The sequence below is a fragment of the Pseudomonas sp. NPDC088890 genome (assembly GCF_044900155.1).
Taxonomy (GTDB): Bacteria; Pseudomonadota; Gammaproteobacteria; order Pseudomonadales; family Pseudomonadaceae; genus Aquipseudomonas; species Aquipseudomonas urmiensis.
In genome coordinates this window covers 94,955-143,558 of sequence record NZ_JBJDNG010000010.1, presented here as the reverse complement: position 1 = coordinate 143,558, position 48,604 = coordinate 94,955, and the positions used below count along the sequence as shown (strand labels likewise).

Here is a 48,604-nt window from a genome sequence, read left to right as displayed (position 1 = left end):
AAAATGTCTGAATCAGAAAAAAACGTACGTAAGATGACTGGCCGTGTCGTCAGCGACAAAATGGACAAGACCATCACCGTTCTGATCGAGCGTCGCGTAAAGCACCCGATCTACGGTAAATACGTTAAGCGTTCGACTAAGCTGCACGCGCACGACGAAGCCAACCAGTGCAAAATCGGCGACAAGGTTTCCATTCGCGAAACCCGTCCGCTGGCCAAGACTAAGTCCTGGGCACTGGTTGAAGTCCTCGAACGCGCTGTTGAAGTCTAAGGGCTAAGGGTCGGAGAAATTTTATGATTCAGACTCAATCCATGCTCGATGTGGCCGATAACAGCGGCGCTCGTCGCGTCATGTGCATCAAGGTGCTCGGCGGTTCCCACCGTCGTTACGCCGGTATCGGTGACATCATCAAAGTAACCGTCAAGGAAGCAATTCCGCGCGGTAAGGTCAAAAAAGGCCAGGTGATGACCGCTGTTGTCGTCCGTACCCGTCACGGTGTACGTCGCGCTGACGGTTCCATCATTCGTTTCGACGGCAACGCTGCTGTTCTGCTGAACACCAAGCAAGAGCCGATCGGCACTCGCATCTTCGGGCCAGTGACCCGTGAACTTCGTACTGAGAAGTTCATGAAGATCGTCTCGCTCGCCCCTGAAGTGCTCTAAGGAGATCCGACATGCAAAAGATTCGTCGTGACGACGAGATCATCGTGATCGCCGGCAAAGACAAAGGTAAGCGCGGTAAGGTGCTGAAGGTTCTCGCTGATGACCGTCTGGTCATCGGTGGCGTGAACCTGGTCAAGCGTCATACCAAGCCTAACCCGATGGCGGGCGTACAGGGCGGTATCGTCGAGAAAGAAGCGCCTCTGCACGCTTCCAACGTTGCCATTTTCAATGGTGAAACCAACAAGGCTGACCGCGTTGGCTTCAAGGTTGAAGACGGCAAGAAAATTCGTGTCTTCAAGTCGACCCAGAAAGCGGTTGATGCTTGAACACTGCTAGGTAGAAGACAATGGCACGACTCAAAGAGATTTACCGGAACGAAATCGCTCCCAAGCTTAAGGAAGAACTTAAGCTCGCGAACGTGATGGAAGTTCCTCGCGTAACCAAGATCACCCTGAACATGGGTCTGGGCGAAGCGGTCGGTGACAAGAAAGTCATCGAAAACGCCGTTGCCGACCTGGAAAAGATCACCGGCCAAAAAGCCGTTGTGACTTTCGCTCGCAAGTCGATTGCGGGTTTCAAGGTTCGTGAAGGTTGGCCGATCGGCGTTAAAGTTACTCTGCGCCGTGACCGTATGTACGAGTTCCTGGACCGCCTGCTGGCGATCTCCCTGCCTCGGGTTCGCGACTTCCGCGGCCTGAATGCCAAGTCCTTCGATGGTCGTGGCAACTACAGCATGGGCGTGAAAGAGCAGATCATTTTCCCGGAAATCGACTACGACAAGATCGATGCTCTGCGCGGTCTGGACATTACCCTGACCACCACTGCTCGTTCGGATGACGAAGGTCGCGCCCTGCTGCGTGCTTTCAAATTCCCGTTCCGCAACTGATTGGAGTAGGAAAATGGCCAAGAAGAGCATGAAAAACCGCGAGCTGAAGCGTCAGCTCACGGTAGCCAAGTACGCCAAAAAGCGTGCCGAGCTGAAAGCGACCATCGTCAACCTGAACGCTTCGCCTGAAGAGCGTTTCGCCGCCGTCGTTGCACTGCAGAAGCAGCCGCGCGACGCCAGCGCCGCTCGTCTGCGCAACCGTTGCCGCCTGACCGGCCGTCCTCACGGTGTATACCGTAAGTTCGGTCTGGGCCGTAACATGCTGCGCCAGGCTGCAATGCGCGGTGATGTTCCAGGTCTGGTCAAGGCCAGCTGGTAATCACGGTTGGTGTGATCCCGGCGCGAGGGGAGCAATCTTCCGACCGCCGGTGACATCGCAACGAAACAAGCCCCTATATGGGGCTTGTTTCGTTTCTGGCTTGTGTCTAGAATGACCGGCTCACCTGAGCCTGGGTTTTTTGACCTGTCCGCTCAGGTGGTTGTGATAGCCGCAAGGCTAATAATTCTTGTATCAGGAGCATCTAGCCCATGAGTATGCAGGACCCGTTAGCGGACATGCTAACTCGCATCCGTAATGCCCAGATGGCTGAAAAGTCCGTCGTAAGCATGCCTTCTTCGACTCTGAAGGTAGCGGTTGCCAAAGTTCTGAAGGACGAAGGTTACATCGCTGGCTATCAGGTAAGCAGCGAAGTCAAACCCTCCCTGTCGATCGAGCTGAAGTACTTCGAAGGCCGTCCGGTCATCGAAGAGCTGAAGCGCGCTAGCCGTCCTGGCCTGCGTCAGTACAAGGCCGTTACAGATCTGCCGAAAGTTCGTGGCGGTCTGGGCGTGTCTATCGTCTCCACCAACAAAGGTGTGATGACTGATCGTGCTGCACGTGCTGCCGGTGTTGGTGGCGAAGTTCTGTGCACAGTGTTCTAAGGGGGGATAAGCATGTCTCGCGTCGCTAAGAACCCCGTTAAGCTGCCATCTGGCGTCGAAGTCAAATTCGCCGGTCAGCAGCTTTCGGTGAAGGGTGCCAAGGGCACTCTCGAACTGAACGTTCACTCGTCTGTTGAAGTTACCGAAGAGTCTGGTGAGCTGCGTTTTGTCGCTCGCAACGGTGACCAGCAAGCTCGCGCCATGGCCGGTACTACCCGCGCTCTGGTGAACAACATGGTCCAAGGCGTAAGCCAAGGCTTCGAGCGCAAGCTCCAGCTGGTCGGTGTTGGTTACAAGGCACAGGCTAAAGGCACCGTCCTGAACCTGGCCCTGGGCTTCTCTCACCCAGTGGACTACGAACTGCCAGCCGGTATCACCGCTGAAACGCCTAGCCAGACCGACATCCTGATCAAGGGTATCGACAAGCAGCTGGTAGGTCAGGTGGCCGCTGAAATCCGCGACTTCCGTCCGCCAGAGCCTTACAAAGGTAAAGGTGTGCGTTACGCGGACGAAGTAGTCCGTCGTAAAGAAGCCAAGAAGAAGTAGGGCCTAGCAAATGACCGACAAAAAAGTTACTCGACTGCGTCGCGCTCGCAAAGCACGCCTGAAAATGCACGAGCTCGAAGCCGTGCGTCTGTGCGTGTTCCGCTCCTCGCAGCACATTTATGCCCAGGTCATCTCGGCCGACGGCAGCAAGGTTTTGGCAAGCGCCTCGACCTTGGACAAAGAACTGCGTGATGGCGCCACCGGCAACATCGACGCGGCCACTAAGGTTGGCAAGCTGGTAGCTGAGCGTGCGAAAGCCGCCGGTGTATCTCAAGTTGCCTTTGACCGTTCCGGCTTCAAGTACCATGGCCGCGTCAAAGCGCTGGCTGATGCTGCTCGTGAAGGCGGGCTGGAGTTCTAAGTTATGGCAAATAACGATCAAAAGCGCGACGAAGGCTACATCGAGAAGCTGGTTCAAGTTAACCGCGTAGCCAAAACCGTTAAAGGCGGCCGTATCTTCACCTTCACCGCGTTGACCGTGGTGGGTGATGGCAAGGGTCGCGTTGGTTTCGGCCGTGGCAAATCGCGCGAAGTACCTGCTGCGATTCAAAAAGCCATGGAAGCTGCTCGTCGCAACATGATTCAGGTTGACCTGAAGGGCACCACCCTGCAGTACGCCACCAAGGCCGCCCACGGCGCCTCGAAGGTTTACATGCAGCCTGCCTCGGAAGGTACCGGTATCATCGCTGGCGGCGCAATGCGTGCTGTCCTGGAAGTTGCTGGTGTTCAGAACGTTCTGGCCAAGTGCTACGGTTCGACCAACCCAGTGAACGTGGTTTATGCCACCTTCAAGGGTCTGAAAGCCATGCAATCTCCAGAATCCATTGCTGCCAAGCGCGGCAAGAGCGTTGAGGAGATCTTCTGATCATGGCTACCGTTAAAGTAACGCTGATCAAAAGCACCGCCGGCCGTCTCCCTAACCACAAACTGTGCGTTAAGGGTCTGGGTCTGCGCCGCATCGGTCACACTGTAGAAGTCCAGGATACTCCCGAGAATCGCGGGATGATCAACAAGGCTTACTACATGCTGCACGTCGAGGGTTAATCGATGAAACTCAATGATCTGAGTCCAGCGCCGGGTTCCCGTCGCGAGAAGCATCGTCCGGGTCGTGGTATCGGTAGCGGTTTGGGTAAGACTGGTGGCCGTGGTCACAAAGGTCAGACCTCCCGTTCCGGTGGCACCATCGCTCCTGGCTTCGAAGGCGGTCAACAACCGCTGCACCGTCGTCTGCCGAAGTTCGGCTTCGTTTCTCTGAAAGCCATGGATCGCGCCGAAGTGCGTCTGTCCGAGCTGGCTAAAGTGGAAGGCGACGTTGTCACCGTGCAATCCTTGAAGGATGCCAACGTGATCAACCAGAACGTACAGCGTGTGAAAATCATGCTGTCTGGCGAAGTCACTCGCGCAGTCACCATCAAGGGTATCGCAGCCACCAAAGGTGCGCGTGCGGCTATCGAAGCAGCTGGCGGCAAGTTCGAGGAATAAATGGCTAAGCAAGGTGCTCTCTCTTCGCTCGGTAAGGGCGGGATGTCGGAACTCTGGGCTCGTCTGCGCTTTCTGTTCATGGCGATCATCGTCTATCGGATAGGTGCGCACATCCCGGTGCCCGGTATTAACCCGGACCGTTTGGCGGATCTGTTTCGACAGAATGAGGGGACCATTCTTAGCTTGTTCAACATGTTTTCCGGTGGTGCGCTGGAGCGCATGAGCATCTTTGCACTGGGGATCATGCCGTACATTTCGGCATCGATCATCATGCAGCTCATGACCGCTGTTAGCCCACAGCTGGAGCAGTTGAAGAAGGAAGGTGAAGCTGGCCGTCGCAAGATCAGCCAGTACACCCGCTACGGCACCGTTATCCTGGCGCTGGTTCAAGCCATTGGCATGTCCATTGGCCTGGCCAACCAGGGCGTGGCGTTTTCTGCGGGTCTGGGCTTCCATGTCGTTGCGGTCTCCACCTTCGTGGCGGGCGCGATGTTCATGATGTGGCTCGGCGAGCAGATCACCGAGCGCGGTGTGGGCAACGGTATCTCGATGTTGATCTTCGCAGGTATCGTTGCCGGTCTTCCGAGAGCAATCGGGCAGTCTTTCGAGTCTGCACGCACAGGCGATATCAACATTTTCGCCCTGGTCGCAATCGGGTTGCTGGCAGTAGCGATTATCGGTTTCGTGGTGTTCATTGAGCGTGGTCAGCGTCGTATCGCCGTTCACTACGCCAAGCGTCAGCAGGGCCGCAAGGTCTTCGCTGCGCAGACCAGCCACTTGCCGCTCAAGGTGAACATGGCGGGCGTAATCCCGGCCATTTTCGCCAGCAGCATTCTGCTGTTCCCGGCTTCGCTGGGTGCCTGGTTCGGTCAGTCCGAAGGTATGGGCTGGCTGCAGGACATCTCGCAGTCGATCGCTCCTGGTCAGCCGTTGAACATTCTGCTGTTTAGTGCAGGGATTATTTTCTTCTGCTTCTTCTACACAGCTCTGATGTTCAACCCGAAAGACGTAGCGGAAAACCTGAAGAAGTCCGGTGCCTTTATTCCGGGTATCCGTCCTGGTGAACAGTCGGCGCGCTACATTGATGGCGTTCTGACCCGTCTGACCATGTTCGGTGCTCTTTACATGATGGCCGTCTGCCTTCTGCCCCAGTTCCTGGTGGTGGCAGCAAATGTGCCGTTCTACCTTGGCGGGACCTCGTTGCTGATTGTGGTAGTGGTTGTGATGGACTTCATGTCCCAAGTACAATCGCACCTCGTTTCGCACCAGTACGAATCCCTGATGAAGAAAGCCAACCTGAAAGGCTATGGCGGCAGCAGTCTGCTGCGCTGATAGACCCCTAAGGTTCGAGGAGTTGGTGATGAAAGTTCGTGCATCGGTGAAAAAGCTGTGCCGTAACTGCAAGATTATTCGCCGCGAAGGCATCGTGCGAGTAATTTGCAGCGCGGAACCGCGTCACAAACAGCGCCAAGGCTGAGTGTGATCCGCGCTACAAGCCCAGCAGCTAGTGCGCTGCTGGGTTGATTAATTGTTTCTACAGCGATATTATCTCGCGCCCTATTTCTTGGCTTCCGGGGCGTAGGTAGCTGTCAATTGGAGTCCCACTGAATGGCCCGTATTGCAGGCGTCAACATTCCAGATAACAAGCATACTGTTATCTCGCTGACCTACATCTATGGTGTCGGTCGCACAACTGCACAGAAGATCTGTGCAGACGCTGGTGTAAACCCAGCCGCTAAGATCAAGGATCTGAGCGACGAGCAAATCGAAACCCTGCGTGGCGAAGTTGCGAAGTTCACCACTGAAGGTGACCTGCGTCGTGACGTCAACATGAAGATCAAACGCTTGATGGACCTGGGCTGCTACCGCGGTCTGCGCCATCGTAAAGGTCTGCCGGTTCGCGGTCAGCGCACCAAGACCAACGCACGCACCCGTAAGGGCCCGCGTAAGCCGATCCGCAAGTAATCGCCCAGGAATATAGACATGGCAAAACCTGCTGCTCGTCCTCGTAAGAAAGTCAAAAAGACAGTGGTTGATGGCATCGCCCACATCCATGCGTCTTTCAACAACACCATCGTGACCATCACCGACCGTCAGGGCAATGCTTTGTCCTGGGCGACCTCCGGTGGTTCGGGTTTCCGTGGTTCGCGCAAATCCACTCCGTTCGCAGCTCAGATCGCTGCTGAGCGTGCTGGTCAAGCTGCGCTGGAATACGGTCTGAAGAACCTCGACGTTAACGTCAAGGGTCCAGGTCCAGGTCGTGAGTCCGCCGTTCGTGCTTTGAACAGCTGCGGCTACAAGATCGCCAGCATCACCGACGTGACGCCAATCCCGCATAACGGGTGCCGTCCGCCGAAGAAGCGTCGCGTGTAATCAGGAGACAGATAAATGGCACGTTACATTGGTCCAAAATGCAAACTGTCTCGCCGTGAAGGCACTGACCTGTTCCTGAAGAGCGGCGTTCGCGCTCTGGAATCGAAGTGCAACATCGAAGCAGCCCCAGGTATCCACGGCCAGCGCCGTGGCCGTCAGTCCGACTACGGTACCCAGCTGCGCGAGAAACAAAAAGTCCGTCGTATCTACGGTGTTCTGGAGCGTCAGTTCCGCGGTTACTACCAAGCTGCTGCCTCGAAAAAAGGCGCAACTGGTGAGAACCTGCTGCAACTGCTCGAGTGCCGTCTGGATAACGTCGTTTACCGTATGGGCTTCGGCTCGACTCGTTCCGAGTCCCGTCAGCTGGTTTCGCACAAAGCGATCAGCGTCAACGGTAAGACTGTAAACATTCCATCCTACCAAGTTCGTCCGGGTGATGTGGTCTCGGTTCGTGAGAAGTCGCTGAACCAGCTGCGCATTGTTCAAGCCCTTGAACTGTGCTCTCAGCGTGGCCGCGTTGAGTGGGTAGACGTGGATGCTGCTAAAAAGTCGGGCGTTTTCAAGAACGTTCCTGCTCGCAGCGATCTGTCCGCCGACATCAACGAAAACCTGATTGTCGAGCTCTACTCCAAGTAAGGGCTAGAAAATAGGTGCATCCATGCAGATTTCGGTAAATGAGTTCCTGACGCCCCGCCACATTGATGTGCAGGTCGTCAGTCCGACCCGCGCCAAGATTACGCTCGAGCCTCTCGAGCGTGGTTTCGGCCATACCCTGGGCAACGCGCTGCGCCGCATCCTGTTGTCCTCCATGCCTGGCTGTGCAGTAGTCGAGGCCGAGATCGACGGCGTACTCCATGAGTACTCCGCGATCGAAGGTGTACAGGAAGACGTAATTGAAATCCTGTTGAACCTGAAAGGCCTGGCTATCAAGCTGCACGGTCGTGACGAAGTTACGCTGACCTTGTCGAAAAAGGGTTCGGGGGTGGTTACCGCTGCCGATATTCAGCTGGATCACGATGTCGAGATCGTCAACCCCGATCACGTAATCGCGAACTTGGCGTCCAACGGCGCCTTGAACATGAAGCTCACTGTAGCTCGTGGTCGCGGTTACGAGCCGGCCGACTCTCGTCAGACTGACGAAGATGAAAGCCGCAGCATTGGCCGTCTTCAGCTGGACGCCTCGTTCAGCCCGGTGCGTCGTATCGCCTATGTGGTCGAAAACGCCCGTGTTGAGCAGCGTACCAACCTGGACAAGCTGGTCATTGATCTGGAAACCAACGGTACTCTGGATCCTGAAGAGGCTATCCGTCGTGCCGCGACCATCCTGCAACAGCAGCTGGCCGCGTTCGTCGACCTCAAGGGTGACAGTGAGCCGGTTGTGGTCGAGCAGGAAGACGAGATCGATCCGATCCTGCTGCGTCCGGTTGACGACCTGGAACTGACTGTACGTTCGGCCAACTGCCTGAAGGCGGAGAACATCTACTACATCGGCGACCTGATTCAGCGTACCGAAGTAGAACTGTTGAAAACTCCTAACCTCGGCAAGAAGTCCCTGACTGAAATCAAGGACGTCCTGGCTTCCCGTGGTCTGTCCCTCGGCATGCGCCTCGACAACTGGCCGCCTGCAAGTCTTAAGAAGGACGACAAGGCGACTGCCTGATCGTCGTAATCACCGAACGTAGTGTTTGGTAAGGAATGAATCATGCGTCATCGTAAAAGTGGACGTCACCTGAGCCGTACCAGCTCTCACCGCAAGGCTATGTTCCAGAACATGGCAGTGTCGTTGATCGAGCACGAGCTGATCAAAACCACCCTGCCGAAAGCCAAGGAACTGCGCCGCGTTGCCGAGCCGCTGATCACCCTGGCCAAGGAAGATAGCGTCGCCAACCGTCGTCTGGCTTTCGATCGTACCCGTTCGAAATCCGCTGTTGGCAAGCTGTTCAACGATCTGGGCAAGCGCTATGCCACCCGTCAAGGCGGCTACCTGCGTATCCTGAAGTGCGGTTTCCGCGCTGGCGACAACGCGCCTATGGCGTACGTCGAGCTGGTTGATCGTCCAGTCGGTGGTGCTGTAGAAGCTGCCGAGTAAGACGTTCTGTCTGCTGCAAAGAGCCGGGCCTAGTGCCCGGTTTTTTGTGTCTGCCTGTATTGTTAATTTCTATCGATCCAAATAGATCAATGAATTAGTTCTTGCAACATATCTCCCCGATACTTCTTGGCAAGCCGATTAGCCGGCCATTGAAGACCGATAAGGAGAGCCCATGAGCAAGATTCTCACCACCGCCAGCGGTGCACCCGTAGCTGATAACCAGAATTCTCGTTCGGCAGGCCCGCGTGGCCCGCTGTTGCTCGACGACTTCCATCTGATCGAGAAACTCGCCCACTTCAACCGCGAGAACATTCCTGAGCGCCGCGTGCACGCCAAGGGCTCGGGCGCTTACGGTACCTTCACGGTCACCCGCGATATCACTCAATACACCAGTGCCAAGTTGTTCGACACAGTCGGTAAGAAGACTGAGACATTCCTGCGTTTCTCCACCGTGGGTGGCGAGCGCGGCTCAGCGGATACCGAGCGCGATCCGCGTGGCTTTGCCCTGAAGTTCTACACCGAGGAAGGCAACTGGGACATCGTCGGCAATAACACGCCGGTGTTCTTCATTCGCGATCCACTCAAGTTCCCCGATTTTATCCACACGCAGAAACGCCATCCGCAGAGCAACCTGAAGAACGCGCAGATGATGTGGGATTTCTGGTCGCACTCACCGGAGGCGCTGCACCAGGTCACCATCCTCTTCTCCGACCGTGGCATACCTGACGGTTACCGCCACATGCATGGCTTCGGCAGCCACACTTACAGCCTGATCAACGCCAAGGGCGAGCGCACCTGGGTCAAATGGCACTACAAGACCCAACAGGGCATCAAGAATCTCTCGCCGGCTGATGCCGCACGTCTGGCAGGCACTGATCCAGATTACGCCCAGCGCGATCTGTTCGAGGCGATCGAGCGCGGTGACTATCCACGCTGGACGGTGTGCATCCAGGTGATGAGTGAGCAAGAGGCGGCCAACCGTCAGGAGAACCCCTTCGACGTGACCAAGACCTGGTCGCAGAAGGACTATCCATTGATCGAGGTTGGCGTGCTGGAGCTCAATCGCAATCCGCTCAACTACTTCGCGGAGGTCGAGCAGGCGACCTTCGGGCCGAGCAACATGGTCCCGGGCGTGGGGCTGTCGCCGGACCGCATGCTGCAAGGCCGAGTGTTCGCATATGCCGATGCTCACCGCTACCGTGTCGGCACCAATCACCAGCAGTTGCCGGTGAACGCCCCTCGTAGCGCGGTCAACACCTATCAGCGTGACGGCGCCATGGCCTACGGCGCTTACGGCAGTGCGCCGAACTACGAGCCCAACAGCTACGGCGATGCCCCGAAGCAATCGCCTCAGCACGCTGAGCCAGCCCTTTCACTCAACGGCGCGGCCGATCGTTACGATCATCGCGAGGACGGCGATTACTACAGCCATGCAGGTGCGCTGTTCCGTTTGATGAACGCTGAACAGCAGGCAGTGTTGATCAGCAATATCGCCGGGACCATGGCGGGGGTCAGTGAGGATGTCGTGCAGCGTCAGCTGCAGCACTTCTTCAAGGCCGATCCAGCGTATGCTCAAGGCGTCGCCAAGGCATTGGGCGTGGATCTCGCCTGAGTCGGAATGATAAGTAGAACCGCCCTCATTTGGGCGGTTTTTCAATGAATATCACTACTGTTTGCCGGTTTTTTTGCATGTTATTGCGCGTTTTTCAGTGACCTCTCGACCTTCCTGGTTCACACTATGTCGTATTGATGTTTTCACAGGGAGAAGCAGGGCGATGCAAGGTCACCCGGACGTAATCGATTACCTCAACACGTTGCTGACGGGCGAACTGGCGGCGCGTGACCAATATTTCATCCACTCGCGGATGTACGAGGATTGGGGCTTGAGCAAGCTCTATGAGCGTATCAATCATGAGATGGAAGAAGAGGCGCAGCACGCCGATGCCCTGATGCGCCGCATCCTCATGCTTGAAGGTACGCCGCGCATGCGCCCAGACGATCTCGATGTAGGCGCTACCGTGCCAGAGATGATCGCCGCCGACCTGCGCCTGGAGTACAAGGTACGCGCCGCGCTGTGCAAAGGCATCGAGTTGTGCGAGCTGCACAAGGATTACATCAGCCGCGATATCCTGCGGGCGCAACTGGCCGATACCGAAGAAGATCACACCTACTGGCTGGAAAAACAGCAGGGGCTGATCAAGTCCATCGGTCTGCAGAACTACCTGCAATCGCAGATGTAAGTGGGTTCAGATAATAAAAAACCCTGTCACTCGCGTGACAGGGTTTTTTATTGCCCGTCTTTAGGCCCGATCCCGCTCCAACAGCGGCTTGAGGTAATGCCCGGTATATGACTGCTTCATCTTCGACAGTTCTTCCGGTGTGCCCGAGGCAATGATCTGCCCCCCCTTGGAACCACCCTCAGGCCCCAAGTCCACCAGCCAGTCAGCCGTCTTGATCACGTCCAGGTTGTGTTCGATCACCACCACGGTGTTGCCGTGGTCACGCAGGCGGTGCAGGACGTCCAGCAACTGCTGGATATCGGCAAAGTGCAGGCCGGTGGTCGGCTCGTCGAGGATGTACAAGGTCTTGCCGGTATCGCGCTTGGACAGCTCGCGTGACAGCTTGACCCGCTGCGCCTCGCCACCCGACAGGGTCGTTGCCGACTGCCCCAGCTTGATGTAGGAAAGCCCCACATCGACCAGCGTTTGCAGCTTGCGCGCCAGTGCCGGCACCGCGTCGAAGAACTCGCGGGCATCCTCGATGGTCATTTCCAGCACCTCGTGGATGTTCTTGCCCTTGTACTTGATCTCCAGGGTTTCGCGGTTGTAGCGCTTGCTCTTGCACACATCGCACGGCACATAGATGTCCGGCAGGAAGTGCATCTCGACCTTGATCAGGCCGTCGCCCTGGCACGCCTCGCAGCGGCCACCCTTGACGTTGAAGGAGAAACGCCCTGGGCCATAGCCCCGCGCACGCGACTCCGGCACGCCAGCGAACAGCTCGCGCACCGGGGTGAAGATACCGGTGTAGGTCGCAGGGTTCGAGCGTGGGGTGCGGCCAATCGGGCTCTGGTCGATATCGACCACTTTGTCCAGGTGTTGCAGGCCGTCCATGCTGCTGTGCGCCGCCGCTTCATGGCTGGTAGCACCGTTGAGCGCGCTAGCTGCGAGCGGGAACAGGGTATTGTTGATCAGCGTCGACTTGCCCGAGCCGGAAACACCGGTCACGCAGGTCAGCAGGCCAATGGGAATTTCCAAGTCGACGTTTTGCAGGTTGTTGCCACGCGCGCCCTTGAGCTTGAGCGAGAGCTTTTTGTTGCGCGGTGTGCGCTTGGCCGGGACTGCAATCTTCTTGCGGCCGGACAGGTACTTGCCGGTCAGCGAGTCAGGGTGGTCCATGACCTCCTGAGGCGTACCCTCGGCAACGATCTGCCCGCCATGCACGCCAGCACCCGGGCCGATGTCGACCACATAGTCGGCCAGGCGAATGGCGTCCTCGTCGTGCTCGACCACAATCACGGTGTTGCCCAGATCACGCAGGTGATTGAGGGTGCCCAGCAGACGGTCGTTGTCGCGCTGATGCAGGCCGATCGACGGCTCGTCGAGGATGTACATCACCCCCACCAGGCCGGCCCCGATCTGGCTGGCCAGGCGGATGCGCTGGGCCTCACCGCCAGACAGGGTTTCGGCGCTGCGGTCCAGGGTCAGGTAATCCAGGCCGACGTTGACCAGGAACTGCAGGCGCTCGCAGATTTCCTTTAGGATCTTCGCCGCGATCTCACCGCGTCGACCGGTCAGGGTCAGGTCGCTGAAATACTCACTGGCGTCACCGATCGGCAGGTTGGTAACCGCCGGCAGGGTTTTCTCGCCCACCCATACGTGCCGCGCTTCACGGCGCAGACGAGTGCCGCGGCAGTCAGGGCAGGGCTGGGTACCGAGAAACTTCGCCAGCTCCTCGCGCACAGTCGCCGACTCGGTCTCGCGGTAGCGCCGCTCAAGGTTCGGCACGATGCCTTCGAACGGGTGCGAACGCTTGACGATATCGCCACGGTCGTTGAGGTACTTGAAGTCGACGTTCTGCTTGCCGCTGCCGTGCAGGATGACTTTCTGGTCTTCGGCGGATAGCTCGGCAAACGGAACTTCCAGGCTGAAGCCGTACTGCGCGGCCAGTGAACCGAGCATCTGGAAGTAGTACACGTTACGCCGGTCCCAGCCGCGGATAGCGCCCTCGGCCAGGGTCAACTCAGTGTTGACCAGGCGCTTGGTGTCGAAGTACTGCTTGACCCCCAGGCCATCGCACGTCGGGCAGGCGCCAGCCGGGTTGTTGAAGGAGAACAGCTTGGGTTCCAGCTCGCTGATGGCATGCCCACAGATCGGGCAGGCGAAGCGTGCGGAGAAGATCATCTCTTCACCCGGCTCGTCGTCCATCGGCGCCACCAGGGCGATACCGTCGGCCAGCTTCAGCGCCGTCTCGAACGATTCGGCCAGGCGCTGCTGCAGGTCGCTGCGCACCTTGAAGCGGTCTACCACCACATCGATGCTGTGCTTTTTTTGCTTATCGAGCTTGGGCAACTCATCGAGCTCGTACAGCTTGCCGTTGACCCGGGCACGGACGAAACCCTGCGCACGCAGCTCGTCGAACACCGCCAAGTGCTCGCCCTTGCGCTCGCGAATCACCGGCGCCAGCAGCATCAGCTTGCTGCCCTCAGGTTGATCGAGAACCAGGTCGACCATCTGGCTGACGGTTTGCGCCTCCAGCGGAATATCGTGATCCGGGCAGCGCGGCGTACCCACGCGAGCGTACAGCAAGCGCAGGTAGTCGTAGATCTCGGTGATGGTGCCCACCGTCGAGCGCGGGTTGTGCGAGGTCGACTTCTGCTCGATGGAGATGGCCGGGGAGAGGCCCTCGATGGTGTCGACGTCAGGCTTTTCCATCATCGACAGGAATTGCCGGGCGTAAGCCGACAGCGATTCCACGTAGCGGCGCTGGCCCTCGGCGTAGAGTGTGTCGAACGCCAGGGACGACTTGCCGGAACCGGACAGGCCGGTGATCACGATCAGCTTGTCCCGAGGTAGGGTCAGGTCGATGTTCTTCAGGTTGTGGGTACGTGCCCCACGAATCAGGATCTTGTCCACTACGGCCTCGCTCGGCGGGCATAAACAAGGAAGTATACGGCGCGCTGCCATTACGCGGCAAAGCGTCGCGTATATGCCGTCAAGGCGTCGGACTGATAGAATCGCCGCCGGTTCACACGAGGTTAATCCATGCACGACACCCACAACGAGCGCATGAGTGGTAGCGAGACCCGCGCCGCCAGTGGCCTGGCCCTGGTGTTTGCCTTTCGTATGCTGGGCATGTTCATGGTCCTGCCGGTGCTTGCCACCTACGGTATGGACCTGGCCGGTGCCACGCCTGCGCTGATCGGCCTGGCCATTGGTGCCTATGGTCTGACCCAGGCGTTGCTGCAAATTCCGTTCGGGGTGATTTCCGACCGCATCGGGCGTCTTCCGGTGATCTACCTGGGGCTGGTGATCTTCGCCCTGGGCAGCGTGCTGGCCGCGCAGGCCGACTCGATCTGGGGCGTGATCGCCGGGCGGGTTCTACAAGGCGCCGGAGCGATCTCCGCGGCGGTCATGGCGCTGCTGTCCGATCTGACCCGTGAACAGCACCGGACCAAGGCCATGGCCATGATCGGCATGAGCATCGGCTTGTCGTTCGCGGTGGCCATGGTGGTCGGGCCGTTGCTGACTCGGGCATTTGGCCTGTCAGGATTGTTCCTCGCCACCGCAGGACTTGCCGTCATCGGCATCGCCCTGGTGGCCTTCGTCGTGCCTAGCGCGCACAGCGCTTTGCAGCACCGCGAATCGGGCGTGGCGCGTCAGGCCCTCGGCCCGACCCTGCGCCATCCGGACCTTCTGCGCCTGGACGTGGGTATCTTCGTGCTGCACGCGATCCTCATGGCCAGCTTCGTCGCCTTGCCGCTGGCGTTCGTCGAGCGCGGCGGCTTGCCCAAGGAAGAACACTGGTGGGTGTACCTGACCGCCTTGCTGGTTTCATTTTTTGCAATGGTGCCGTTCATCATCTACGGCGAAAAAAAGCGCAAGATGAAACGCGTGTTGCTTGGCGCGGTCAGTGTCCTGCTGGTGATCGAGGTGTTCTTCTGGCAGTGGGCTGACAGTTTGCGCGGACTGGTGATCGGCACCGTGATATTCTTTACTGCCTTCAACCTGCTGGAGGCATCGTTGCCTTCGCTGGTCAGCAAGGTGTCGCCCGCCGGCGGCAAGGGAACGGCAATGGGGGTTTACTCCACCAGCCAGTTCCTCGGTGCCGCCTTGGGAGGAATCATCGGTGGCTGGTTGTTCCAGCACGGTGGCCTGGGCATGGTGTTCTTGGGCTGTGCAGTGCTGTGTGCCGTATGGCTGGTCGTTGCGTTGAGCATGAACGAGCCGCCTTATGTGACCAGCCTGCGTATGCCGCTGACGCCTGAGGCAGTCCGGGAAGCCGGACTGACCGAGCGCCTGATGGCAGTGCCGGGTGTGACCGACGCCGTGGTGGTGGCAGAAGAAGCCGCCATCTACATCAAACTGGATACGAAAATTTTGGACCGTACGACCCTCGAGCGCCTGGTGAACCCAGCCTCTTCGGCGTGCGAAGCCTAGGAGAACGTTATGGCCCGTGGGGTTAACAAAGTCATTCTGGTCGGCACCTGCGGCCAGGATCCCGAAGTCCGCTACCTGCCCAACGGTAACGCCGTGACCAACCTGAGCCTGGCTACCAGCGAGCAGTGGACCGACAAGCAGTCCGGTCAAAAGGTCGAGCGTACCGAATGGCACCGTGTGTCGATGTTCGGCAAGGTCGCCGAGATCGCCGGCGAATACCTGCGCAAGGGTTCCCAGGTCTACATCGAGGGCAAGCTGCAGACCCGCGAGTGGGAAAAAGACGGCATCAAGCGCTACACCACTGAAATCATCGTCGACATGCAGGGCACCATGCAGCTGCTCGGCGGCCGCCCGCAAAACCAGCAGCAGGGCGGTGGTGACCAGTACAACCAAGGTGGTGGTAACAACTACAACCAAGGTGGCCAGCAGCAACAGTACAACCAGCAGGCGCCGCGTCAGCAGGCTCCACGCCCACAGCAGGCCCCGCAGCGCCCAGCGCCCCAGCAGCCCGCTCCGCAGCCGGCGGCTGACTTCGACAGCTTTGATGACGATATTCCGTTCTGACGAGCCGTAGCGTTGTTCTAGTCTCACAAGAAAGCCCCGCGTTGCGGGGCTTTCTTGTTTCTGCACCGCCACGTAGTGGTAGACGGTCATCGCAGCTTGCCGATTCTTGACTAGGCTTATCCATTGACGGCCTTCAACAAGCCATCACCGTGAAGTCTAGAGGCGCCGACTCGACAACAGGCGCCCGAACCCTGATCAGGAGTGCACGATGGATCTCAACCGTCGGCAGTTCTTCAAGGTCGCCGCCGTCGGCCTTGGAGGCTCGAGCCTCGCGGCGTTGGGCATGGCCCCGACACCGGCGTTCGCCGAGCAGGTGCGTCACTTCAAGCTGGCGCACACCAAAGAGACGCGCAATACCTGCCCCTACTGCTCGGTCGGCTGCGGCCTGATCCTGTACAGCCAGGGTGATGCAGGCAAGAACGTCAAACAGAACATCATCCACATCGAGGGCGACGCCGATCATCCGGTCAACCGCGGCACCCTGTGCCCGAAAGGCGCTGGGTTGCTGGACTTTATCCACAGCCCCAACCGCCTGAAGTATCCCGAGGTGCGCAAGCCGGGCAGTAATGAGTGGACGCGGGTCAGCTGGGACGAAGCGCTTGATCGGGTGGCGGGGCTGATGAAGGCTGACCGCGACGCCAATTTCATCGAGAAGAACGCCCAGGGCCAGACCGTCAACCGCTGGATTACCACGGGTTTTCTCGCCGCTTCTGCTGCCTCCAGCGAAGCCGGCTACCTGACCCACAAGGTCGTTCGCTCACTGGGCATGCTGGGGTTCGATAACCAAGCGCGTGTCTGACATGGCCCGACGGTGGCAAGTCTTGCCCCGACGTACGGCCGTGGCGCCATGACCAACCATTGGTCGGATATCGCCAACGCGAATCTGATCCTGGTAATGGGCGGCAACGCAGCAGAAGCCCACCCTTGTGGCTTCAAATGGGTGACCGAAGCCAAGGCGCACAACCAGGCCCGGCTGATCGTGGTCGACCCACGTTTCACCCGTACCGCCTCGGTGGCTGATTACTACGCGCCGATCCGCACCGGTAGCGATATCGCCTTCATGGGCGGGCTGATCAACTACCTGCTGAGTCACGACAAGATCCAGCACGAGTACGTGCGCAACTACACCGATGTGTCGTTCATCGTCAAAGCCAACTATGGCTTCGAAGATGGCCTGTTCAGTGGTTACGACGCCGAAAATCGGGTGTACGCCGACAAGTCCGGCTGGGGCTATGAGCTCGGCACGGATGGCTTTGCCGTGGTCGATCCGACCCTGCAGCACCCACGTTGCGTGTACCAATTGATGAAGCAGCATTACAGCCGCTATACCCCGGAGCTGGCCAGCATGACCTGCGGCATGCCGCAGGAGGCGATGATGAAGATCTGGGAAGAGATCGCCACCTGCTCGGTGCCGGGCAAGACCATGACCATCCTCTACGCGCTCGGCTGGACTCAGCATTCGATCGGCGCGCAGATCATCCGCAGTGCGGCGATGGTGCAGTTGCTGCTGGGCAACGTCGGTATGCCGGGTGGTGGGGTCAATGCCTTGCGCGGCCACTCCAATATCCAGGGCCTGACCGACCTGGGGCTGTTGTCCAACTCGCTGCCAGGCTACCTGACGCTGGCTGGCGATGCCGAGCAGGACTACGCCGCCTTCATTGACAAACGGGCGATGAAACCGCTGCGTCCGGGGCAGCTTTCCTATTGGCAGAACTACGGCAAGTTCCACGTCAGCCTGATGAAAGCCTGGTATGGCGCCAACGCCACGTTGGAAAACAACTGGGGCTACGACTGGCTGCCCAAGCTCGACGTGGGCTCCTACGACGTATTGCGCATGTTCGAGATGATGAGCCAGGGCAAGGTCAACGGCTACCTGTGCCAGGGCTTCAACCCGATCGCCGCGCTGCCGGACAAGAACCGCGTTACAGCCGCCTTGGCCAAGCTCAAGTGGCTGGTGATCATGGACCCGTTGGCCACCGAGACCTCGGAGTTCTGGCGTAACGCCGGGCCGTTCAACGATGTCGACACGGCCAACATCCAGACCGAGGTGATCCGCCTGCCGACCACCTGCTTCGCCGAGGAGGATGGCTCGCTGGTCAACAGTAGTCGCTGGCTGCAGTGGCACTGGAAGGGCGCCGATGGCCCTGGCGAAACGCGCACTGACGTGCAGATCATGAGCGAGCTGTTCCTGCGTCTGCGTCAGCGTTACCAGAGCGAGGGCGGTGCCTATCCTGATCCGCTGCTGAACATCAGTTGGCCGTACAAGATTGCCGATGAGCCTTCGCCTGAAGAGCTGGCCAAGGAGATGAACGGTTGGGCGATCACCGATCAGACTGATGCGACCGGGACGCTGGTCAAGGCAGGCCAGCAGTTGGCCGGATTTGGCCTGCTCAAGGATGATGGCAGCACCGCTTCTGGTTGCTGGATCTTCAGCGGTAGCTGGACCGAGCAGGGCAACCAGATGGCTCGGCGCGACAACAGTGATCCGTTCGGCATGCACCAGGCTCAAGGCTGGGCCTGGGCCTGGCCGGCCAACCGGCGGATTCTCTACAACCGCGCCTCCAGCGACCCGCAAGGCAAACCGTGGGACCCAGAGAAAAAACGCCTGGTGTGGTGGAACGGTAGTGCTTGGACTGGCACCGATGTGCCGGACTTCGCAGTGGCCTCGCCTCCAGAGGCCGGGATGAACCCGTTCATCATGAACCCCGAAGGGGTGGCGCGTTTCTTTGCCATCGACAAGATGGCCGAGGGGCCATTCCCCGAGCACTACGAACCGTTCGAGACGCCGATCGGCATCAACCCGCTGCACCCGCAGAACAAGAAGGCCACCAGCAACCCGGCGGGGCGCATCTTCGATTCGGTGTGGGACACCCTGGGTACTCATCAGCAGTTCCCGTATGCGGCGACCACCTACCGGCTGACCGAGCACTTCCACTTCTGGAGCAAGCACTGCCGGCTCAATGCCATTGCCCAGCCCGAGCAGTTCGTCGAGATCGGCGAGGTGCTGGCCAATGAGAAGGGCATCAAGGCTGGCGATCGGGTGCGGGTGTCGAGCAAGCGTGGGCATATCGAGGCGGTGGCGGTGGTGACTAAGCGGATTCGTCCGCTCAAGGTCAACAACCAGACCGTGCACCAGATCGGCATCCCGTTGCACTGGGGCTTCACCGGCACCACCCGCCACGGCTACCTGACCAATACCCTGGTGCCGTTCCTCGGTGATGGCAACACCCAGACGCCGGAGTCCAAATCGTTCCTCGTCAACGTGGAGAAAGTCTGATGGCCAGCCAAGACATCATCGCCCGCTCGGCCACCACCACCGCGCCGTCTTCGATTCGCCAGCTGGAAGAAGTCGCCAAGCTGATCGACACCACCAAGTGCATCGGCTGCAAGGCCTGCCAGGTGGCGTGTTCGGAGTGGAACGAATTGCGTGACGAGGTCGGCCACAATCACGGCGCCTACGACAATCCACAAGACCTGAGCGCAGAAACCTGGACTCTGATGCGCTTCACCGAGCACGAGCGTGATGACGGTAACCTGGAGTGGCTGATCCGCAAGGATGGCTGCATGCACTGCGCCGATCCCGGTTGCCTGAAGGCCTGTCCCAGCCCGGGGGCGATCATCAAGCACGCCAATGGCATCGTCGACTTCAACCAGGACCACTGCATCGGCTGCGGCTACTGCATCACCGGCTGCCCGTTCAACATCCCGCGCATTTCGCAGAAAGACCACAAGGCCTATAAGTGCACCTTGTGCTCGGACCGCGTCAGCGTGGGCCTGGAGCCGGCCTGCGTGAAAACCTGTCCGACCGGAGCGATCGTGTTTGGCAGCAAGGATGAGATGAAGGTGCATGCCGCCGAGCGCATCGTCGACCTCAAGTCACGTGGCTTCGACAATGCTGGGTTGTACGACCCCGATGGCGTCGGTGGCACCCATGTGATGTACGTGCTGCACCACGCCGACACGCCACGGTTGTATGCCGGCTTGCCGGACCAGCCAGTGATCAGCCCGCTGGTCGGGCTGTGGAAGGGCATCAGCAAGCCCCTGGCGCTGCTGGCCATGGGCGCGGCAGTGCTGGCGGGCTTCTTCCACTACGTGCGGGTCGGCCCGCAGCGGGTCGAGGAGGATGAACATCCTGCGCCTGTGGATAACAGCGTCCACCAGGTAGACCCGGCGGTACACGTGTATGACCCGACCAAGCCCGGCGGACCAGGGGAGCAGCGGCCATGAACCAGCGTGAGCACAAACCAATCCTGCGCTACAACGCCAACGAACGGACCAACCACTGGATCGTCGCGATCCTGTTCTTCATGGCTGGGCTGTCGGGGCTGGCGCTGTTTCATCCGGCGCTGTTCTGGCTCAGTCATCTATTCGGTGGCGGGCCGTGGACACGCATCCTGCACCCGTTCCTGGGCGTGGCGATGTTCGTGTTCTTCCTCGGCCTGGTGGTGCGCTTCTGGCGCGCCAACTTCATCACCGCCAATGACCGCCTGTGGCTGCGGCGTATCGACCGGGTGATGCTCAACAAAGAAGAAGGGGTGCCCCCGATTGGCAAGTACAACGCCGGACAGAAGCTACTGTTCTGGACCTTGCTGCTGTGCATGCTGGTATTGCTGCTCAGTGGCGTGGTGATCTGGCGTGCGTATTTCAGCCACTTCTTCGACATTGGTGCGATTCGCCTGGCGAGCCTGGCCCATGCCTTTGCCGGTTTTGTGCTGATACTAAGCATCATCGTGCACATCTACGCCGGCATCTGGATCAAGGGCTCGGTCGGCGCCATGCTGCATGGCTGGGTCAGCCGCGCCTGGGCACGCAAGCATCATGAACTGTGGTATCGGGAGGTGACCGGCGACAAGCCGCCACCTGCGCCCGGCAGAAAAGAAGGATGAGCGCTTGAGCACGATACTTGAACCTGGGCAGATCGAGGCGGGGGCGACCACACCGCCATTTATCCACCTGCCCTCTGCCGACGTCTTCAGCGTACGCGCGGCGCGCCTGGAGCAGTTGGCTGAAGGGCATGCCTTGGGCGATTACCTGCGCTTGATCGCTCGGCTGTGTCGGCTTCAGCAACAGCTGCTGCTGGCTCCGCCAAGCGGCCTGCCGCTGGCCGAGGAGCGTCAGCGCCTGTGCATAAGTCATGGGCTGCCGCCGCTGGCGGCGGACAGCCTGGTGCGCGAAGGGCCTTGGCCGGTGTGGCTGCCGGCCTTGCTTGAGCGCTTCGACGAGCAGGGCAGTGGCCCGCTGGCAGATGCGTTGAAGACGCTACGCTTGAGCGATCAGCCCAAGCTCAAAAGCTGGGGCGTTGCCTTGCTGGGTGGTCAGTACGACCTGGTGCCAGCAGCGCTGGTGCCGTTCATAGGCGCGGCGCTGCAGGCGGCATGGACGTATTGGTTGCTGAACCTGCCTAGCCACGAGCTCAAGCCCGCAGACAGCCTCGGCCAATGCCCGGCCTGTGGCTCGCCCGCGATGGCGGGAGTTGTGCGTAACCGCGGCCGGCATAACGGCCTGCGCTATCTGGCCTGCTCGCTGTGTGCCTGCGAATGGCATGTGGTGCGGGTCAAGTGTGTGTACTGCGACTCAAGCAAGGATCTGCGCTACAGCAGCCTGGAAGATGACCGCCATGCCCCCGGCAAGGCGCCGCTGCGGGCGGAGTGCTGTCCGGGCTGTAATGTCTATTTGAAACAGTGCTACCTGGAAAATGACGCTGTTGCTGAGCCCTTGGCCGATGATCTGGCCAGCTTGGCGCTGGACATGCGTCTGGACGATGAAGGCTTCCGGCGGCTGGCGCCGAACCTGCTGCTGGCGCCGGGTCGAGGGTGAGTGTCTACACTGCAAGATCGGGTCGCCCCATTCGCGGGCAAGCCAGCTCCCACAGGGGCCTGTGCTGATTTTGAATACATCAGGGTGCCCCCAGGGCTTCTGCTGATTTTGAGTACAGCGCAGGGCCTGTGGGAGCGGGCTTGCCCCGCGACAGGGCCAGAACAGACACCGCTCAAGCAAGGTCCTCGCATGCCTGTCAGCTTCGCCGCAAACACCCTGCGCTTACCCTCCGTCGATACGCTGTTGCGCCATCCAGCCTGTCACCCACTGATCGAGCGCCACGGCCGAGACGCTACCCTGGCCACCTTGCGCCATCTGCTCGACGACCTGCGCGAACCCGCCCAGCTAAACCAACTCAGCCCGGCGGAGCTGTCCGCTGAAGTGCTCCTGGGCCGCGCAGGCGAGCGTCTGATCACCCAGCAACAAAGCCGGGTTCGCCGTGTGTTCAACCTCACCGGCACCGTCCTGCACACCAACCTCGGCCGCGCGCTGCTACCCGAGGAGGCCATCGAGGCCATGCAAGCCGCCGCCCGCTACCCGCTCAACCTCGAATTCGACCTGGCCAGCGGTAAGCGCGGCGACCGCGACGAGCTGATCGAAGGCTTGATCCGCGAGCTCACCGGCGCCGAAGCGGTCACCGTGGTCAACAACAATGCCGCCGCCGTGCTGCTGGCGCTCAACAGCCTCGGCGCGCGCAAAGAAGGGATCATTTCCCGTGGCGAGTTGATCGAAATTGGCGGCGCCTTCCGCATCCCCGACATCATGGCCCGCGCCAACGTGCGCCTGCACGAAGTCGGCACCACCAACCGCACCCACGCCCGCGACTACGAGGCGGCGATCAACCCACGCACCGGCCTGTTGATGCGCGTGCATTGCAGCAACTACAGCATCCAGGGCTTCACCACTCAGGTGCCTACCGCACAGCTGGCGCAGATCGCCCAGCAACACGGCCGGCCGCTGCTCGAAGACCTTGGCAGCGGCAGCCTGCTCGACCTGACCCGCTGGGGGCTGCCCGCCGAGCCGACCGTGCGCCAGGCCCTGGCCGATGGCGCCGATATCGTCACCTTCAGTGGCGACAAGCTGCTCGGCGGCCCGCAGGCCGGCATCATCGTCGGCCGCCAGGCGTTGATCGCCAAGATCAAGAAGAACCCGCTCAAGCGCGCCCTGCGTGTCGACAAGATCACCCTGGCAGCACTGGAAGCAGTGCTGGCGCTGTACCGCAACCCTGATCGCCTGGCCGAACGCCTGCCCAGCCTGCGCCTGCTGACCCGTCCGCAGGGCGAAATCCATGCCCAAGCCGAGCGCCTGGCACCGGCACTCGCGACTCAGTTAGGCGCGCAATGGACGGTAACTGTGCAAGCGACGCTGGGCATGATCGGCAGTGGCAGCCAGCCCGTGGCGCGGCTGCCCAGTGCGGCGTTATGCCTGCGCCCACAAACCTCGAAGAAGCTCCGCGGACGCAGCCTGCACAGTCTCGAGCGGGCCCTGCGGAGCTTGCCGGTGCCGGTGCTTGGACGCATCGACGACGACGCGCTGTGGCTCGACCTGCGCCAGTTGGACGACGAACAGCAATGGTTGGCGCAACTGCCGGCCTTGCAAGTAGGGCCGCTGCAGTGATCGTCGGCACCGCCGGGCATATCGACCACGGCAAGACAGCGCTGCTCCAAGCCCTGACCGGGCAGGCGGGTGATCAGCGCCAGGAAGAGCGCGCCCGTGGCATGACCATCGATCTCGGTTACCGCTACGCGGCGTTGGACGAAGGTGCGCCACTGACCGGCTTCATCGATGTGCCGGGGCATGAGCGATTTATCCACAATATGCTCGCCGGGGCCCAGGGCATCGACCTGGTGTTGCTGGTGGTCGCTGCCGACGATGGGGTCATGCCTCAGACCCGCGAGCACCTGGCGATCATCGAACTGCTCGGCATTCCCCAAGCGCTGGTGGCAATTACCAAATGTGATCGGGTCCAACCACAGCGGGTGCACGATGTACAGGCACAGGTGGCAGCGCTGCTGGCGCCGGGGCCTTATGCCCAAGCGCAGCAGTTTGTCGTCTCCAGCATCAGCGGCGCAGGCATTGCTGAATTGCGCCAGGCCCTGCAAGCGGCGCAGGCAAGGGTCAGCCAACGCAGTATCCAGGGCGGTTTTCGCCTGGCGGTGGACCGGGCGTTCTCCATTGCCGGGGCCGGGATCGTGGTGACCGGCACGGCGCTGGCGGGGCGGGTCAGTGCGGGCGATACCCTGTTGCTCGGCAAGTCGGCCAAAGCGGTACGGGTGCGTGGCCTGCATGCGCAGAATCAGCCAGCGTTGGTTGCCGAGGCTGGCCAGCGGGTGGCGTTGAACATCGCTGGCGAGCGTCTGGCCCTAGAGCAGATCCATCGTGGCGACTGGCTGGTGGCCGACTGGCTGCATGCACCGAGCGCACGGGTGGATATCGAGCTTTTCCTGCTCCCGGGGGAGACGCGGCCGTTCGAGCATTTCAGCCCGGTGCATGTGCACCTCGGCACCCAGGACGTCACTGCGCGGGTGGCCTTGCTGGAGGGCGAGCAGCTACGGCCTGGGCAGCGCATGTTCGCCCAGTTACAGCTCAATGCGCCGTTGCAGGCGGTGCAGGGTGATCGTCTGGTACTGCGCGACCAGCGTGCGCAGCGGACTCTGGGCGGGGGCCGCGTGCTCGATCCTTTCGCGCCGAGCCGGCAGCGGCGCAGTGAGCTACGCCTGCGTCAGCTGGCCGTGTTGCGCGATGCCGAGGGCTTGGAGCAAGCCTTGCCGGCGATGCTCGATGCAGCGCCCGCAGGCCTCGATCCGCAGCGGCTGGAACGCCAGTTCAATCGTCGACGTGACAGCTGGCGCTTGCCCGAGGCGGTGCAGGTGATCGCTACCCGGCAAGGGCCACTGCTATTCGCCACGGCCCAGTGGCAAGCATTGAAATATTACGTGCGGGAGCAGTTGGCGGGGTTTCATGAGCAAGAGCCCGATCAACTGGGGCCAGACCGGGATCGCCTGCGCCGTTTCGTCGCCTTGCCGTTGGAGCGACCGGCCTTCGTCAGTCTGCTTGAAGAGTTGTTGGGCGAGGGTGCCATCGCCAGCAGTGGACCGTGGCTGCACTTGCCGGATCATCAGGTGCAACTGAGCGCGGCGGATGCGGCGTTGTGGGCGCAACTAGAGCCGCTGTTGCTCAACGGTGAGTTCGATCCGCCTTGGGTCAGGACGCTGGCGCAAGCCGAGCAGCGTGAAGAGACCGAGGTGCGCTTGCTATTGCGCAAGCTGGCGAGGTTGGGCCTGGTGCATCAGGTGGTGCGCGATCTGTTCTATCCTCAGGCGACGCTGCGGCGCATGGCCGACCTGCTGTTGCAGCATTCGGCGGGGAATCCTATTGTGCAGGTGGCAGCGTTTCGCGACAGGTTGGGTATTGGTCGCAAGCGCAGTGTGCAGATACTGGAATATTTCGATCGGATTGGCCTGACCCGGCGGGTTGGCGATCAGCGCCAGATTCGTCTCGATAGCGGCTTGGCCCAGCAGCAGAACGGGCACTGAGTTCAAGGAAGGCAATCGCGCCCGGTGGCGCGGCCGGGCTTCAAACCCGGTTGGGGACGGCAGCCGTTCCCGGGCAGGTTCGACTCCCGCTGCCTTCCGCCATTTCAATTTTCCGCAGGCATTGGCGGGGTAGCGGGCTTGCCCGGGCCCACAGTGGCGTTGGCAAAGGCGCTATCGCGGGGCAAGCCCGCTCCCACGATAGGGTAGTACCACTTCAGGGGCTTAAGCCCGCTCCCACAATGGTTCATACCACTTCAGGTGCTTAAGCCCGCTCCCACGATGGTTCATACCACTTCAGGTGCTCAAGCCCGCCGCCGCGATAGGTGCACGCTACTTCAGGTGCTCAAGCCCGCTCGCCGCACAGGTCCAGGGCAAACCAGTGCTCCGCCGCCTGCACATCCAAGCCGGCCCCGAGCAGCCCGAACAACTTGCCCAGCGCCGCCTCGCGGGTCATGCCGCCACCGCTGACCAAGCCGGTATCACGCAGCCGGCTTCCGGCTGCATAGGTATCGAACACCACCGAGCCAATCGGACACTGGCTGATTGCAACGATCATCACCCCGCCCTGACGTGCATCATGCAGCGCATCGAGCAACGCCTGATCATCCGAAGGCCCGGTGCCGCTGCCATAGCACTCCAGCACCAGCCCCTGCACGCCGCTGTCGAGCAGCCCCCGCAGATGCTCGGCCTGCAACCCCGGAAACACCGGCAGCACGGCCAGCTTCACCGGCTGGCGCGGCTGGCGATAATCCAGCACGGACGGAGTCGCCTCGGCACGCTCGCCATCACGATGACGGGGCAGGGCGGCAAACGCATCGAACGCTTCGCTGCGCAGCTTGGAGGCGCGGCAGCCATGGAGCAACTGACCGTGGAAGTACAGCTGCACGCCATCTTCCAGGCCGCTTTCAAACAGCCGCAGCGCGCCGATCAGGTTGTCCCAGGCATCGCTGTCGGGAGCGCCAGCAGGCAGCATCGAGCCGGTCAGCAGCACCGGCGTTGGCAGGCCAAGCAACAAAAACGACAGCGCCGCCGCGCTATAGGCCAGGGTGTCGGTGCCGTGCAGCACCAGCACGCCGTCATGGCCATTGCGCTCCACCGCCTCGACGATGGCGTCGCGCATTGCCAGCCAGTTGGCTTGCTGCATGTTGGCGCTGTCGAGCAGCGGGTTCATTTCACGCAGGGTCCACTGCAACTGCGGCGCATCGCTGCGCTGGGCCAGATGCTCACGCATCCGCGCCTCGAAACCACCAGCAGGGGCCAGGCCCTCGGCGGTCTCGAGCATGCCGATGGTGCCACCGGTGTAGAGGACCAGAAGATTCTTGACTGCACGCATGGGAGCATTCCGTAGCGGTGAGCTGGGCAGGAGCAGCCGCCCGCGAACGGGGCGGCTGGCAGGGGAGGATATCAGTGCTGAGTCTGCGCTTGGCCGACTGCGTTGTCAGCGGTTGTTTCAGCCTGGCCGGGTACAGGCCAGGCGGCGCGATCCAGGTCCAGGTCGGGGAACTTGCTGGAGTCGAACACCGGCTGCTTGATCCCGGCCTTGCGCTGGGCGTCGTAGTCGCGCATCACCCGCAGGCCGATCTTGAACAGCAGGGCCAGGGCGATCAGGTTGACGAAGGCCAGGCAGGTCATGGTGATGTCGGCGAAGGCGAATACGGTCGACAAGTCCTGCATCGAACCCCACACCACCAACGCCAGAACCAGGCCACGGAAGCCCAGCAGCACAACGCGATTGCGGCTGAGGAACTGCAGGCTGTTCTCACCCAGGTAGTAGTTGTAGAGGATGCAGGTGAAGACGAACAGCGACAGCGCGACGCTGACGAACAGGCGGCCCCAGTCACCGACCACGGCGGCCAGCGAGTTCTGGGTCAGGACGATGCCGTCACCTTCGAAACCCGGGGTGTAGAAGCCCGACAGCAGGATCAGCAGTGCGGTGCAGGTGCAGATCACGAAGGTGTCGAGGAACACGCTGAAGGCCTGGACCACGCCTTGCGCCCCAGGGTGCTTCACGGCAGCGACGGCCGCCACGTTAGGTGCGCTGCCCAAGCCCGCTTCGTTGGCGAATACGCCACGCTTCACGCCCATGACGATTGCGCTGCCGAGCAGGCCGGCAAACGCAGGATCAAGGCCGAAGGCGCTCTTGAAGATGGTTTCCAGCATGGCCGGCACGTGTTCGATCTGGGTGCCGATCACGTACAGGGTTACGCCGATGTAGGCCAGGGTCTTGATCGGTACCAGCAAGTCCGACACCGCGGCGATGCGCTTGATGCCGCCGATGAAGGTCAGGGCCAGCAGCACGGCGAGGACGATACCGGTGTGTTTCGGATCGAAGGCAAAGGCGTTCTGCAGCGAGTGGGTCACGGTGTACGACTGCAGGCCGATGAAGGCGAAGCCGTAGGTGACCAGCAGCAGGATCGAAAACACGATGGCCATGTTCTTGCGCTTCAGGCCGTGCAAGATGTAGTACGCCGGGCCGCCGCGGTACAGGCCATCGCCATCGGCGCGCTTGTAGACCTGGGCCAGGGTGCACTCGAAGAAGCTGCTGGACATGCCCACCAGCGCGGTCACCCACATCCAGAACACCGCACCTGGGCCGCCGAGGGTTACCGCGATGCCGACACCGGCGATGTTACCGGCGCCAACGCGACCGGCGAGGCTCAGCATCAGCGCCTGGAACGAGCTCAGTTGCCCAGCCTGGCCGCGCAGGGATTCCTTGAACACACCGAACATGTGACCGAAGTGGCGGAACTGGACGAACCGCGAACGGATGGTGAAGTAGCTACCGAGCCCGACGATCAGGACGATGAGCAGTTTCCCGGACAGGAAATCGTTAAGTGCTTCGAGCATTGGCAAATGACCTCGATTCTTATTCTTCGCGTGGAAAGACACGGGCGGCAACGACGCACCGCTTTTCGTTGGGGCGCATGGTTGGCCATGACAAGAGTGGTTACAATTTCGCGGGTTGCTCTGACTTGATGCGACTTGATGCTAAACTTGCATCACTCGCATCAGCTGGAACTCGATTCATGAGCGATCATTTCGCTAACAACCTCAAATTGGCCTGCAGCCACTACCGCTCTATTTCGGAGGTTTGCCGGCAGCTGTCGATCAACCGCGCGCAGTTCAACAAGTACCTGAGTGGGCAGAGCCGTCCGACGGCTTACAACCTCAAGCGCATTGGCGATTTCTTCGGGGTTGAGGATTACGAGCTGAATTTGCCCCCCGAGCAGTTCGCCCGGCTGATCGGCGCGCGCATTCCGTCGGAGCACAGCGGCCAGCACGACCCGATCAGCGAGCTGTTCAAGCCGCTGCATGAGCATGCCGGCAACCTGTCGCGGTACTGTGGCTATTATTTCGAATACTCCAACTGCATGTCGGTGCCTGGCCTGATCCTGGTTTCGCTGGTGCACTTGCGTGAAGAGCGCGGCAGCTTCTTGTTCGAGCGCCAGGAGCGCCAAGAGCGCAGCAGTGCCACTGACGTGCACGCCGAAGTACGCTGCCGCTACCTGGGGGCGGCGTTTCAACTACAGGACCGGGTGTTTCTCATCGACTACGAGTCGCTGACCCTCAACGAGATGAGCCAGACCATCCTCATCCCCAGCTTCAAGAGCCGCATCACCCGCCTCAATGGGCTCAAGACCGGGGTTTCCAGTGGCGACCGACGTAACCCCGCCTGTACCCGGGTGGTATGGGAGTTCCTCGGCGAGGAGATCAACCGCATCAACGCCTATCGCCAGGTCAAACTGTATCGCCCGGATGACCCACGGATCGACGACGACGTGCGCGAGCGGCTCAGCGTCGGGCCATTGAGCAATGGCTTGTTCGAGATCGAGTGAGCGTGCTCAATCGCGAATGAACGTCGCTACCACCTCGGCGACTTGATCGGCCACTTGCGGCGCATCGCGCAGATGCGCGGCGATGCCATGGTCGCAGTCGGTCAGTAGCAGGCACTCCACGTGCGGCGCCGGCACCGAGCGCACCAGCGCGTGGGTGACTTCCTCCGGGATCGGGCTGTAGCGCTGCACCCCAGACACCCAGCGGGTGCCTGCCGACGTGCCTGGGCCTTGGCCGAAGGCCTTGGAGTTGAGCCCGTCGTACTCACCGATCACCAGCAGTACCCGGCCCTGGAACCGGCGCAGGAACCCATAGCTGTCGCAATCGAGGAAGGCGTAGGGCTGGCGGATCGCGGCGCTGAACGCCGGGCCGAAGGGCGCCTGGTGCGCGGCGTCCGGATACACCGCAGGACAGATCAGCACCAGCTTGCGCACTGCGGGCAACTGCGCTGCCATCTTCAGGGCAATAGCCGCGCCCAGGCTGTGCCCAATCAAACTGTCGCACTGCTCGGCGATATGCCGATGAAAGCGCAACGCCTCAGCCAGGTTGATGGCCAGTGAAGGTGCCAAGGCGCCTGGTTCGCTGGCCCGGCTATGGCCGGACAGGTTGGCGGTCAGCGAGCCGATACCCTGCTGCTGCAAGCGGTACAGCAACGGATTGAGCCGGGTGAAGTCCGAGCGGGCACCGCCGACCACGAAAACTGACGGCGCCGGTTCGGCATCCGCGAGCAGCATTCGCGCCTGCTGGCGGTAGCCGTCGAATGCCTCGTCGATGAACCGTTCCTCACCGGGGGCAGGCTCGTCGTATTGCCAGCAAGCGCGTTGTTCTGCGTTGGCTGTGAGATCCATCCCTCTCTCCTACAGGTTTCAGCCGCGTACCAGCAGCGGATCTTCGTTGATTACCAGCGGTTTGGCGAACGCAGAATAGCCGAACAGCCGTACTAGCAGACGGCGGCCGTCTTGTAGTGTGTTGCGCCCGTGCAGTGCGCGGCTGTTATTGACCAACAGGGCAGTATCGGCATGCAGCACGAAGGGAATTGGCAAGGCTTCGCTGACCAGCGTTTGAAGCGCCTCGAAAGCCTGCGCCGCCGCCTTGCTGGCGTACTTACTGAGGCTGAAGCGGCTAGCGTTGTAGCGCATGGCGAAGCCACCATCTGGGTCGAACTGCAGCAATGAGGTGGCAGCCCTGGCTTCAACGTCCTGCTGGGTCTGCCCGTGGTGGCGGGTTGATAGCTCGAAAGATGCCGATGTCAGCGCCAGGGTGTGCACGCTGCTTAGCTGTTCGATGATGCCGCGTAGCGGAATGATGTGGGTGGGTTCATCGGCGGGGTTCCAGCGCGCGGTAATAATCAGCGCAGAAGGCGCCGGGGAGCTGCCCTGGCAGGCTACTACCGAACACTGATAGGGCGCGTCGGTATGCGGGTCGAGGGATACGCCTGTGTGGGCAGCCGCGCGGGGTGCTGGGCCGGTGTCCTGATGGTGCGAAGGGACGTTGGCCTGGCCAGTGAAGTTGCCGATCAGTCTGACCTGCTTGCCGTCATTGTCGCTGTCGAAGGCAAACGCTCGATAGCGCACCATCTCCAGCAACAGTTGGTTGCGCGAAGCCAGGTACAGGCAGCGGGTGCTGCGTTCCAGGGTGGATAACTCAGGGAGCCTGGACGGCAGCGGATCGCTAAAAGGGCAGGGCATCTGCGAGTACATCAACGCTGCCAACCTGCCTTGGGCAAAGCGCTTGAGTACGTTGCGCTGGCTGGGATGAAGCTGGCGTTCCAGGCGCTGTGCCCATGTGCGGGCGAGCTGGGCCACGCCAGGGGTTTGCGGTCCGCCCAGATTAGCGAGGGCTTGGCAGGCTGCGACCAAGGCCTGGGCTTGCTTGGGCTCAAAGCTTAGGTAGGCGAATTCCGAGTCCTGCATGTTGAAACATTCCTTGTTACTACTGTTGTTCGGTAATCCCACCTGTCGAGCATCAGGCAGGCTGCCTAAATACCGTCAAGGGAGAGAACTAACTATTGGGCGCTGGAAATGCTTGGCGCGGTAGTCAGCTCATTCCGCTGGGGCTATAGGGCGTTTCCTACGGTGCAAAGTGGCAAGTCCAGGGGCTTGAGTCGGCAGGGGCGATTGCGCAGTTACCGCGCTCAAGTTGGACTTCCCCTGCTGGAAACCGCAAAATGCTTTCTTTCCTTTTATCGACCTGAGCGGACCTTTAGACCCTATGCGTATGCGCCTGATGCTGTTGGGTGGTGGCAATGCCCTCGGGCAAGCGCTGATTCGTCTCGGGGCCGAGGAGGACATCGGATTCCTGGCGCCGCGCCCGCCCGAAAAAGGCTGGGATCCGGCCAGCCTGACCCTGCTGCTGGATGAACATCGCCCCGATGTGGTGATCAACCTCGCCTATTACTTCGACTGGTTCCAGGCCGAGTCGGTCAGCGAACAGCGGCTTGCCCAGCAAGAGCGCGCGGTGGAGCGCCTGGCCGAGCTGTGCCAGCACCACGAGATGATCCTCGTCCAACCCTCCAGCTATCGCGTGTTCGATGGCTCGCGGGCCACCGCCTACAGCGAAAAAGACGAGCCGGTGCCGCTGGGCACCCGTGGTCAGGCGCTGTGGCGCATCGAGCAGAGCGTGCGGGCGACCTGCCCGCAGCATGTGCTGCTGCGCTTCGGTTGGGTGCTGGACGAGAGCATCGACGGTGCCTTGGGCCGCTTCCTGACCCGCGCCGAGCAACCGCAGGAATTGCTCCTGGCGGACGATCGGCGCGGTAATCCGACCCCGGTGGACGACGCTGCACGGGTCATCCTCTCGGTGATCAAGCAGCTCGACTGCGATGCGCCGCTGTGGGGCACCTACCACTACGCTGGCAACGAAGCGACCACGCCGCTGGCGCTGGGGCAGGCTATCCTCAGTGAGGCGCAGCAGTGGCACAAGCTGGCCGTGCAGGCGCCGACCGCGCAGGCCCACGCCGCCCGCCCGGATGCCAGCGAAGAGCCGCAGAATGCGGTGCTGGCGTGCAAGAAAATCCTCCATACCTTTGGTATCAAGCCACGCGCCTGGCGCGCCGGCTTGCCGCCCCTACTGGACCGTTTCTATCGACATGGCTGATGCTCCCATCCTGATCACCGGCGGTGCCGGCTTCATCGGCTCGCACTTGTGCGATGCGTTGCTGGATAAAGGCTACGCCGTGCGCATTGTCGATGATCTTTCCACAGGCAAACGCGCCAACCTGCGCCTGGATCATCCCAAGCTTGAACTGCTTGAAGGCGATGTGGCCGACGCTGCACTGGTTGCCCGCGCGGCCAGCGGTTGCCGTGCAGTGGTGCACTTGGCGGCAGTGGCTTCGGTGCAGGCCTCGGTCGACGACCCGGTGAAAACCCATCAAAGCAACTTCATCGGCACGCTGAACGTTTGCGAAGCGATGCGTCTGAATGGCGTGCGCCGGGTGCTGTTCGCCTCCAGCGCGGCGGTGTATGGCAACAATGGCGAAGGGCAGTCGATTGTCGAGGATACGCCCAAGGCGCCGCTGACGCCCTACGCTGTGGATAAGTTGGCCAGCGAGCAGTACCTGGACTTCTACCGTCGCCAGCATGGCCTGGAGCCGGTGGTGTTTCGCTTCTTCAATATCTTCGGGCCACGCCAGGATCCATCCTCGCCTTACTCGGGGGTGATCAGCATCTTCAGTGAGCGTGCCACTCAAGGTAAGCCGATTACCGTGTTCGGCGATGGCGAGCAGACTCGCGATTTTCTCTATGTCGGTGATCTGGTCCAGGTGATGGTCCAGGCGCTGGAGCAGGAGCAGGTCGAGGAGGGCGCGGTGAACATCGGCCTGAACCAGGCGACTTCGCTGAACCAGTTGTTGGCGGCGCTCAAGCAGGTGGTGGGCAGCTTGCCTGAAGTCAGTTACGGCGCGGCGCGTTCGGGTGATATCCGCCATTCGCGGGCGGATAACCAGCGGTTGTTGGCGCGGTTCGCGTTTCCTGAGCCGACGCCAATCGTTGTCGGGTTGGCGCGGTTGTTGGGTAAAGGCTGAGATTTCAGGGCCGCCGAGCGGCCCCAAAACCTAATGCCGCACCGTACGCCTCAGACAATCCTCAGGCGCAAGTGCCCGCCCATCCTTAGCCCGCACCTGTAACACCTCTACCGGCTGCCCCTGAGCGCTGTCCAACAAATGCGATCGCACTTCCCCCGCCTCGAACAGAAACCGCTCCCCCCACTGGCGCATTCCAACCACGATCGGAAACACAGAGCGGCCTTTCTCGGTCAGTACGTATTCCTTGTAGGCACTGCCATCCGAGGCCGGTTGCAACTGCAGCAATCCACTCTCCAGCAACAGTTTCAACCGTGAGGCGAGGATGTTCTTCGCCAGACCCAGGTTTTTCTGAAACTCACTGAAGCGCCGCAGGCCGTCGAAAGCATCGCGCAGAATCATCAGCGCCCACCGATCACCAATCACCTCCAGGGCACGGGCTACCGGGCATTGATTATTTTGTGGGTCGAGCATGAGCCAAGCCTTCTCATCAGTTCTGGTTGCAGATTAAAACCAGAATTGCTAGAAAGCTAGCGTGTGGTTTCATTTTGAAACCAGATTGGCAAGGTATTGCACATGTCTTCGATCCAGTCTGCGGCCGTCGGCCAAATCCCGCTGAGCCGCTCCCTGACACTATTGCTCGCCGCGACCTGCGCTTTGGCCGTGGCCTCGGTGTATTTTGCCCAACCACTGCTAGAGTCGATGGCTGCCAGCTTGGGCGTAGCGACCGCCCGGATCGGACTGGTGGTGGGGGCCACCCAGGCCGGTTATGCGCTGGGGCTGCTGCTGGTGGTTCCGCTGGGCGATCTGTTCGACCGCAAGCGCTTGATTCTTTCGCAGTTGCTGCTCTCGGCGTTGGCCCTGCTGGCTGTTGGCATGACGATGGACTGGGCGCTGCTGCTGGTGGCCATGAGCATGCTCGGCCTGATGGCGGTGCTGGTGCAGGTGGTCGTGGCCCATGCCGCGACCTTGGCCACGCCCGCCGAGCAGGGACGGGCGGTGGGTACGGTCACCAGTGGCGTGGTGCTAGGGATTTTGCTGGCGCGGCTGGTTGCAGGCGTGACGGCCGATCTGGCCGGTTGGCGCAGCGTATATTTCGCCGCTGCCGGGTTGACTGTGCTGATGGCCTGCCTGCTCTGGCAAACGCTGCCCAGCGCCAAGCCGGTGACAACGCCAGTGAGTTACGTGCAGTTGTTGGGTTCGGTGCTGCGCATGTATCGACACGACCGCCTGTTACGTCAGCGCGGTACGTTCGCGCTGTTGATATTTTCCGCATTCAGCGTGTTGTGGAGTGCCATGGTATTGCCGCTCAGTGCTGCACCACTGGCGTTGACCCATACCCAGATCGGTCTGTTCGGCCTGGCCGGAATTGCCGGGGCACTGGCCGCATCGCGCGCTGGACGTTTGGCCGATCAAGGCCACGGTCAGCGCACCACGGGGCTGGCCCTGGCGCTGTTGACGCTGTCGTGGATCCCCAGTGGATTGCTCGAACACTCGTTGCTGGCGCTGGTGTTGGGCGTGCTGCTGTTGGATTTCGCCGTGCAGGCGGTGCATGTCACTAACCAGACACTGCTGTTGGCCGGGCGCGGAGCGATGGCCAGCCGTTTGATCGGCGCATACATGTGCTGCTACTCGGTAGGCAGTGGCCTGGGCGCTGTGGCGGCAAGTTGGGTGTATGCCCGCTGGGGTTGGCTTGCGGTGTGTGGGCTGGGGGCGGGGTTCAGTGCACTGGCTTGGGGTTATTGGCTGTATCTGCGCCTACGTGGGGAGTAGAACGACACATGGCGGCCGCAGCCGCCATGTGAGGGCGATGGATCAGAACTTGTAGCCCAGACCCACCATGTAGACCCATGGGTCTACATCCACGTCGACCTTGGTCTTGCTGTAGCCCAGTGCGGTTGGGCCATCGACGGTGGCCTTGGTGTCGATATCGACGTACCAGACCGAGGCGTTGACCAGCAGGTTGTCGGTGATCATGTAGTCCATGCCCAACTGGCCGGCCAGGCCCACCGAGTCTTGCAGCTTGAGGTTGCTGAAGCCCTGCTGTTTACGTTCGCTGCTCAGGTCTTCATCGAAGAACATGGTGTAGTTGATGCCCACGCCCACGTACGGCTGGAACTTCGAGCTTGGCTCCATCGGGAAGTACTGCAGCGACAGGGTCGGTGGCAGTTGCTTGATGTCCGCCAGCTTGCCGTCCAGGCCCCCGCCCAGGCCCTTGACGCCAACGGTGTGCTGGAACGGGGTGGCCGCCAGCAGCTCCAGGCCGATGTGGTCGGTGAGCATGTAGGCGAAGGTCAGGCCCAATTGGGTATCGCTGTCCAGAGTAGCCTTAGTGCCCGAGACCTTGTTGCCGTCGAACTTCAGGTCGCCGCTGTTTTCGTTGGGGGAGGTGGTGATGGCGCCGGCACGCAGGATGAAATCGCCCGCCTGGTGGGCGTGGGCAACAGGGGCTACGAGCGCCAGGGCAACGAGCGAGGCGCCGAGCAAGGACTTGTTCATGGAAGCTCCCAAAGGACGTTATTAAATGAGTAGTCCAATGGTACGGAGGCGTCTAAACCTAATGTTTGACCCAGCTCAAAGAACTGGCTTCACGAATCGCTAGCAGTTCTCATTTCAGCTCATAAGCGTAGATTTTCTCGGCTTCCATCTGATAACCCGCGTCGGCCAGCTCGCTGCTGCTGGCTTTGACCTGCAGGCGCCCTTCGATCCAATAGGGCTGATAGAGGTCTTCGACGCGTACGCCCATCTCGCTGAAAATGTGCACGATCTGGTTCGACGGGGGTGGCGGTACATGGATGCACGCGCCGTAGTAGGGCACCAGCAGAAACTCGGTGGTGCGGCCCTCTTCGCTGACTTCCAGTGGCACGATGTAGCCGGGCAGTTTGACCTGCTGCTTGTCGAGTGCCTTGACCACTGGCGCGGCGGGGGCTTGTTGGCGCGCAGCGGGGGCGGCTTCGGCAGCCAGCGCGTCGCCGATCTGCGACAGGTCGTGCAGTGGCGTGAGCTGGGGCGGGATGACCGGGGCGCCTTCCGGGATCAGCGCCGGCCAGTCCAGCTCGCGCGGCTCCGCGGCCCAGGCTAGCGGCGTCAGCACTATCAGCACCAGCAGTAACAGGATTTGCTGCGTGGCTGCCCGCCTGTGCGCGGGCTTGTCGAACTGTCGAACCGCAGCGAACAGGTGTGTAAGGTTCTGGATCATTGCCACTACTCACAGATGAATCGACAAACCATCGGCCAGCGACTGCCGATAGGCACGCCAGGCTGGCACACTGCCCATCAGCAATGCCGCCCCAAGGATGATAGCCAGCAGCGTCCACTCATGTGCACTGGGCCAGGCCAGTGGCAGGTACAAACCATAGTTGGCCTGCACATAGCCCTGGGCCAGGGCGATCCCGGCATACAGTAGCCCCAGCCCGGCCACGATACCGGCCACCGCCAGGGCCAAGGCTTCGAGCACCAGCAGACCAGCGATATGCCAAGGCCGGGCGCCGACCGAACGCAAGATGGCCATCTCCCGCCGCCGTTCGTTGAGGCTGGTGAGAATGGCAGTGAGCATGCCGATCAACCCAGTCAGCACGACGAACAGCGACACCACGAACAAGGCCTGCTCGGCCGTGCCCATCAGGCTCCACAACTCCTGCAAGGCCACGCCTGGCAGGATCGCCAGCAACGGCTCAGTGCGGAACTGGTTGATCTCGCGCTGCAAACTGAAGGTGGTGATCTTGTTGTTCAGGCCCAGCATGAACGCGGTAATCGCAGCAGGCTGCAGGTCCATGGTCCGCGCTTGCTCGGCGCTGATCCTGCCGGCACCGCGTGCGGGCACGCCGTTGTGCCAGTCGATATGAATGGCCTCCATACCGCCGAGGCTGATGTGCAAGGTGCGATCGACTGGCGTGCCGGTGCGCTTGAGCACACCGACCACAGTGAACGGCTTGTCATCGTGCTTGACCAGGCTGATCGCCGCCACGCCGTGGGCCAGCACCAGTTTGTCGCCAAGCCCGTAGTGCAGCGCCTGCGCCACTTCGGCGCCGAGCACCACCTCGAAGGGATCATTTCCGAACGCCCGGCCCTGGCTCAGTTCCAGGTGCTGGCGCCGAGCGTATTGGTAATGGCTGAAGTAGTCGCCCGTGGTGCCCATTACCCGGTAGCCGCGATGGGAGTCGCCCAGGGAGATCGGGATGGCCCACTTCACCCGTGGATCCTTGGCGTAATGCTGGTAGCTGTCCCACCGGATGTTGTTGGTGGCATTACCGATGCGAAACACCGAGTACAGCAGCAAGTTGACCGACCCAGAGCGGGCGCCGACGATCAGGTCGGTGCCGCTGATGGTGCTGGCGAAACTGGCGCGGGCCTCGGTGCGCACGCGCTCGACGGCCAGCAGCAGGCACACCGACAGGGCAATCGCGAAAGCGGTCAGAAAGGCGGTGAAACGCCGGTTGGCCAGGCTGGCCAGGGCAAGGCGAAGCAGGTACATCAGGCCTCCCGGGGCGTGGCGGCGCGATTGAGTTCGGCCAGGGACAGGTGACGGTCGAACAGCGGTGCCAGGCTTTGGTCATGGCTGACGAACAGCAGGCTGGAGCCGGCCGCCCGGCATTCGTCGAACAGCAACCGGATGAACGCCTCGCGGGTATCGGCGTCCAGCGCCGAGGTCGGCTCGTCGGCGATCACCAGTTCAGGCTGGCCGATCAGCGCGCGCGCCGCCGCCACCCGTTGTTGCTGCCCGATCGAGAGGGTGTCGGCACGTCGGGCGAGCAAGGCCGGATCGTCCAGCCCCAGGTGTGCGAGCAACACTGCGGCGGCCTGGTCGACGCTGCCGTGGCGCTGGCTGGCGCGTTCGGCGCGACTGCGTGAGAAGCGACAAGGCAACTCGACGTTCTCGCGCACCGAGAGGAATGGCAGCAGGTTGAACTGCTGGAAAATGTAGCCGGTGTGATCGACCCGGAAGCGGTCGCGGGCGCCTTGGCTCAGTTCACCGAGGGCCTGGCCAAGCAGGCGAATGCTGCCTTGGCCGGGCAGGTTCACCCCGCCCAGCAAACCGAGCAGGGTAGTCTTGCCGCTGCCGCTGGGGCCTTTGAGGAACAGCGCCTCACCGCGCTCCAGGCGAAACTGGGCAATCTCCAGCAGTGGCGGCTGGCCCGGCCAGGCGAACAGCAGATCTTGCAGGTCGATCAGCGGCTGACTCATTTAGAAGGCGACCACCGCCTTGCTCGGCGTGGCCTCCACACCTTTCTGACCATTGGGGCCGATCAGTTGCAGATTGATCTTCTGCGTCGCCGGGAAGGCTTTGAACAGCGGGGTCAGGTCGAGACTGTTGAGCTTGTCTGGGGTGGCGCAGGTCAATTGGTAGTGGGCATGGATATCGCTGTGCGGGTGCTCATGGGCGTCGTCATCGGCTGCAGGCTGGTCGCCGAACAGCGGACTTTCCAGCTCTTGCGCCTCTTCGCTGCAACCGGCGGCCTTGGCCAGGCCGAACAGCTTCAATGGCTGTTCGAGCTGCTGGCGCACGGCGGCGACTTTGGCCTTGTCAGCGTCGCTGCTGGCCGCGTGCTCAAAGCCCACCAGGTTCATCGCCGGGCTGTCCAGTTCCAGTTCCAGGGTGCTGCCGTCGAGTACCGCATTGAGCTTGGCCACACCATGTTCATGAGTGCCGAGGCTGCCGTGGGCATGGTCGTGATCATGGTCATGGTCGTCGTGGGCATGGGCCAGGGCCAGGGGCAGCAAGGCAAAGGGCAGGGCGAGGAGCAGGCGGCGCATGGACGACTCCGGGAGCGTGCAGGAAGGATTTGGTAATGTTATAACAACTTTTCTTGGCCGCGCCAGCCGCTTGGCGAAGGTTTCATGTCATGGGAGCATGGACGCCATTGATCCTGTTGGAAGGAAGGCGTCGTGAGAATACGCGGAACGATTGGTGACTGGCCGGTGGATCTGAGCATCGAGCTGGAACCGGCGGAGTGGGCGCAGTTGGGGCGTCAGCTGGAGGTGCCGGCGGTAGAGCCGGTGGTGTCTACGACGAGTGCAGCACCACGCCAGGACGATGGCCAGTGGGCGGCGGCGCGTGAGGTGCTGCGCGCGGCTGGACAGATGACTGGGCCAGAGCTGCTGGAACGCTTGGAAGGGCTGGCGGGCAGCACCGCGGCGGGGAAGCGCCTGCTGGTGCGTTTGCGCCATAGCAGTGAAGTGAAGGTGGAAAGCGGGGCGGATGCGCCGGTTTATCACTGGCTCGGATGAAAAGCATCGCGGGGCAAGCCCGCTCCCACGTGAGCTTAGGCTCTGTACGAAAAGCCTGAGACTTTCATACAGGCCCTAGTGGCGAGCCACGTGGGAGCGGGCTTGCCCCGCGATGAGCGTTGGCGCTGTTAGAACAGCGCCGCCGCCAACTTGCGACGGTAGACGCTGACCAGCGGGTGATCGCTGCCGAGCAACTCGAACACCTGCAACATTGCCTTTTGCGGCAAGCCGTTCTCATAGCCGCGATTACGCTGGAACAACTTCAGCAAGCCATCGAGCGCGGCTTCGTACTGCTGACGCGCCAGTTGCTGAATGCACAGTTGATACGCGGCCTCATCGTCCTGCGGATTCTGCGCCAGGCGGCTCTTGAGCTCGGCCGCCTCCGGCAGGCTGGCAGCCTGGCGCAGGAAGGTCAGCTGCGCCTTGGCGCCGGCCAGTGCCGCCTTGTGCTCATCGGTCTTGACCGCATCGAGCACCACTTGCGCCTCACCCAACTCACCCCTCTCGGCCAGGCAGCGCGCATACAGAATCAGCGCTTCGGCATTGCTGTTGTCTTCACCCAGCAGGGTCTTGAGCGCGGTTTCGGCATCGGCGAAGCGGCTCTCGGCGAACAGCGCTTTGGCTTCTTCGAGCGGCGAAGCAGTGGGCGCCGCCGGCATCTGAACATGCGGTTCGAGCAGGGCGCGGATGGCCGACTCGGGTTGGGCACCGGCAAAGCCGTCGACCGGCTGGCCGTCCTTGAACAGCACCACGGTCGGCAGGCTGCGGATGCCGAACTGGGCAACCACCTGCTGTTCCACATCGCAGTTGATCTTGGCCAGCAGCAGTTCGCCCTGGTAACCCTCGGCGATCTTCGCCAGCAGTGGCATCAGCGCCTTGCACGGCGCGCACCACTCGGCCCAGAAGTCCACCAGCACGGGCTTGTGGAAGGAGTTTTCGATGACCAGTTGCTGGAAGTTGGCGTCGGTGGCGTCGAAAATATACGGCAGGGCGTTGCTATCTGGGGCTTGGCTCATCGCGACTCTCGCAAATCTCTGGATGGCACCACTATAAAGGCTCGCGGCTGGCGTGGTACAGGCTGACCCGGCGGAATTCGTGTGGTTCGGCCAGGTCCGGCAGGGTCAGTGCTTCAAGCACCCCCAATGGCTGGTACAGCGGGTGGCTGAAGTCGCGCACCCGCGAGTCAGCGACCAGCGCCTGGCGGCCTCGACTAAGAAACGCATCGAGCAGTGGCAGGTTGGCGCGATCGTAAAGCACGTCGGCCACCAGGATCAGGTCAAAGCGATCGGCTTCGGCAAAAAAGTCGCTGCTGTAACCCAGTTCGACCTCATTGAGCGCCGCGTTCGCCTGGCAGGCTTGTAGCGCCAGCGGATCGAGGTCGCACGCCACTACTTCCAACGCCCCCGCCCGCGCCGCGGTGATCCCGGCGATGCCGGAGCCGGCGCCGAAATCCAGCACGCGCTTGCCACGCACCCACTCCGGGCGCTCGGCCAGGTAGCGCGCCATGGCCAGGCCGCTGGCCCAGCAGAAGCTCCAGTACGGCGGGTCTTCGAGGATGCGCTGGGTTTCTTCGCTGCTGAAGGCGCGGTCCATGTTCTGCGCATCGATCAGCCACAGCTTCAAGGCGCACTGCGGCAGCTCGCTGGCGACCAACCGCGCTTCACCGATCAGGCCGCTCAGGGCCTGTTGCAGGTGCAACGGCGCCATCTATGGCGCCTTCTCGAAGCGCAGTGGGCCAGTGGCTTGGCTCGCGGCTTGAACAATGCGCTGCGGTGGCAGGTGCATGATCAGCTGGCCGGAGCGGCTGGCGCGGCCACGCAACTCGACCCTGGCCCCGGCTGGGAATGCCTCGGGATTGAAGCGCAGCTGATAGGGCAGGGCCTGGCCGGTACCGATCAGGTTGCTGCTGGCCAGCAGGCGCTGCGGCCGGTCGCGTTCATCGATCACCAGCAGCGCCAGTTCGACGTCGGCGCCTGCCGGCACCTCCAGCAAGGTGCCGCTGATTTCGCGCTGGTAGGCCGGTAGCGGCCCCAGTGCCGGCGCCTTTTTCGCGACCTTGGGAGCGGGCGCTGCAGCGGGCTGCTCGCCTTTGGGTTTATCGCTGCTGCAGGCCGTCATCAGGCCAGCGAGACAGAGCACGACGAGCGCTCGATAGTGCATGGGGGAGTCCTTCACGGGCAGAATTGATTGGATGGTAACCCCTTTGGCTTGTCTTGCCAGTCGGATGCGCTACCATGGCCCTCCCTTTTTTTGTTGCCTGCCACCATGCACTGTCCCTTTTGCGGTGCCAACGACACCAAGGTCATCGACTCGCGCCTGGTCGCCGAGGGCGAACAGGTGCGTCGCCGGCGCGAGTGCGTCGCCTGCGGCGAGCGCTTCACAACCTTCGAAACCGCCGAGCTGGTGCTGCCGCGGCTGATCAAGCAAGACGGCACACGCCAACCGTTCGATGAAGACAAACTGCGTGCCGGCATGCAGCGCGCGCTGGAAAAGCGCCCGGTCAGCGTCGAGCGGCTGGAAGCGGCGCTGGCCCACATCAAGCACAAATTGCGCGCCACTGGCGAGCGCGAGGTCAAGTCGCTGGTGGTGGGTGAACTGGTCATGGCCGCGCTGCGCGAGCTCGACGAAGTCGCCTACATCCGCTTCGCCTCGGTCTACCGGCGCTTCCAGGACCTCGACGAATTCCGCGAAGAAATCGACCGCCTGGCCCGCGAGCCGGCTAAAGAGTAAGCATGCCCAGCCAGACCGCGATTCTCGACGCCCACTACATGGCCCAAGCCCTGCAACTGGCCCGCAAGGGCCAGTACAGCACCCATCCCAATCCGCGGGTGGGTTGCGTGATCGTTCGCGACGGCGAAGTAGTAGGCCAGGGCTGGCACGTGCGCGCCGGTGAGCCACACGCCGAAGTGCACGCACTGCGCCAGGCTGGCGAGCGCGCCAAAGGCGCCTGCGCCTACGTGACCCTGGAGCCGTGCAGTCACCATGGGCGTACGCCGCCGTGCGCCGAGGCACTGGTCAAGGCCGGCGTTGCCCGGGTAGTCGCAGCCATGCAAGACCCCAATCCGCAAGTGGCCGGCCAAGGCCTGCGGCGCTTGGCCGAGGCGGGTATCGAAGTCGCCAGTGGCGTGCTGGAAAGCGAAGCGCGCGCGCTCAACCCCGGTTTCCTCAAACGAATGGAACACGGTCTGCCGTTCGTTCGGGCCAAGCTGGCGATGAGCCTGGACGGGCGCACCGCGATGGCCAGTGGCGAAAGCCAGTGGATTACCGGCCCTGCCGCGCGCGCCGCCGTGCAACGCCTGCGCGCCCGCTCCAGCGTGGTGTTGACCAGCGCCGAAAGTGTGTTGGCCGACAACGCGCGGATGACCGTGCGTGGCGAACAGTTGGGCCTGGATGCAGAAACCACGGCGCTGGCCCTGTCCCGCCCACCGCTGCGCGTGTTGATCGACGGCCGCCTGCGTTTGCCGCTGACGGCGCCGTTTTTCCAGGCAGGCCCGGCGCTGGTAGTGACTGCTGCGGCGGCTGATGCGCGTTACGCCCAAGCCGGTCACGAGCTGCTGTGCCTGCCCGGCGCCGAAGGCCGGGTCGATCTACCTGGCCTGCTCAGGGCCTTGGCAGCGCGTGGCGTCAATGAAATTCTCCTGGAGGCAGGCGCCGGCTTGGTGGGCGCCTTCGCCCAGCTAGGCCTGATCGACGAGTTCCAGTTGTTCGTCGCCGGCACCTTCCTCGGCTCCCAGGCCCGGCCGCTGCTGGACTGGCCGCTGGCGCAGATGAACCAGGCGCCGCGGCTGAAAATCACTGAAATGCGCGCCGTCGGTGATGACTGGCGGGTCACGGCCATCCCCTTGCCGGCCACCGGCGTATAATGCCTGGCTAGCCCAGCGCAGCCCTATTTGCGAGGACAACCGCATGTTCACCGGCATCATCGAATCCATCGGCACCATCCGTAGCCTGACCCCCAAGGGCGGTGACGTGCGCGTCTACGTCCAGACCGGCAAGCTTGACCTGGGCGACGTCAAGCTCGGCGACAGCATTGCCGTCAACGGCGTCTGCCTGACGGCCGTCGACCTGCCAGGCGACGGTTTCTGGGCCGACGTCAGCCGCGAAACCCTCGAGTGCACCGCCTTCGACGACTTGAAGAGCGGCAGCCCGGTCAACCTGGAAAAAGCCCTGACCCCGACCACCCGCCTGGGCGGTCACTTGGTCAGCGGCCACGTCGACGGCGTTGGCGAAATCATCTCGCGCAGCGATAACGCCCGCGCCATCCAGTTCCGCGTGCGCGCGCCCAAAGAACTGGCCAAGTACATCGCCCACAAGGGCTCGATCACCGTCGACGGCACCAGCCTGACGGTCAACGTGGTCGATGGCGCCGAGTTCGAGCTGACCATCGTTCCGCACACCCTGTCCGAAACCATCATGGCCGACTACCGCCCAGGTCGTCGGGTGAACCTTGAGGTCGACCTGCTGGCCCGTTACCTGGAGCGTCTGCTGCTGGGCGACAAGGCTGCCGAACCGAGCAAGGGCAGTAGCATCACCGAAAGCTTCCTGGCCGCCAACGGCTACCTGAAATCCTGATTGAGAAGGGGGTGCCGAGTGGCGCTCAACAGCATTGAAGAGCTGGTGGAAGACATCCGCCAAGGCAAGATGGTCATCCTCATGGATGACGAAGACCGCGAGAACGAAGGCGACATCATCATGGCTGCCGAGTGCTGCCAGCCTGAGCATATCAACTTCATGGCCAAGCACGCCCGTGGCCTGATCTGCATGCCGATGAGCCGCGAGCGCTGCGAAACCCTCAAGCTGCCGCTGATGGCGCCGCGCAATGGTTCGGGCTTTGGCACCAAGTTCACCGTGTCGATCGAAGCCGCCGAAGGCGTCACCACCGGCATCTCCGCGGCCGACCGCGCGCGTACCGTGCAGGCGGCCGCCGCCAAGGACGCCAAGGCCGAAGACATCGTCAGCCCCGGCCACATCTTCCCGCTGATGGCCCAGCCTGGCGGTACCCTGGCCCGCGCAGGCCACACCGAGGCCGCTTGCGACCTGGCGCGCATGGCTGGCTTCGAGCCGAGCGGGGTGATCTGCGAGGTGATGAACGACGACGGCACCATGTCGCGTCGCGCCGAGTTGGAAGTGTTCGCCGCCGAACATGGCCTGAAGATCGGCACCATCGCCGACCTGATCCACTACCGGATGATCCACGAACGTACCGTTCAGCGGGTTTCCGAGCAGCCGCTGGATAGCGAACTGGGCCAGTTCAACCTGGTCACCTACCGCGACTCGGTCGAAGGCGACGTGCACATGGCACTGACCCTGGGCAAGATCTGCGCCGAAGAGCCGACCCTGGTGCGGGTGCACAACATGGACCCGCTGCGCGACCTGCTGATGGTCAAGCAGCCAGGCCGCTGGAGCCTGCGTGCGGCGATGAGCGCGGTGGCCGAGGCCGGCAGCGGCGTGGTCCTGCTGCTGGGCCACCCACTCGATGGCGACGTGCTGCTGGCGCATATCCGCGAAAGCGCCGGCGAAACCCAGGTCAAGACGCCGAGCACCTACAGCACGGTCGGTGCTGGGTCGCAGATCCTGCGTGACCTGGGCGTGCGCAAGATGCGCCTGATGAGCTCGCCGATGAAGTTCAACGCGATATCCGGATTTGATCTGGAAGTTGTAGAATACGTGCCCTCTGAGTGACACAGGCGCGCTAGTTGCCCTGGCGCTCGTGTCCAAACCCTCCTGCAGGCCGTCTACGGCGGCCTCGCTCTTTAAAATGAGAACACCGGAATGACCCTGAAGACCATCGAAGGTACCTTCATCGCCCCCAAAGGTCGCTATGCTTTGGTGGTTGGCCGCTTCAACAGCTTCGTCGTCGAAAGCCTGGTAAGCGGTGCCGTCGATGCCTTGGTACGCCATGGCGTCAGCGAAAGCGACATCACCATCATCCGTGCTCCTGGCGCCTTCGAAATCCCGCTGGTTGCACAGAAAGTCGCCCAACAAGGCGCTTACGACGCGATCATCGCCCTGGGCGCTGTGATTCGCGGCGGTACCCCGCACTTCGAATACGTGGCGGGCGAATGCACCAAGGGCCTGGCCCAGGTGTCCATGGAGTTCGGTGTTCCGGTGGCCTTCGGCGTGCTGACTGTCGACTCCATCGAGCAAGCCATCGAGCGTTCCGGCACCAAGGCTGGCAACAAAGGTGCTGAAGCTGCCCTGTCCGCCCTGGAAATGGTCAGCCTGCTGGCGCAGTTGGAGGCCAAGTGATTAGCGACGAAAGCGATCGTTTCAACCCGCGCGATCCAAAACCTGCGGATGCCGGCAAGCCCTCGAAGAGCGCCAAGCGCCGCGAAGCCCGCAAGCTCGCGACCCAGGCCCTCTATCAGTGGCACATGGCCCGGCACTCGCTGAACGAGGTCGAGGCGCAGTTTCGGGTCGACAACGATTTCTCCGATGTAGACGGCGCTTACTTCCGCGAGATCCTGCACGGGGTTCCGGCCAAGGTGAAGGAAATCGACGAGGCCCTGGCGCCGTGCCTGGACCTTGCCCTGGAAGAGCTCGACCCGGTTGAACTGGCGGTTCTGCGCCTGTCCACCTGGGAGTTCATCATGCGCGCCGATGTGCCGTATCGCGTGGTGATCAACGAAGGTGTGGAGCTGGCCAAAGTGTTCGGCGCCACCGACGGTCACAAGTTCGTCAACGGTGTACTGGACAAGCTCGCTCCGCGTCTGCGTGAAGCGGAAGTCAAGGCGTACAAGCGCTGATTGCGGCGCTGACCAGCCATGGGTGAGTTTGAGCTGATCCGCCATTACTTCGCTGCCGCGCCCTGTGCGCAGGGCGGCGAAGGCGTGGCGTTGGGGATCGGCGACGACTGCGCCCTGCTGGACCTGCCTGCTGCGCAGCAGCTGGCGGTGTCCACCGATACCTTGGTCGCCGGCGTGCATTTTCCTGCCGTCTGCGACCCTTCGCTGCTTGGCCAGCGGTCCTTGGCCGTGGCCGCCAGCGATCTGGCCGCGATGGGCGCCACGCCCATTGGTTTCACCCTGGCGCTGACCTTGCCCGAGGTCAGCGCGCCGTGGCTGCAGGCTTACGCCGAAGGCCTCAATCGCATGGCCCGCCACTGCGGCCTGAGCCTGATCGGCGGCGACACCACCCGTGGTCCCCTGAGCATCACCCTGACGGTGTTTGGCCGCGTTGCGCGCGGACAAGCGTTGCTGCGCAGCGGTGCCCAGGTGGGGGATCTGCTGTGTGTCGGTGGTGAACTGGGCAATGCTGCCGGTGCCTTGCCGTTGGTACTCGGTGAGCGCCAGGTCGAAGCCGACTTGGCTGGGCCCTTGCTGGCCCATTACTGGTCGCCCTCGCCACAGTTCGCCCTTGGCCAGGCCCTGCTCGGCAAGGCCACAGCGGCCCTGGACATCTCCGATGGTCTGTTGGCCGACTGCGGCCATATCGCCAAGGCCTCCCGGCGGGCGCTCGAGGTGAACCTGGCACAGGTGCCAGTGTCACCTGCTCTGCAGGGCTTTCTCGGCCCTACAGCTGCGCGCCAGGCCGCGCTGATCGGTGGCGACGACTACGTGCTGGCCTTCACCTTGCCGCCGGCCCAGCTTTCATCCCTGCGCGCCGCTGGTGTGCCGGTCCATGTCGTCGGCCGCGTGCTCGATGGCGAGGGCGTGCGCCTGCTGGACGAACAGGGCCAGGACATCACCCCGCAGCAGCGGGGCTATCAACATTTTAGGGAGACACCGTGACCGACCACCCCAACCAGGTGCCTGCGGAGTTCGTTCCGCCTTCGGTCTGGCGCAACCCGTGGCACTTCATCGCCTTCGGCTTCGGCTCTGGCACCTTGCCCAAGGCTCCCGGTACCTGGGGCTCTCTGGTGGCGCTGCCGTTCATCCCGCTGTGGCAGATGCTGCCAGACTGGGGCTACTGGCTGCTGCTGGGCGTGACCATGCTGTTTGGCTTCTGGCTGTGCGGCAAAGTGGCGAACGACTTGCGTGTGCACGACCATGAAGGCATTGTCTGGGACGAAATGGTCGGCATGTGGATCACCCTGTGGCTGGTGCCGGAAGGCTGGCAGTGGCTGCTCGCAGGGTTCCTGATGTTCCGCTTCTTCGACATCCTCAAGCCGTGGCCGATTCGCTGGATCGACCGGCATGTGCATGGCGGAGTCGGGATCATGCTCGACGATGTCCTCGCCGGGGTCTTTGCCTGGCTGGGCATGCAGGTTCTGGTGTGGGCGGTGGCCTGATACTTAGGAGCGGGTGGATGGGCATAAGGACGGCGTTGCTGGCGATGTTGCTGCTGCTCACCGGCAGCGTGTGTGCCGCTAACGTGCAGGGTCAGCACCCTGCGCAGATCCACCTGGTCAGTGAAGCATGGCTCGACTACACCAATGCCGACGGCACCGGGGTGGCCTGGGACGTACTGCGCAAAGTGTTCGAGCCGGCCGGGGTCAAAGTGCTGACCAAGAGTGCGCCTTACAGCCGCGCGGTGGGCTTGGTCAAACGTGGCGAAGCGGATGCCTGGGTCGGCTCCTACAAGGAAGAGAACGACGACAACCTCTATCCGCGTTGGCATTTCGACATGGACCATATCTATGCCTTGGGCCTTGCCAGCAAGCCGGAACCTACTCCTGAGAACATTGGCCAGTACCGGTTGGCCTGGGTGCGCGGCTATGACTACGGCAGTTACCTGCCCAATGTTCGTGAATTTCGCGAGATCCAGCGGCGTGAAGGGATTCTGCCGATGCTTGAGCATGAGCGGGTGGATTTCTACATCGATGCGCTGACTGAAGTCAACTACGTGCTGGGCCAGGCGGCGCAGCCTGAGCGCTTCCGGCGTACCCATATCGCTGAGTTGCCGCTGTATCTGGCATTTGCCAAGAACGAACAGGGTAAATCCTTGAGAGACTTGTTTGACCGGCGCATGGAGCAATTGGTGCGTAGCGGCGAGCTGAAAGCGATCTACGAAAAGTGGCAGCAGCCGTATCCTTTTACTGCGGACAGTC

56 protein-coding genes and 1 tRNA gene are annotated in these 48,604 nt (G+C 61.9%); 43 read left to right on the top strand and 14 right to left on the bottom strand.

Features of this window, described 5'->3' with window-relative positions:
* Window positions 1–3 precede the first annotated feature (3 nt).
* The 20 genes from rpsQ (at window position 4) to bfr (ending at window position 11,199) form a co-directional block, all read left to right on the top strand.
* Window positions 4–270, top strand: a complete 267-nt coding sequence (gene rpsQ / locus ACI2JX_RS20445) for a 30S ribosomal protein S17 (RefSeq protein ID WP_404690881.1) — start codon at window positions 4–6, stop codon at window positions 268–270.
* A 23-nt stretch (window positions 271–293) separates the two neighbouring features.
* Window positions 294–662, top strand: coding sequence for a 50S ribosomal protein L14 (gene rplN, locus ACI2JX_RS20440; RefSeq protein WP_008089810.1), 369 nt, complete (start codon window positions 294–296; stop codon window positions 660–662).
* Between the two features lie 11 nt (window positions 663–673).
* The gene (gene rplX / locus ACI2JX_RS20435) at window positions 674–988 is read left to right on the top strand and encodes a 50S ribosomal protein L24 (protein ID WP_003255476.1); all 315 of its coding nucleotides are present in this window, start codon (window positions 674–676) and stop codon (window positions 986–988) included.
* A 20-nt stretch (window positions 989–1,008) separates the two neighbouring features.
* On the top strand, window positions 1,009–1,548 hold the full coding sequence (gene rplE / locus ACI2JX_RS20430; protein ID WP_186557313.1) for a 50S ribosomal protein L5: 540 nt from the start codon (window positions 1,009–1,011) through the stop codon (window positions 1,546–1,548).
* A 13-nt stretch (window positions 1,549–1,561) separates the two neighbouring features.
* Window positions 1,562–1,867, top strand: coding sequence for a 30S ribosomal protein S14 (gene rpsN / locus ACI2JX_RS20425; protein ID WP_009397499.1), 306 nt, complete (start codon window positions 1,562–1,564; stop codon window positions 1,865–1,867).
* A gap of 209 nt (window positions 1,868–2,076) precedes the next feature.
* A complete protein-coding gene (gene rpsH, locus ACI2JX_RS20420) occupies window positions 2,077–2,469 on the top strand; it encodes a 30S ribosomal protein S8 (RefSeq protein WP_119138195.1) in 393 nt (130 codons plus the stop codon).
* A gap of 12 nt (window positions 2,470–2,481) precedes the next feature.
* Complete coding sequence (rplF, locus tag ACI2JX_RS20415; protein ID WP_003255469.1) at window positions 2,482–3,015, top strand: 50S ribosomal protein L6; 534 nt, start codon at window positions 2,482–2,484, stop codon at window positions 3,013–3,015.
* 10 nt (window positions 3,016–3,025) lie between these two features.
* Complete coding sequence (gene rplR, locus ACI2JX_RS20410; RefSeq protein ID WP_011531893.1) at window positions 3,026–3,376, top strand: 50S ribosomal protein L18; 351 nt, start codon at window positions 3,026–3,028, stop codon at window positions 3,374–3,376.
* 3 nt (window positions 3,377–3,379) lie between these two features.
* The gene (rpsE, locus tag ACI2JX_RS20405; RefSeq protein WP_003255465.1) at window positions 3,380–3,880 is read left to right on the top strand and encodes a 30S ribosomal protein S5; all 501 of its coding nucleotides are present in this window, start codon (window positions 3,380–3,382) and stop codon (window positions 3,878–3,880) included.
* A gap of 2 nt (window positions 3,881–3,882) precedes the next feature.
* Window positions 3,883–4,059, top strand: a complete 177-nt coding sequence (gene rpmD, locus ACI2JX_RS20400; RefSeq protein ID WP_264236560.1) for a 50S ribosomal protein L30 — start codon at window positions 3,883–3,885, stop codon at window positions 4,057–4,059.
* A gap of 3 nt (window positions 4,060–4,062) precedes the next feature.
* Window positions 4,063–4,497 (top strand): 50S ribosomal protein L15, encoded by a 435-nt coding sequence (gene rplO, locus ACI2JX_RS20395; RefSeq protein ID WP_010220318.1) that lies wholly within the window; start codon window positions 4,063–4,065, stop codon window positions 4,495–4,497.
* On the top strand, window positions 4,498–5,829 hold the full coding sequence (gene secY, locus ACI2JX_RS20390; RefSeq protein WP_186557314.1) for a preprotein translocase subunit SecY: 1,332 nt from the start codon (window positions 4,498–4,500) through the stop codon (window positions 5,827–5,829). It abuts the gene before it with no gap.
* Window positions 5,830–5,857: 28 nt separating this feature from the next.
* Window positions 5,858–5,974, top strand: a complete 117-nt coding sequence (gene rpmJ, locus ACI2JX_RS20385) for a 50S ribosomal protein L36 (protein ID WP_011531897.1) — start codon at window positions 5,858–5,860, stop codon at window positions 5,972–5,974.
* 131 nt (window positions 5,975–6,105) lie between these two features.
* The gene (rpsM, locus tag ACI2JX_RS20380; RefSeq protein WP_012316515.1) at window positions 6,106–6,462 is read left to right on the top strand and encodes a 30S ribosomal protein S13; all 357 of its coding nucleotides are present in this window, start codon (window positions 6,106–6,108) and stop codon (window positions 6,460–6,462) included.
* An 18-nt stretch (window positions 6,463–6,480) separates the two neighbouring features.
* Window positions 6,481–6,870 (top strand): 30S ribosomal protein S11, encoded by a 390-nt coding sequence (rpsK, locus tag ACI2JX_RS20375; RefSeq protein ID WP_003255454.1) that lies wholly within the window; start codon window positions 6,481–6,483, stop codon window positions 6,868–6,870.
* Window positions 6,871–6,885: 15 nt separating this feature from the next.
* On the top strand, window positions 6,886–7,506 hold the full coding sequence (rpsD, locus tag ACI2JX_RS20370; protein WP_101322335.1) for a 30S ribosomal protein S4: 621 nt from the start codon (window positions 6,886–6,888) through the stop codon (window positions 7,504–7,506).
* Window positions 7,507–7,528: 22 nt separating this feature from the next.
* Window positions 7,529–8,530 carry a DNA-directed RNA polymerase subunit alpha gene (locus tag ACI2JX_RS20365; RefSeq protein ID WP_003255452.1) on the top strand — a complete coding sequence of 334 codons (1,002 nt, stop codon included), beginning with the start codon at window positions 7,529–7,531 and terminating at the stop codon, window positions 8,528–8,530.
* A gap of 42 nt (window positions 8,531–8,572) precedes the next feature.
* Window positions 8,573–8,959 (top strand): 50S ribosomal protein L17, encoded by a 387-nt coding sequence (rplQ, locus tag ACI2JX_RS20360; protein ID WP_003255451.1) that lies wholly within the window; start codon window positions 8,573–8,575, stop codon window positions 8,957–8,959.
* A gap of 172 nt (window positions 8,960–9,131) precedes the next feature.
* Window positions 9,132–10,571 carry a catalase gene (locus tag ACI2JX_RS20355; RefSeq protein ID WP_404690879.1) on the top strand — a complete coding sequence of 480 codons (1,440 nt, stop codon included), beginning with the start codon at window positions 9,132–9,134 and terminating at the stop codon, window positions 10,569–10,571.
* A 163-nt stretch (window positions 10,572–10,734) separates the two neighbouring features.
* Window positions 10,735–11,199: a bacterioferritin gene (gene bfr, locus ACI2JX_RS20350; RefSeq protein WP_264236562.1), complete on the top strand. Its 465-nt coding sequence runs from the start codon at window positions 10,735–10,737 to the stop codon at window positions 11,197–11,199.
* A 60-nt stretch (window positions 11,200–11,259) separates the two neighbouring features.
* Here the strand turns inward: bfr and uvrA are convergent, their stop codons facing one another.
* Window positions 11,260–14,094, bottom strand: coding sequence for an excinuclease ABC subunit UvrA (uvrA, locus tag ACI2JX_RS20345; RefSeq protein ID WP_264236563.1), 2,835 nt, complete (start codon window positions 14,092–14,094; stop codon window positions 11,260–11,262).
* Window positions 14,095–14,223: 129 nt separating this feature from the next.
* On the opposite strand from uvrA, the gene ACI2JX_RS20340 reads away from it, so the two are divergent.
* From ACI2JX_RS20340 to ACI2JX_RS20300, 9 genes are all read left to right on the top strand, one after another.
* Complete coding sequence (locus tag ACI2JX_RS20340) at window positions 14,224–15,618, top strand: MFS transporter (protein WP_264236564.1); 1,395 nt, start codon at window positions 14,224–14,226, stop codon at window positions 15,616–15,618.
* Between the two features lie 9 nt (window positions 15,619–15,627).
* Entirely contained in the window at window positions 15,628–16,182 is a 555-nt protein-coding gene (locus tag ACI2JX_RS20335; RefSeq protein WP_186557319.1) for a single-stranded DNA-binding protein, read from the top strand.
* Between the two features lie 208 nt (window positions 16,183–16,390).
* Window positions 16,391–19,459 (top strand): formate dehydrogenase-N subunit alpha, encoded by a 3,069-nt coding sequence (fdnG, locus tag ACI2JX_RS20330; RefSeq protein WP_404690878.1) that lies wholly within the window; start codon window positions 16,391–16,393, stop codon window positions 19,457–19,459.
* Entirely contained in the window at window positions 19,459–20,409 is a 951-nt protein-coding gene (fdxH, locus tag ACI2JX_RS20325; protein WP_404690877.1) for a formate dehydrogenase subunit beta, read from the top strand. The genes fdnG and fdxH overlap by 1 nt, the downstream gene beginning before the upstream one ends.
* Window positions 20,406–21,068: a formate dehydrogenase subunit gamma gene (locus ACI2JX_RS20320; RefSeq protein ID WP_404690876.1), complete on the top strand. Its 663-nt coding sequence runs from the start codon at window positions 20,406–20,408 to the stop codon at window positions 21,066–21,068. Before fdxH ends, ACI2JX_RS20320 begins: the two co-directional genes overlap by 4 nt.
* Before the next feature lie 4 nt (window positions 21,069–21,072).
* Window positions 21,073–21,999, top strand: a complete 927-nt coding sequence (gene fdhE / locus ACI2JX_RS20315; protein WP_404690875.1) for a formate dehydrogenase accessory protein FdhE — start codon at window positions 21,073–21,075, stop codon at window positions 21,997–21,999.
* Window positions 22,000–22,188: 189 nt separating this feature from the next.
* On the top strand, window positions 22,189–23,616 hold the full coding sequence (gene selA, locus ACI2JX_RS20310) for an L-seryl-tRNA(Sec) selenium transferase (protein WP_404690874.1): 1,428 nt from the start codon (window positions 22,189–22,191) through the stop codon (window positions 23,614–23,616).
* A complete protein-coding gene (gene selB, locus ACI2JX_RS20305; protein WP_404690880.1) occupies window positions 23,613–25,535 on the top strand; it encodes a selenocysteine-specific translation elongation factor in 1,923 nt (640 codons plus the stop codon). The genes selA and selB overlap by 4 nt, the downstream gene beginning before the upstream one ends.
* A gap of 6 nt (window positions 25,536–25,541) precedes the next feature.
* Window positions 25,542–25,637, top strand: a tRNA-Sec gene (locus ACI2JX_RS20300).
* 241 nt (window positions 25,638–25,878) lie between these two features.
* Here the strand turns inward: ACI2JX_RS20300 and ACI2JX_RS20295 are convergent.
* Together ACI2JX_RS20295 and ACI2JX_RS20290 are read right to left on the bottom strand one after the other, a co-directional pair.
* Window positions 25,879–26,868 carry an asparaginase gene (locus ACI2JX_RS20295; RefSeq protein ID WP_264236571.1) on the bottom strand — a complete coding sequence of 330 codons (990 nt, stop codon included), beginning with the start codon at window positions 26,866–26,868 and terminating at the stop codon, window positions 25,879–25,881.
* A 71-nt stretch (window positions 26,869–26,939) separates the two neighbouring features.
* Window positions 26,940–28,382 (bottom strand): alanine/glycine:cation symporter family protein, encoded by a 1,443-nt coding sequence (locus ACI2JX_RS20290; protein ID WP_392466537.1) that lies wholly within the window; start codon window positions 28,380–28,382, stop codon window positions 26,940–26,942.
* A gap of 179 nt (window positions 28,383–28,561) precedes the next feature.
* Here ACI2JX_RS20290 and ACI2JX_RS20285 point away from each other — a divergent pair, with 179 nt between their 5' ends.
* A complete protein-coding gene (locus tag ACI2JX_RS20285) occupies window positions 28,562–29,371 on the top strand; it encodes a helix-turn-helix domain-containing protein (protein WP_368972774.1) in 810 nt (269 codons plus the stop codon).
* A 6-nt stretch (window positions 29,372–29,377) separates the two neighbouring features.
* Here ACI2JX_RS20285 and ACI2JX_RS20280 read toward each other — a convergent pair whose 3' ends face one another.
* Both ACI2JX_RS20280 and ACI2JX_RS20275 read right to left on the bottom strand, forming a co-directional pair.
* A complete protein-coding gene (locus tag ACI2JX_RS20280) occupies window positions 29,378–30,217 on the bottom strand; it encodes an alpha/beta hydrolase (RefSeq protein WP_404690873.1) in 840 nt (279 codons plus the stop codon).
* 18 nt (window positions 30,218–30,235) lie between these two features.
* Window positions 30,236–31,282, bottom strand: a complete 1,047-nt coding sequence (locus ACI2JX_RS20275) for a hypothetical protein (protein WP_404690872.1) — start codon at window positions 31,280–31,282, stop codon at window positions 30,236–30,238.
* Window positions 31,283–31,580: 298 nt separating this feature from the next.
* Here ACI2JX_RS20275 and ACI2JX_RS20270 point away from each other — a divergent pair, with 298 nt between their 5' ends.
* Together ACI2JX_RS20270 and ACI2JX_RS20265 are read left to right on the top strand one after the other, a co-directional pair.
* Window positions 31,581–32,465, top strand: a complete 885-nt coding sequence (locus ACI2JX_RS20270) for a sugar nucleotide-binding protein (protein ID WP_186557331.1) — start codon at window positions 31,581–31,583, stop codon at window positions 32,463–32,465.
* Entirely contained in the window at window positions 32,458–33,390 is a 933-nt protein-coding gene (locus ACI2JX_RS20265; protein WP_264236576.1) for an NAD-dependent epimerase/dehydratase family protein, read from the top strand. Before ACI2JX_RS20270 ends, ACI2JX_RS20265 begins: the two co-directional genes overlap by 8 nt.
* A 30-nt stretch (window positions 33,391–33,420) precedes the next feature.
* Here the strand turns inward: ACI2JX_RS20265 and ACI2JX_RS20260 are convergent, their stop codons facing one another.
* Window positions 33,421–33,861, bottom strand: coding sequence for a winged helix-turn-helix transcriptional regulator (locus tag ACI2JX_RS20260; RefSeq protein ID WP_404690871.1), 441 nt, complete (start codon window positions 33,859–33,861; stop codon window positions 33,421–33,423).
* 102 nt (window positions 33,862–33,963) lie between these two features.
* Here ACI2JX_RS20260 and ACI2JX_RS20255 point away from each other — a divergent pair, with 102 nt between their 5' ends.
* Complete coding sequence (locus ACI2JX_RS20255) at window positions 33,964–35,160, top strand: MFS transporter (protein ID WP_404690870.1); 1,197 nt, start codon at window positions 33,964–33,966, stop codon at window positions 35,158–35,160.
* A gap of 42 nt (window positions 35,161–35,202) precedes the next feature.
* Here the strand turns inward: ACI2JX_RS20255 and ACI2JX_RS20250 are convergent, their stop codons facing one another.
* From ACI2JX_RS20250 to ACI2JX_RS20230, 5 genes are all read right to left on the bottom strand, one after another.
* The gene (locus tag ACI2JX_RS20250) at window positions 35,203–35,886 is read right to left on the bottom strand and encodes an OmpW family protein (RefSeq protein WP_404690869.1); all 684 of its coding nucleotides are present in this window, start codon (window positions 35,884–35,886) and stop codon (window positions 35,203–35,205) included.
* Window positions 35,887–35,995: 109 nt separating this feature from the next.
* Window positions 35,996–36,586, bottom strand: coding sequence for a DUF3299 domain-containing protein (locus ACI2JX_RS20245; protein WP_404690868.1), 591 nt, complete (start codon window positions 36,584–36,586; stop codon window positions 35,996–35,998).
* A gap of 9 nt (window positions 36,587–36,595) precedes the next feature.
* Entirely contained in the window at window positions 36,596–37,861 is a 1,266-nt protein-coding gene (locus tag ACI2JX_RS20240; RefSeq protein ID WP_404690867.1) for an ABC transporter permease, read from the bottom strand.
* Entirely contained in the window at window positions 37,861–38,571 is a 711-nt protein-coding gene (locus ACI2JX_RS20235) for an ATP-binding cassette domain-containing protein (protein WP_404690866.1), read from the bottom strand. The genes ACI2JX_RS20240 and ACI2JX_RS20235 overlap by 1 nt, the downstream gene beginning before the upstream one ends.
* A complete protein-coding gene (locus ACI2JX_RS20230) occupies window positions 38,572–39,141 on the bottom strand; it encodes a DUF2796 domain-containing protein (RefSeq protein ID WP_404690865.1) in 570 nt (189 codons plus the stop codon).
* Window positions 39,142–39,273: 132 nt separating this feature from the next.
* On the opposite strand from ACI2JX_RS20230, the gene ACI2JX_RS20225 reads away from it, so the two are divergent.
* Window positions 39,274–39,615, top strand: coding sequence for a hypothetical protein (locus tag ACI2JX_RS20225; RefSeq protein ID WP_264236583.1), 342 nt, complete (start codon window positions 39,274–39,276; stop codon window positions 39,613–39,615).
* A 128-nt stretch (window positions 39,616–39,743) separates the two neighbouring features.
* Here ACI2JX_RS20225 and trxA read toward each other — a convergent pair whose 3' ends face one another.
* From trxA to ACI2JX_RS20210, 3 genes are read right to left on the bottom strand one after another with little or no spacing between them, the layout of a single operon-like run.
* Complete coding sequence (trxA, locus tag ACI2JX_RS20220; protein WP_312152774.1) at window positions 39,744–40,631, bottom strand: thioredoxin; 888 nt, start codon at window positions 40,629–40,631, stop codon at window positions 39,744–39,746.
* A 31-nt stretch (window positions 40,632–40,662) separates the two neighbouring features.
* A complete protein-coding gene (locus tag ACI2JX_RS20215; protein WP_404690864.1) occupies window positions 40,663–41,322 on the bottom strand; it encodes a class I SAM-dependent methyltransferase in 660 nt (219 codons plus the stop codon).
* Window positions 41,323–41,775: a YbaY family lipoprotein gene (locus ACI2JX_RS20210; protein WP_368973522.1), complete on the bottom strand. Its 453-nt coding sequence runs from the start codon at window positions 41,773–41,775 to the stop codon at window positions 41,323–41,325.
* 105 nt (window positions 41,776–41,880) lie between these two features.
* Here ACI2JX_RS20210 and nrdR point away from each other — a divergent pair, with 105 nt between their 5' ends.
* The 9 genes from nrdR to ACI2JX_RS20165 all read left to right on the top strand — a co-directional run.
* Window positions 41,881–42,345 carry a transcriptional regulator NrdR gene (gene nrdR, locus ACI2JX_RS20205; RefSeq protein WP_186556619.1) on the top strand — a complete coding sequence of 155 codons (465 nt, stop codon included), beginning with the start codon at window positions 41,881–41,883 and terminating at the stop codon, window positions 42,343–42,345.
* A 2-nt stretch (window positions 42,346–42,347) separates the two neighbouring features.
* Window positions 42,348–43,478: a bifunctional diaminohydroxyphosphoribosylaminopyrimidine deaminase/5-amino-6-(5-phosphoribosylamino)uracil reductase RibD gene (gene ribD, locus ACI2JX_RS20200; RefSeq protein ID WP_404690863.1), complete on the top strand. Its 1,131-nt coding sequence runs from the start codon at window positions 42,348–42,350 to the stop codon at window positions 43,476–43,478.
* A gap of 43 nt (window positions 43,479–43,521) precedes the next feature.
* Window positions 43,522–44,187: a riboflavin synthase gene (locus tag ACI2JX_RS20195; RefSeq protein WP_264236589.1), complete on the top strand. Its 666-nt coding sequence runs from the start codon at window positions 43,522–43,524 to the stop codon at window positions 44,185–44,187.
* An 18-nt stretch (window positions 44,188–44,205) separates the two neighbouring features.
* On the top strand, window positions 44,206–45,297 hold the full coding sequence (gene ribBA / locus ACI2JX_RS20190; RefSeq protein ID WP_186556622.1) for a bifunctional 3,4-dihydroxy-2-butanone-4-phosphate synthase/GTP cyclohydrolase II: 1,092 nt from the start codon (window positions 44,206–44,208) through the stop codon (window positions 45,295–45,297).
* Between the two features lie 90 nt (window positions 45,298–45,387).
* Window positions 45,388–45,864 (top strand): 6,7-dimethyl-8-ribityllumazine synthase, encoded by a 477-nt coding sequence (ribE, locus tag ACI2JX_RS20185; protein WP_003255395.1) that lies wholly within the window; start codon window positions 45,388–45,390, stop codon window positions 45,862–45,864.
* Complete coding sequence (gene nusB / locus ACI2JX_RS20180) at window positions 45,861–46,361, top strand: transcription antitermination factor NusB (RefSeq protein WP_186556623.1); 501 nt, start codon at window positions 45,861–45,863, stop codon at window positions 46,359–46,361. Before ribE ends, nusB begins: the two co-directional genes overlap by 4 nt.
* Window positions 46,362–46,379: 18 nt before the next feature.
* The gene (thiL, locus tag ACI2JX_RS20175; protein ID WP_404690862.1) at window positions 46,380–47,345 is read left to right on the top strand and encodes a thiamine-phosphate kinase; all 966 of its coding nucleotides are present in this window, start codon (window positions 46,380–46,382) and stop codon (window positions 47,343–47,345) included.
* On the top strand, window positions 47,342–47,845 hold the full coding sequence (locus tag ACI2JX_RS20170; protein WP_312151861.1) for a phosphatidylglycerophosphatase A: 504 nt from the start codon (window positions 47,342–47,344) through the stop codon (window positions 47,843–47,845). The genes thiL and ACI2JX_RS20170 overlap by 4 nt, the downstream gene beginning before the upstream one ends.
* A 17-nt stretch (window positions 47,846–47,862) precedes the next feature.
* Window positions 47,863–48,604 (top strand): substrate-binding periplasmic protein (locus ACI2JX_RS20165; RefSeq protein WP_404690861.1); only part of this gene is annotated, 742 nt, incomplete at its 3' end.

Coding starts and splice junctions, on each gene's coding strand:
- bfr (WP_264236562.1), top strand. CDS start 10,735: ATGCAAGGTCACCCGGACGTAATCGATTACCTCAACACGTTGCTGACG.
- rpsE (WP_003255465.1), top strand. CDS start 3,380: ATGGCAAATAACGATCAAAAGCGCGACGAAGGCTACATCGAGAAGCTG.
- ACI2JX_RS20255 (WP_404690870.1), top strand. CDS start 33,964: ATGTCTTCGATCCAGTCTGCGGCCGTCGGCCAAATCCCGCTGAGCCGC.
- rplN (WP_008089810.1), top strand. CDS start 294: ATGATTCAGACTCAATCCATGCTCGATGTGGCCGATAACAGCGGCGCT.
- ACI2JX_RS20340 (WP_264236564.1), top strand. CDS start 14,224: ATGCACGACACCCACAACGAGCGCATGAGTGGTAGCGAGACCCGCGCC.
- ACI2JX_RS20215 (WP_404690864.1), bottom strand. CDS start 41,322: ATGGCGCCGTTGCACCTGCAACAGGCCCTGAGCGGCCTGATCGGTGAA.
- fdxH (WP_404690877.1), top strand. CDS start 19,459: ATGGCCAGCCAAGACATCATCGCCCGCTCGGCCACCACCACCGCGCCG.
- rpsD (WP_101322335.1), top strand. CDS start 6,886: ATGGCACGTTACATTGGTCCAAAATGCAAACTGTCTCGCCGTGAAGGC.
- rpsN (WP_009397499.1), top strand. CDS start 1,562: ATGGCCAAGAAGAGCATGAAAAACCGCGAGCTGAAGCGTCAGCTCACG.
- secY (WP_186557314.1), top strand. CDS start 4,498: ATGGCTAAGCAAGGTGCTCTCTCTTCGCTCGGTAAGGGCGGGATGTCG.
- ACI2JX_RS20245 (WP_404690868.1), bottom strand. CDS start 36,586: ATGATCCAGAACCTTACACACCTGTTCGCTGCGGTTCGACAGTTCGAC.
- ACI2JX_RS20260 (WP_404690871.1), bottom strand. CDS start 33,861: ATGCTCGACCCACAAAATAATCAATGCCCGGTAGCCCGTGCCCTGGAG.
- rplF (WP_003255469.1), top strand. CDS start 2,482: ATGTCTCGCGTCGCTAAGAACCCCGTTAAGCTGCCATCTGGCGTCGAA.
- ACI2JX_RS20290 (WP_392466537.1), bottom strand. CDS start 28,382: ATGCTCGAAGCACTTAACGATTTCCTGTCCGGGAAACTGCTCATCGTC.
- rplQ (WP_003255451.1), top strand. CDS start 8,573: ATGCGTCATCGTAAAAGTGGACGTCACCTGAGCCGTACCAGCTCTCAC.
- ACI2JX_RS20355 (WP_404690879.1), top strand. CDS start 9,132: ATGAGCAAGATTCTCACCACCGCCAGCGGTGCACCCGTAGCTGATAAC.
- rplO (WP_010220318.1), top strand. CDS start 4,063: ATGAAACTCAATGATCTGAGTCCAGCGCCGGGTTCCCGTCGCGAGAAG.
- ACI2JX_RS20295 (WP_264236571.1), bottom strand. CDS start 26,868: ATGCGTGCAGTCAAGAATCTTCTGGTCCTCTACACCGGTGGCACCATC.
- ACI2JX_RS20210 (WP_368973522.1), bottom strand. CDS start 41,775: ATGCACTATCGAGCGCTCGTCGTGCTCTGTCTCGCTGGCCTGATGACG.
- rpsH (WP_119138195.1), top strand. CDS start 2,077: ATGAGTATGCAGGACCCGTTAGCGGACATGCTAACTCGCATCCGTAAT.
- ACI2JX_RS20285 (WP_368972774.1), top strand. CDS start 28,562: ATGAGCGATCATTTCGCTAACAACCTCAAATTGGCCTGCAGCCACTAC.
- ACI2JX_RS20240 (WP_404690867.1), bottom strand. CDS start 37,861: ATGTACCTGCTTCGCCTTGCCCTGGCCAGCCTGGCCAACCGGCGTTTC.
- ACI2JX_RS20235 (WP_404690866.1), bottom strand. CDS start 38,571: ATGAGTCAGCCGCTGATCGACCTGCAAGATCTGCTGTTCGCCTGGCCG.
- ACI2JX_RS20275 (WP_404690872.1), bottom strand. CDS start 31,282: ATGCAGGACTCGGAATTCGCCTACCTAAGCTTTGAGCCCAAGCAAGCC.
- rpmJ (WP_011531897.1), top strand. CDS start 5,858: ATGAAAGTTCGTGCATCGGTGAAAAAGCTGTGCCGTAACTGCAAGATT.
- rplR (WP_011531893.1), top strand. CDS start 3,026: ATGACCGACAAAAAAGTTACTCGACTGCGTCGCGCTCGCAAAGCACGC.
- ACI2JX_RS20250 (WP_404690869.1), bottom strand. CDS start 35,886: ATGAACAAGTCCTTGCTCGGCGCCTCGCTCGTTGCCCTGGCGCTCGTA.
- ACI2JX_RS20265 (WP_264236576.1), top strand. CDS start 32,458: ATGGCTGATGCTCCCATCCTGATCACCGGCGGTGCCGGCTTCATCGGC.
- trxA (WP_312152774.1), bottom strand. CDS start 40,631: ATGAGCCAAGCCCCAGATAGCAACGCCCTGCCGTATATTTTCGACGCC.
- ACI2JX_RS20335 (WP_186557319.1), top strand. CDS start 15,628: ATGGCCCGTGGGGTTAACAAAGTCATTCTGGTCGGCACCTGCGGCCAG.
- rpsK (WP_003255454.1), top strand. CDS start 6,481: ATGGCAAAACCTGCTGCTCGTCCTCGTAAGAAAGTCAAAAAGACAGTG.
- nrdR (WP_186556619.1), top strand. CDS start 41,881: ATGCACTGTCCCTTTTGCGGTGCCAACGACACCAAGGTCATCGACTCG.
- ACI2JX_RS20270 (WP_186557331.1), top strand. CDS start 31,581: ATGCGTATGCGCCTGATGCTGTTGGGTGGTGGCAATGCCCTCGGGCAA.
- rpsM (WP_012316515.1), top strand. CDS start 6,106: ATGGCCCGTATTGCAGGCGTCAACATTCCAGATAACAAGCATACTGTT.
- ribE (WP_003255395.1), top strand. CDS start 45,388: ATGACCCTGAAGACCATCGAAGGTACCTTCATCGCCCCCAAAGGTCGC.
- rpsQ (WP_404690881.1), top strand. CDS start 4: ATGTCTGAATCAGAAAAAAACGTACGTAAGATGACTGGCCGTGTCGTC.
- rplE (WP_186557313.1), top strand. CDS start 1,009: ATGGCACGACTCAAAGAGATTTACCGGAACGAAATCGCTCCCAAGCTT.
- ACI2JX_RS20280 (WP_404690873.1), bottom strand. CDS start 30,217: ATGGATCTCACAGCCAACGCAGAACAACGCGCTTGCTGGCAATACGAC.
- ribD (WP_404690863.1), top strand. CDS start 42,348: ATGCCCAGCCAGACCGCGATTCTCGACGCCCACTACATGGCCCAAGCC.
- selA (WP_404690874.1), top strand. CDS start 22,189: ATGCCTGTCAGCTTCGCCGCAAACACCCTGCGCTTACCCTCCGTCGAT.
- rplX (WP_003255476.1), top strand. CDS start 674: ATGCAAAAGATTCGTCGTGACGACGAGATCATCGTGATCGCCGGCAAA.
- ACI2JX_RS20195 (WP_264236589.1), top strand. CDS start 43,522: ATGTTCACCGGCATCATCGAATCCATCGGCACCATCCGTAGCCTGACC.
- rpmD (WP_264236560.1), top strand. CDS start 3,883: ATGGCTACCGTTAAAGTAACGCTGATCAAAAGCACCGCCGGCCGTCTC.
- ACI2JX_RS20365 (WP_003255452.1), top strand. CDS start 7,529: ATGCAGATTTCGGTAAATGAGTTCCTGACGCCCCGCCACATTGATGTG.
- ACI2JX_RS20320 (WP_404690876.1), top strand. CDS start 20,406: ATGAACCAGCGTGAGCACAAACCAATCCTGCGCTACAACGCCAACGAA.
- ACI2JX_RS20230 (WP_404690865.1), bottom strand. CDS start 39,141: ATGCGCCGCCTGCTCCTCGCCCTGCCCTTTGCCTTGCTGCCCCTGGCC.
- thiL (WP_404690862.1), top strand. CDS start 46,380: ATGGGTGAGTTTGAGCTGATCCGCCATTACTTCGCTGCCGCGCCCTGT.